The organism is Nocardioides sp. GY 10113 (assembly GCF_004919105.1).
In the GTDB taxonomy this organism is placed as follows: domain Bacteria; phylum Actinomycetota; class Actinomycetes; order Propionibacteriales; family Nocardioidaceae; genus Nocardioides.
Genome location: NZ_STGK01000001.1, coordinates 287,374 through 344,380, shown reverse-complemented (window position 1 = coordinate 344,380; position 57,007 = coordinate 287,374). Strand labels below are relative to the sequence as shown.

Sequence of the window (57,007 nt, the reverse complement as noted above, 5' to 3'; positions counted from 1 at the left end):
TGTCTGATTGGCCACGGGTTCGCCTCCACGTCGTCACCGGGAAGGGCGGCACCGGCAAGTCCACGGTCGCCTCCGCGCTGGCGCTCGCCCTCGCGGGCGCGAACAAGAACGTCCTGCTCTGCGAGGTCGAGGGGCGCCAGGGCATCGCCCGGATGTTCGACGTCGACCCGCTGCCCTACGAGGAGCGGCGGCTGACCACCGGCCTGCCCGACGAGTCCGGCCGCCGCGGCGTCGTCCACGCGCTGCACATCGACGCGGAGGAGGCGTTGTTGGAGTACCTCGCCATGTACTACCGGCTGGGCCGCGCGGGACGGGCGCTGGACCGGTTCGGCGTGGTCGAGTTCGCCACGACGATCGCGCCGGGCGTGCGCGACGTGCTGCTGACCGGCAAGGTCTACGAGGCGGTGCAGCGCAACGCCCGCAACCGCGGCGCGATCCAGTACGACGCGGTGGTCCTCGACGCGCCGCCGACCGGCCGGATCACCCAGTTCCTCAACGTCAGCAACGAGCTGGCCGGACTGGCCAAGGTCGGCCCGATCCGCAACCAGTCCGACACCATGATGACCCTGTTCCGCTCGCCGCGGACCGCCGTGCACCTGGTCACGGTGCTGGAGGAGATGCCTGTGCAGGAGACCGCGGACGGAATCGCGGAGCTGCGCGAGGCCGCGCTCCCGGTGGGCGGGGTGATCGTCAACCAGATCCGGCCGCGCGACCTGTCCGAGCCCGAGCTCGCCGCGGCGCGCGCAGGGCGGCTGGATCGCGCCCTGATCGAGGCGGACCTGGACCGGGCCGGGCTGCCCCACGACGACACCCTGGTCACGGGCCTGCTCGCCGAGGCCCACGACCACGCCGAGCGGCGGGCACTGGAGGACTCCCAGCGCGCGGTGGTGGCCGGCCTCGGCGTCCCCAGCTACGAGCTGCCGCGCTTCGCCGGCGGCATCGACCTCGGCGCGCTCTACGAGCTCGCCGCCGTGATGCGAGCGCAGGGCCTGGCATGAGCGGCGCGTCCGCCCCGCGCCGCACGCGCTCGCGCGTGGGCCCCGGCAGCAGCCACCGCGCGGCCCCGCTGGACGTCGACGCGCTGCTGGACGACCCGGCGACCGAGATCATCGTCTGCTGCGGCTCCGGCGGCGTCGGCAAGACCACGACGGCCGCCGCGCTGGCGCTGCGCGCGGCCGAGCGCGGTCGCCGGGTGGTGGTGCTGACCATCGATCCGGCGCGCCGGCTGGCGCAGTCGATGGGCATCGCGGCCCTGGACAACACCCCGCGGCCGGTGGCCGGCGTCGACCCGGGGGCCGGGGGCTCGCTGGACGCGATGATGCTGGACATGAAGCGGACCTTCGACGAGGTCGTGCTCTCCCAGGCCAGCCCGGAGAAGGCCGAGCAGATCCTCGCCAACCCCTTCTACGTGGCGCTCTCCAGCTCGTTCGCGGGCACGCAGGAGTACATGGCGATGGAGAAGCTCGGCCAGCTCTACCGCGAGCACGTCACCGGGGAGGAGGGCGGCGAGGACAGCGCGACCTACGACCTGATCGTGGTCGACACGCCGCCCTCGCGCTCGGCACTGGACTTCCTGGACGCCCCCGAGCGGCTCTCCAGCTTCCTCGACGGTCGGTTCGTCCGGCTGATGCTGGCCCCGGCCCGGGGGCCGGCGAAGCTGCTCACGGCCGGCTTCAGCGTGGTCACCAACGCGCTGATGAAGATCCTGGGCGCGCAGTTCCTCAAGGACCTGCAGACGTTCGTGGCCGCACTGGACACCGTCTTCGGCGGGTTCCGGCAGCGCGCCCAGCAGACCTACTCGCTGCTGCAGGCCGACGGCACGGCGTTCCTCGTGGTCGCGGCCCCGGAGCCGGACGCGCTCCGCGAGGCGGCGTACTTCGTGGAACGGCTCAGCGAGGACTCGATGCCACTGGCCGGACTGGTCGTGAACCGCGCCAGCCCCGACCCGGAGAGCCCGCTCTCCGCGGACGAGGCGATGGCCGGCGCGGAGCGACTGCGGGCCGACGACCCGGAGTCGCTGACCGCCGGGCTGCTCCGGCTGCACGCGGACCGTGCGCGACTGGTGGCACGCGAGGGTGCGTTGCGGGAGCGGTTCGCCACCGCACACCCGCAGGTGGCGACCGCCGTCGTGGCCGCGCTCTCAGGCGACGTGCACGACCTCGACGGCCTGCGTCAGATCGGCACGCTGCTGGCCGGCGGCGAATGAGCGCGGGCGGCCAGGGCTCGACGAAGGCGCCGCTCGTTGGCGGACGCGGCGCGACGAAGGCACGCCCGGAGAAGGCGCGGCAGGGCCCGCGGATCGATCCGGTGGGCTCAGCCGCGACGCGTCGGGGTCAGTGACCGCTGGCGAGCTGCGCGTCGCGCGCAGACTCGAGAACCTTGCGCCACGACGCCCCGGGCCGGCGGCGCAGCAGCGCCCGACGCTCCCGTTCGGTCATGCCGCCCCAGACGCCCCACTCGATCTGGTTGTCCAGCGCCTCGGCCAGGCACTCGGTCCGCACCGAGCAACCGGCGCACACCTGCTTGACCTTGTTCTGCTCCGCGCCTCGAACGAAAAGCTGGTCCGGCTTCTCGTCACGGCAGGCGGCACGGAGTGCCCAATCCTCAACCCACATGTTGATCGTCCCCGTCTGGAGCCGGGACGACGCCCCCACAGCGCCTTGGTTCCCAGCCCCGTGCAGACAAAGTAAAGGAATACGTCAAGTTCTCGATAGAGCTCATTGGGCCCAAGATTCCTAGTCACTAATGACTAGGCGCTTGTTTCCAACGGATCACAAGGCAGCTGGTCATCCCCGACATCCACGTGCTGGTGCGAGAACTCCGTCCCCTCGGCACGGTCCCGTACCCTGACCTCATGCCCCGCCCCAGGACAGACCGTCTGCCCCTGCCCAAGGTGATGTCTCACCTGGGTGTCATGATCGCGGTCTCGGCCGTCCTGGGCGTGGTCGTCTCGGGGTTGGCCATTCCGTTCGCCGGCGTCGTCGGCCTCACCGCGCGCAACGTCGCCTCCGAGATGGACAAGCTCCCCAAGGAGCTCGCCACCGAGCAGCTCCCGCAGCGCACCGAGATCCTGGACAAGGACGGCCAGGTCATCGCCACGCTCTACGACCAGAACCGGGTCAACGTCCCGCTGCGACAGATGTCGCGCCCCATGGTCAAGGCGATCCTGGCGATCGAGGACTACCGCTTCTACCAGCACGGCGCCCTCGACCTGCGCGGCACGCTCCGCGCGCTGCTGACCAACCAGGCCGCCAACGGCGTGGTCCAGGGCGGCTCCTCGATCACCCAGCAGCTGGTCAAGCAGACCCTGATCAACCAGGCCGACGGCAACAAGAAGGCGATCCGGCGCGCGACCGACGACTCCTACGCGCGCAAGATCCGCGAGCTGCGGTACGCGATCGCCCTGGAGAAGCGCCACACCAAGGACTGGATCCTCGAGCAGTACCTCAACACCGTCTACTTCGGCGACGGCGCGTACGGCATCCAGGCCGCGGCGCAGCACTTCTTCGGCGTCAACGCCAAGGACCTGAACCTGCGGCAGTCGGCACTGCTGGCCGGCCTGGTGCGCAGCCCCGAGGCGCTCAACCCCACCGACAACGCCGAAGGCGCCCGGGACCGGCGCAACGTGGTGCTCTACCGGATGGCCGAGCTGAGCGTCATCCCGGACCGGAAGGCGCAGCGCACCGCCAAGACGCCGCTCGGGCTCGACGTGAAGCCCAAGCCGCGCGGCTGCGTGAACTCCCCGGCGCAGTTCTTCTGCGACTACGTCGTCAACTACCTGATGCAGGACAAGGCGCTCGGCGCCAACGCCAAGGCCCGCGAGCGGCTGCTGTGGAACGGCGGCCTCACGGTCAGGACCACGATCGACATGAAGATGCAGACCGCGGCCCAGAACGCGGTCAAGAGCCACGTCTTCGCCACCGACTCCGCGGTCGGCGCGACGGCGCTGGTCGTCCCGCGCACCGGCGAGGTGCGCGCGCTCGCCCAGTCCAAGCCGATGGGCTCGGAGAAGGGCCAGAGCTTCCTGAACTTCACCGTGCCCAAGGAGTACGGCGACGCGAACGGCTTCCAGCCGGGCTCGAACTTCAAGCCGTTCGTGCTGGCCGCCGCGATCGACCAGGGCATCCCGCTCACCACGACGATCAACTCCCCCGCCCAGATGGTCGTGCAGGAGTCCAAGTACAAGGTCTGCGACGGGAGCACGTACGGCTACGGAACCTGGGACGTCAAGAACTTCGACGGCGCCAACCACAACCCGAACCTGTACACCGGCACCCAGCTGTCGGTGAACACGTTCTTCGCCCAGCTCGAGATGCGCACCGGCCTGTGCGAGCCGTACAACCTGGCCAAGAAGATGGGCGTGCGCCTCGGCAGCAAGGCCCAGGACATGATCCCCTCGTTCACGCTCGGCCCCACCGACGCCAGCCCGCTGGAGATGGCCGAGGCCTACGCCACCTTCGCCGGCCGCGGCCTGCACTGCGACTCGCGACCGGTGACCAGCATCGAGGACGCCGAGGGCAACGTGCTCAAGAAGTACGAGCCCAAGTGCAACCAGGTGCTCCCGGCCTCGGTCGCGGACGCGGTCAACGACGTGCTCGAGGGCGTCACCGCGCCGGGCGGCTTCGGTGCCGCGCTGAGCCCCGGCATCCCCTCGGCGGGCAAGACCGGTACCAGCAGCGGCAACAACTCCGTGTGGTTCACCGGCTACACGCCCAACCTCGCCGGCTCCGCCGTCGTCGCCGGCGTGAACTCCGCCGGCTCGCCGACATCGCTGGACGGCGTCAAGATCGCCGGCTACTACCGGAGCACGTCCGGTTCCACCACCGCGGGCCCGATCTGGGGCGACACCTTCAAGGCGATCGCGCAGGACCTGCCCGGCGACTCGTTCACCAAGCCGAGTGCCGAGGACATCAAGGGCGTGCTGATCCCGGTTCCGTCGGTGGCCGGCCAGTCCGTCGAGGGCGCCACCGCGATCCTGGAGGACGCCGGGTTCGGGGTCGCCAACGGCGGGTACGTCGACTCCAGCCTCGCCGAGGGCACGGTGGCCTACACCGAGCCGGGTGCCGGCACCCTGACCGGCTCGGGCAGCACGATCGTGCTCAAGGTCTCCGACGGCACCCCGTACGTCGCGCCGAAGCCGCCGAAGAAGAACAAGAACAACGGCGGCAACAACGGCGGCGGCAACGGCGGCGGCCCGCCGGGCAACGGCCGCGGCCCCGGCCGCGGTGGTCGCTGACACCGCCCGCGCGCAACGCAACGCCCCCTCGGTCGCGACCGAGGGGGCGTTGTCGGCTTCCGGGAGCTCCCGGGCGAGTGACGTGGGGCGGTCAGGCGCCGAGCTGGCGGCGGACCTCGGCGGCCACCGCTGCGCCGTCGGCGCGGCCCTTGACCTGCGGCTGGACCACGCCCATCACCTTGCCCATCGCCTTCGGGCCCTCACCGGCGACACCGAGCTGCGTGACCGCCGCCTCGACCACGCCCGCGATCTCCTCGGGGGTGAGCTGGGCCGGCAGGTACTCCGCGATCACCGCGGCCTCGGCGCGCTCCTTGGCGGCGCTCTCGGGCCGGTCGCCCTCCTCGAACGCGACGGCGGCCTCGCGACGCTTCTTGGCCTCGCTGGACAGCACCGAGACGATCTCCTCGTCGGTCAGCTCCTTGGCGACCTTGCCGGCCACCTCGGCGTTGGTGACGGCCGTCAGCACCATCCGGAGGGTCGAGGAGCGGACCTCGTCGCGGGCCTTCATCGAGGCGGTGAGGTCGGTGCGGAGGCGGTCCTTCAGGGTGCTCATGCGCCTGATTGTGCCGTGATGTGCCAGCCTTGCCGAATGCGATTCCTCCCTGGGCTGCTGCGCGCGGTCGGCGCCGGCGCCGTCGCCGGCGCCGCACTGACGGCGTACGGCGTCTGGGAGACCCGCCAGTACACGCTGCGACGCTACGACGTACGCACCCTCCCGGCGGGCATGAGGCCGCTGCGGGTGCTCCACCTCAGCGACATCCACATGACCCCGGGCCAGGCCGCCAAGCAGGCGTGGATCAGCGACCTCGCCGCACTGCGCCCCGACCTGGTCGTCGACACCGGGGACAACCTGGCCCACCGCGACGCGGTGCCGGTGGTGCTGGACACGCTGTCCGGGCTGCTGGACCGCCCGGGCGTGTTCGTGCACGGCTCGAACGACTACTTCGAGCCGGGGCTGCGCAACCCCCTCGGCTACCTGCTGCCCGACGACGGCAAGCGCCACACCGACGTGGCCGAGCTGCCGTGGCGCGACCTGACGGCCGGGCTCACCGACGCCGGATGGGTGGACCTGACGAACCGGCGGGCGACGTTGGAGGTCGGCGAGGCCCGGCTCGCGTTCGCCGGCGTCGACGACCCGCACCTGGACTACGACGACCTCGCGGCCGTGGCCGGTCCGGCCGAGCCGGACGCCGACCTGCGCCTGGGGGTCGCCCACGCGCCGTACCTCCGGGTGCTCGACCAGTTCGCCCGCGACGGGTACGACGGGATCATCGCCGGCCACACCCACGGCGGCCAGGTCTGCCTGCCGGGCGGACGCGCGCTGACCACCAACTGCGACCTGGAGCCCGCGCGGGCCCGCGGCCTGCACCGGCACCCCGCGGAGTCCCGGGAGGGCGAGACCGGGTCGAGCTGGATGCACGTCTCCGCCGGCCTGGGCACCAGCCCCTACGCCCGCGTCCGGGTGGCCTGCCGGCCCGAGGCGACCGTGCTCACCCTGCTGCCGCGCGCGGGGGCGTGAGGGCGGTCCGCGTCCAGCAGTCGGCCTCGATTGCGTGCTCCGCGACCGGCTCCGGTATGGTTGCGCCGGTCGCAGGGAGCACCTGAGACCGCAGCGGGCTGTGGCGCAGCTTGGTAGCGCGCCTCGTTCGGGACGAGGAGGCCGCAGGTTCAAATCCTGTCAGCCCGACGCTGCACGAACACCCGGTTCCACGCGAGTGGGACCGGGTGTTCGGCATCTCGGAGCGCAGCGCCACGGTGGAGCCTCCGGCGCACCTCTCCTCAGAGGGTCGGCGTGGTCGGCTGCAGCACCGCCTCCACCAGCGCCTCGGTGCGCAGGTGGGTCACCGCCTGGTACTCGGGGTCGGCGATCATCTGGCTGAACGCGCGCCGGGAGGGGTAGCGGACCAGCATCACCGCGTCCCAGTCCTGGCCGGCCTCGGCCACCAACGGCGAGTCGCCCTTGCCGGCGTAGAGCACCTCCCCGCCGTACCGCGGCAGCAGGGTGCTCGTCACGGTCTCGCCGTACCGGCCGTAGCTGCGGCCGCCGCCCTCGGCGAACCGGAGCAGGTTGAGCATCACGACCGGAGCGTCGGGGTCGGCCTCGAGGAAGGCCTTCAGGTCCTCGCCGGTGGGGTTGATCGCCATGGCGGCGATCCTGTCACGCCCGGCCGGGCGCGACGAGGGTGCGCGGCCGCGGAGGTCACGCCTTCGCCAAAACGCCCACCCGTCCGATGCGGTGCTGCCACCGTGAGGCCCATGATGGTGGAGACGAAGGTCGTCGGCGCCCAGGAGACCGAGGTCGTGGAGATCCCGGTGCCCGCCGACGCCACCACGTTGCGGGCCCTGCTGGCCATCCTGGTCCGCCACGAGCTCGCCGGCTACCGGGCACGGCGCGGCGCCAGCCGCACGCTCCAGGTGTTGACACCCGCCGACCTCGCCCGCGGCGCTGCGGACGGCTCCTACGGACGGGAACGGCGGGCGACCCCGGAGCCTCCACCAGAGGCGGAGGCGGTCGCGCGGGCACAGGAGGCGTACACGGACGGGCTCTACTTCGTCTTCCTCGACGGCGTCCAGGTCGAGGCGCTCGACGAGCCGCTGACCGTCCGCCCGGAGTCCTCGCTGCGACTGGTCCGGCTCGTCGCGCTGGCCGGGGGCTGAGGTGCTCTCCCGGAAGGCGGCTGCCGCCGAGCTGGCTCGGTACGCCGTGCCCGAGGCCGACCGCCGTTGGGGCGGGCCGGTACGCGGGCTGCTCGCGCCTGCGTTGGCGAAGGACCTGGTCCGGGCGATCGAGGACACCCGCCTGTGGCAGCCCGTGGCCGAGCAGCTCGACGCGCTCCCGCTGGCCCGGCGCACGAAGGTCATCTCCGCGGTGGCGCCCCACCTGGGTGCCGAGATCTCCCGGTGGTGGGAGTGGTCCGCGGGCCAGGCCTACCAGCGCGGCTGGGCCCGCCGCGCCTTCCGGTCCCCGGCTCCGACCGACTCCCTGTGGGCCCGCTGGCAGGAGCTGCGGAGGCTGATCCGGCACGCGGTGCAGTACCCGCAGCCACTGTCGTGGCACGCGGACTGGGCCCTCCACCTCCACGATCACGGGGTCCCGCTGGGCTCCCTCTTCGCGTCCGCGATCGCCGGCGGCGACACCGCGATCGCGAGATCGCTGGTCGCCGCGGTCCGCGGCGAGCACCCGATCGGCGGGCCCTGTGCGGACGCCTTCGTCGGGTTGCTGGCCGCCCCCGACCCCGCCGGCTGGGCCGAGGTGACCCGGCTGCTGGTCACCGCGCAGCGCCAGGAGGGTCTGCGACAGACGATCCTGGAGGCGGCCGACCTCGGCCACCCCGACGCCTTCGCGGCGGTCCTCGATGCCGTCGCCGAGCACGGCCTGGCCCGCTTCGCCAGCACCGTGCGCGCGCTGGGGGTGTGGATCGGCGAGGAGCTCACCGTCCGCCAGGAGCGGCAGGTCACCGACGCCGTCGGGACGCTCCGGCGCCACCTGCGCCGACCGCCGAGCGGTGCCGACCTGCGTGACGGCGACCCGGCCGAGGCGATGCTCGGCCTCTGGGCGCTCGCGGTCCGCGACGTCGGTGCCGCGATCGCCGCCGCCGAGCAGTTGCAGGCCAGCTCGGAGGAGCGGATCCGGCTCGCCGCTGCTCGCGTACTGGCCGAGATCCGCCTGCCCGCGGCGCGCCCGGCCCTGGCCCGGGCGATCGCGGACCCGGCGCTCCCGGTGTACGCCGCCGCGGTCGCCGCGTGGCCGGCGGTGCTCCCCTACCGGGCGATGCAGGGCGACTACGAGCCTCCCCTCCCGCCTGCGGTCCGGGACGCGCTGCGCGCCCGGATGGACGCCCTCGGTACGACCCGCGACATCGAGACGGGGCTGATCGGCCGCCTGCCGCGCAAGGTGGGCTCCGCACTCGCCGCCGACGTGCTGATCTCCCACCCGGACGGCAGCCCGTTGGATCCCGGCCTGCTCGCGGCGGCCACGGTGGACGGGCGGCTCTTCGCGGCCTACGCCCTGTCCCACGACCCGGAGCGCCACCGGACGGGCCTGCTCTCCCTGCTCGTCAGCGACCGCGCCGCGCGGGTGCGCGAACAGGCCGCCCAGGCACTGAGCTCGATCGACGCCTTCACCGAGGACGAGGCTCGGCTCCTCGAGGCAGCGCTCCAGCGCACGACGTCCGACCTGCGCACGGCGGCGCTGACCCTGCTGGCCCGGCAACCCGCGCCGGCGATCGTCGCGACGGTGGACCGGCTGGCCGCGGGCACCGACGCACAGCAGCGAGCCGCGGCCGAGCTGCGCAGGCGCTCCGGCGCGAGCCCGGAGGGCGTCGGGGGCGACGCGCGAGGGGCGGCCGGTGGGAGCGAGGTGCCACCGGCGCTGCGTTGGACCGTCGCGGAGCGCACACCTGCGCGGCGCCCGGTCCCCCCTCCCCCGAGCCGCTGGGTCCCGCTGCACGACCGCTTCCGGCTCACCTGGACGTCGCTGACCGCATGGCTGGACGAGCACGCCGACGTGGAGGTGCGCACCGACGACGGGGTGCAGCTGCTCGCCAACCTCCGCTGGCTACGGAGCCGGGACGGCGGCCTGCCGATCCCCGAGGTCCTCGGGCCGTGGTGGGAGCGGATCGGCCCTCAGCTGACCGACGGCGGCGTCGAGGTCGAGCTGCTGGGCCACCTGAATCGGTGGCTGGACCGGGACGAGGACCCGCGCTGGATCCGCGACGTGCGCCGGACCGTCCTCGGCCCCGTCGCCGACGAGATCGCCGCGGTCCCGCCCTGGGGGCTGCGGTGGGCCGCCCTGCACGCCGTCGCCCGGCACGCACGCCGCCCGTCGTGGGCCGACCCGCTGATCGACCTCGTCGACCAGGTGGCCGCAGCGCTGCCGGTGGACCGCATCTACGCGCCGGCCGCGGTGCTGGAGCGCCGTGGGCGACCGGTCGAGCGGGATCGGTGGGGCGAGAACGCCGACCGGTCCGACGACCGCGCCGCCTTCCGCGACCTGTTCGGCGGCGTCGGGCTCGACCCGGCTGCGCTGAGCGACGAGCAGGTCGGCCGGCTCTGGCGGGCGCTGCGCTTCGTGGACGAGCCCGAGGGCACCTTCGACCGCTGGCACGGCCCGACGGTCATGGTCGCCCGCGGCGACGGGCACGGGGCACCGGGCGAGGCATGGGCGGTCCCGGACCAGCCCGGCCGCTGGCCGGTGCCGGCCCGACTCCTGGCCGAGGCCGTGCGCCGCGGGCACGCCGTCCGGGGCGACCTGCTCGACGCGCTGGTGGTCCCGGCCGCCCAGGTCACGGCCCACCACCCCCCACGGCCGCGGGCGGTCGGCACCTTCACCGGCCTGCGGCTCGAGCCGTGGGCGGCGGACGAGCGGATCCAGTCGGTCGTCTCCCTCGTCCGGGCAGCGGCGGTGGACGACGAGGTCGGCCGCGGCGACCTGCCCAACGCACTCAACGCGACCGCCCAGGAGCTGCGCACCGTGTACGGGGCGGCCGACCTGGTGCGCCTCCTCCGCGCGCTCGGCAAGGGCTCCTTCACCCGCGGCTACGCCCGCGCCTCGGACCGCACGAGCAGCCTCTCCCACCTGGTCCGGGTCAGCCAGCCGCTGCCCCAGGACACCGGCGCCGAGCTGGGCCGCCTGGTCGTCGCCGCCGGGATCACCGAACGGCGGCTGGTCGAGACCGCCCTCTACGCCCCGCAGTGGGCCCGGCTGATCGAGGAGCACCTCGGCTGGCGCGGCCTGGAGTCCGCCGTCTGGTGGGTGCACGCGCACACCAAGGACGACGCCTGGACCGTCGACCAGCACGTCCGCGCCCAGTGGCAGAGCGAGGTCTCGCAGCGCACGCCGCTGGACGCCCAGGACCTGCTGCTCGGAGCGGCCGACGTCACCTGGTTCCGCGAGACCTGCGCGCTGCTGGGTGCGGACCGGTTCGCGCAGGTGCTGAAGGCGGCCAAGTTCGCCGCCTCGGGCGCCGGGCACAAGCGGGCCGAGCTCTTCGCCACCACGCTGCTCGGCCGGACCGACCCGGCCGCCCTCGTCGAGCGGATCACCAGCAAGCGGCACCAGGACTCGGTCCGCGCTCTCGGCCTGCTCTCCCTCGCCGACGATCTCGATGGCAGGATCCTGCTGGAGCGGTACGAGCTGCTCCGCGGATTCGTCGCCTCCGATCGCACCTCGGGGTCCCAGCGGCGTTCCTCGGAGACCGCCGCGGTCGAGATCGGCTTGGAGAACCTGGCCCGCACAGCGGGGTTCCGCGACCCGCAGCGGCTGGTCTGGGCGATGGAGGCCGAGGCGGTGCGGGACCTCGCGGCGGGTCCGCTGTCGGCGTACGACGGGGATCTGGAGGTCCGCCTGGCGATCGTCCACGGCGCGCCGGAGCTCACCGTGAACCGTGCCGGGCGAGCGCTGAGGTCCGTCCCAGCGAAGAGCGCCAAGGTGCCGGAGATCGCGGCGCTGCGCGACCGGGCCAGGCCGCTGCGCCAGCAGATCAGCCGGATGCGGGCCTCGCTGGAGGCATCCTGCGTGCTCGGCGAGGCGTTCGAGCCCGCCGAGCTGGCCGACCTCCAGCGGCACCCCGTCCTGGCCCCGATGCTGCGCGACCTGGTGCTGGTCGACGGCGCGGGCCGGGTCGGGTTCGCCCGCCCCGACGGCATGCTGGGCGCCGCCGACGGCACCGCCCGGCCGGCGACCGGGAGCCTGCGAATCGCGCACCCGACCGACCTGCTCGGCTCCGGCGAGTGGCCGGACCTCCAGCACGCGCTGATGGGCGCCGAGCGGCGCCAGCCGTTCAAGCAGCTCTTCCGGGAGCTGTACACGCTCAACGACAACGAGCGCGACGACGACGGCCGCGCCTCCCGTCGCTACGACGGCCACCAGGTCGAGTCCCGTCGGGCCGGCGGCCTGTTCACCGCGCGCGGCTGGGTGGCCGACTTCGAGGTCGGGTTCTCGCGTACCTTCCACCCGCTCCGCATCACCGCCTGGTGCCACCTGCTCGACGGCTGGGGTTCGGCCGCCGAGGTCGAGGACGCGACGATCCGGAGCGTCACCTTCCACCACCCCGGCCGCTGGGAGCCGCTGCCGCTGGCCGAGGTCCCGCCGCGGGTCTTCTCCGAGACGATGCGCGACCTGGATCTGGTGGTCTCCGTCGCGCACTCCGGCGGGGTCGACCCGGAGGCATCGGAGTCCTCGATCGCGGTCCGCGCGCGGTTGGTGGCGGAGACGGCCGACCTGCTCGGGCTGACCAACCTGGAGGTCGGCGGCCACCACGTCCGGGTGAAGGGGGCGCTGGGCACCTACTCGATCCACCTCGGCTCCGGCGTCGTGCACCGGGTCCCCGGCAACGCGATCTGCATCGTTCCGGTCTCGGCCCAGCACCGGGGCCGGATCTTCCTCCCGTTCGCCGACGAGGACCCGCGCACTGCGGAGGTCGTGGCCAAGGTCGTGCTGCTCGCCCGTGACGACCGGATCAAGGACCCGACGATCCTTCAGCAGCTGGTCGGCTGACCGGCCCCGGGTTTTCGGCGGCCGCCGGCACTAGGTGCGACAACGTGACACACTGCACACCATGTCTGACGAGCAGGACAAGCTGAGGCTCAGCCTGGAGCCGCCGAAGCTGTTCGGTCGCAAGAAGAAGGACCCCGCGGCGGCGCCGACGCCGCCGGCCGCACAGCAGCCCCCGGTCACACAGAAGCCCCCGGCCCCGCCGACGGCTCCAGCCGCGCAGAAGCCCCCGGCGGCGCCGCCCGTCACCGCAGTCACGCCCACGCCGACCGCCAAGCCGACCGCCGCACCCGCTCCCGGGCCGGAGGCCCAGCCCGCGCCGACCCCCGAGCCGGTGCCGGTCGTCGCGGCGGAGCCGGTCGACACCGAGGCCGAGCCGACCGTGGTGCTCGAGGAGCCCACGGTGGTGATCGAGGACCCGGCCCCCGCCCGCACGGCACCCGCAGCCGCGGCGAAGCCCTCACCAGCACCCCCGGCATCCCCGGCGCCCCGGCCGACCGCGACCAGAGTCGCCGAGCGTCCGGAGCCGGCCGCCGCGACGATCGAGCAGGCGTCCACCGACACCGCGCCGGCACCATCCTGGACGGCGCGGGTCGCCGCGGCCGCGGCCCAGGCGCTGCGCCCGCCGGCCCCCCGGGAGGTCGAGGAGGACGAGGCCCCGCTGCTCAGCCCCTACCGCGCCGCCGCCCTCACCGGGGCGGTGGTCGGCGCCGCGCTGGTGGTGCTGACCTGGCTCGCGCTGCGCGGCTGCGAGGCGGTCCGCGGCACGGCGTCCTGCGGCGGCGGCCCCGGCCTCCTCCTGCTGCTGGCCACGTTCGTGCTCGGCGTCTTCCTCGGCAGCGCGCTGCTGCGGGCCTTCCAGGTCACCGACCCCGGCAGCAGCAGCTTCCTCGCCGTCGGCATCGTGGCCGTGCTCTCGCTGCTCTTCCTGGTCGACGTGATGGACCACTGGTCGATGATCGTCGTGATCCCGCTGCTCGGCGTCGCCGCCTACACGGGGTCGGTGTGGGTGACCAGGACCTTCGTCGAGGCCGACGGGGCCTGAGCCACCGGCACCACGAACGCGGGGACCGCATGTATCAGCGGCCCCGACCCGGCCTTCCTCCCTGGTAGAGGCGTCGCCACCGCCCGAGGCGACCCGGAGGCGAGGTACCGCGATGGAAGCGGCAGCGGAGACGACCCACCCCACCGGAGGCCGGGGTTCGTTCTGGTACCGACGCGAGGCCAGGTCCGCCCCGGACGCGGCCCCCGACGCGGTCGCCCGGTTCCGCGACCCGGGGCCTGTCAGCAGCCAGCGCGCCTACCGGCACAGCCTGTACAAGGCGAGCCAGGTGAGCCTGCTGCTCTCGCGCTACACGCGGATCCGCGGCGACCTGCTGATGGCCTGGCCGGGGGTCCGCAGCGGCGGCACCGACTCGCAGCGCGAGGCCGGGGTGGTCTGCGCCGACCTGCTCCGCGAGGCGCGGTCGCAGCTGGAGGCGCGACGGGTGATGCTGACCTCGGTCGCCAACCTGCTCTCCCTCTCCGAACGCGCCCTCGTCTCGCTCTACGGCGCCGACCTGATGCGCTACCGGCTGCACACCCTGCGCAACCGCCTGCGCGGCCTCGACGACGTCCCGCACGCCGAGGTCGAGAACCTCTGCCTGGCCATCAGCGGCTTGAGGCAGCACCGCCGGGAGCAGGTGGAGACCGCGGTCAAGGACGCGCTGACCTACCTCAGCGAGCAGGACGAGAAGCGGTTGATCGAGGACGACCTGCAGGTCAGTCGCCTCACGAAGGCGGTCTGGTACGTCGGGATCGGCTGGCTGCTGCTGCTCGCGATCGTCCCCTTCGTCTCCAGCGTGCAGCGCGGATCGGACGGCCAGCTGATCTGGCCGGTCCGCACCTTCGCGTCCGCGGACTGGTTCGACCTGATGTTCGGCGCCGTCAGCCTCTCGGTGGTCGGCGCCGTGGGCGGCGTGGTCAGCGGCATGCTCACCGTGCGGGGGTCGAGCACCACGCTGCAGGACTACCGGCGCAGCCTGAAGTGGATGACGCTGAAGCCGCTCTTCGGCGCCATCGCGGCCGTGGTCATGTACTTCTTCCTCAGCTCGGGCGTCGTGAACGGCGTCGGGATCACCACGCCCGGCCCCTACATCGTCGCCGCCTTCCTGGTCGGCTTCTCCGAGCGTTACTTCCTGAGCTTCCTGGACCGCAGCCTGGAGGCGCCACCGGCCGAGGCGCGCCGCCCGGACCAGTCGCGGGACCGGTCGCGGGACCAGGCGCGGGACCAGGCGTCGACCCGGCCGCTGTGGGACGACGGGCTGTGGGCCGAGGACCTGGCGGACGACGACGCGCCGGCCGACCACGGGCGGGAGCCGGAGACGCCGCGCGGCGTCCAGGCGCCCACGGCGACGGCACCGGTCGCGGACCCCGGCGGAAACGGGACCCGCGCCGCCGGCTGACGGCGCGCCTCCCCGTGTCGGGTCGTGTGCCTGACGCCTCCCTGTTCGGGGTGCTCAGGCACACGACCCAAGGCTCAGCGGGAGGCGGCGATCAGCTCCGCGATCTGCACCGTGTTCAGCGCCGCACCCTTGCGCAGGTTGTCGTTGGAGACGAACAGCGCCAGCCCGCGGTCGCCGTCGACGCCCGGGTCCTGGCGGATCCGACCGACGTACGACGGGTCCTTGCCGGCCGCCTGCAGCGGGGTCGGGATGTCGGCCAGCTCGACGCCCGGGGCGGCGGCCAGCAGCTCGGTGGCCCGCTCCGGGGTCATCGCGCGCTCGAACTCGACGTTGATCGCCAGCGAGTGGCCGGTGAAGACGGGCACCCGGACACAGATCCCGGAGACGCGCAGGTCCGGGATGCCGAGGATCTTGCGGGACTCGTTGCGGAGCTTCTGCTCCTCGTCGGTCTCGTTCAGGCCGTCGTCGACCAGGTTGCCGGCGAACGGCAGCACGTTGTAGGCGATCGGCCTCTTGTAGACACCCGGCTCGGGGAAGGCGACGGCCTCGCCGTCGTAGGCCAGCTCGCGGGCCTTCTCCCCGACGCCGGCGACCCCGTTGGCCAGCTCCTCGACGCCGGCGATGCCGGAGCCGGAGACGGCCTGGTACGTCGACGCGATCATGCGGACCAGGCCGGCCTCGTCGTGCAGCGGCTTGAGGACCGGCATCGCGGCCATCGTGGTGCAGTTCGGGTTGGCGATGATGCCGCGGCCGGCCTCGATCACCTCGCGCGCGGCCTCGGGGTTGACCTCCGAGACGACCAGCGGGATCGACGGGTCCTTGCGGAACGCCGAGGAGTTGTCGACCACGATCACGCCGGCGTCGACGAACCGCTGCGCGAACGCGCGGGACGCGGTGGCGCCGGCCGAGAAGAGCGCGACGTCCAGCCCGGTCGGGTCGGCGGTCTCGGCGTCCTCCACCACGACCTCGCGGTCACCGAAGGCGAGCACCTTCCCGGCCGAGCGGGCCGAGGAGAAGAACCGGACCTGGTCGACCGGGAACTCCCGCTCGAGCAGGATCTGGCGCATCGCGACGCCGACCTGGCCGGTCGCGCCGACCACACCGATGTTGATACCCATGTCGATCAGCGTCCCGTCCCGCCGTACACGACGGCCTCGATCTCGTCCGAGCCCAGGTCGAACGCGGCGTGCGCGGCGTTGACGGCGTCCTGGACCTGGGTCTCGCTGACGACCACCGAGACCCGGATCTCGGAGGTGGAGATCATCTCGATGTTGACCCCGGCGTCGGAGAGCGCCTCGAAGAAGCGGGCGGAGATGCCCGGTGCCGAGCTCATGCCGGCGCCGACGATCGAGACCTTGCCGACGCTGTCGTCGTACTGCAGGGACTCGAAGCCGATCGTCTCCTGGACGGCGGCCAGCGCCGCCATCGCGGTCTGGCCCTCACCGCGGGGCAGGGTGAAGGAGATGTCGGTCAGGCTGGTCGCGGCGGCCGAGACGTTCTGCACGATCATGTCGATGTTGATCTGCGCGTCCGCGACGGCCCGGAACAGCGCCGCCGCCTCGCCCGGCTTGTCCGGCACGCCGACCACGGTGATCTTGGCCTGGCTGCGGTCGTGGGCGACGCCGGTGATGATCGCGGCTTCCATGGAGTCCTCCTGTGCGACGTCCTCGGCCTTGACGACCCAGGTGCCCTCCTTCTCGGAGAAGGAGGAGCGGACGTGAATGGGCATGTCGTAGCGGCGCGCGTACTCGACGCAGCGCAGGTGCAGGATCTTGGCGCCCTGCGCGGCCATCTCCAGGGTCTCCTCGTAGGAGATCCGGGGGACCTTGCGGGCCCTGGGCTCGATCCGCGGGTCGGCGGTGAAGATGCCGTCGACGTCGGAGTAGATCTCGCAGACCTCGGCGTCCAGTGCCACCGCGAGCGCCACCGCGGTGGTGTCGGAGCCGCCGCGGCCGAGCGTGGTGATGTCCTTGGTGGTCTGCGAGACGCCCTGGAAGCCGGCGACGATGGCGATCGCGCCCTCGTCGATCGCGGCCCGGATCCGGCCCGGGGTGACGTCGATGATCTTGGCCCGGCCGTGCGCGTCGTCGGTGATCACGCCGGCCTGGGAGCCGGTGAACGAGCGCGCCTCGTGGCCGAGGTTCTGGATCGCCATCGCCAGCACGGCCATCGAGATCCGCTCACCGGCGGTGAGCAGCATGTCGAGCTCGCGGGCCGGCGGCAGCGGGGAGACCTCGTTGGCGAGGTCGATCAGCTCGTCGGTGGTGTCCCCCATCGCCGAGACGACCACGACGACCTCGTGGCCGAGCTTCTTGGTGTTGACGATGCGCTGCGCGACGCGCTTGATGCCGGCTGCATCGGCGACCGACGAGCCGCCGTACTTCTGGACGACGATGCCCACTGGGGCTCACTCCTGGCTCTGCGGGGAAGGGAACACGGCCCGTGACGGACCGACGGCGATTCTACCGACGGTCGTCAGTCCGCCTGGCCACTGTCCAGCACCGTCTCGGCCACCTCGATCTGCTCCTGCTCGACCGGGTCCTCGACCTCGGTGTCGAGCCGGTCGTGGGCGACGACCGAGAGCAGCGCGTTGAGCGCCACCCCGGCGAGCGTCCCCCACGAGGAGACGTAGGAGAACTGCCACCACCACAGCGCCTCCTCCACGTCGCCCGCGGCGTGGTGGCGCAACCCGACCTCGAGGTCGGCGGCGATGCTGGCCAGGTCGTCGGAGAGCTGACCCTCGACCACCTCGGGCTGGTAGGGGTCGAAGACGTAGCTGTAGGTGTCCAGGTCGCCGAGGAGCGCGGCCAGCTGCATCCGCAGCTCGTCGGGGTCGGCATCGGGCCCGTCGTCGGGCTGGTACTCCTCGCGAGGCTCGAAGTCGCGGTAGACCCCGAGCCGGGCGCCGGTCAGGGCGATCTGGCTGATCTGGAGGAGCAGCAGCGCGACGGCCTGGCCGCCGGTCGCCTCGGCCGCGACGGCACGCAGGCCGTCGAGGAACGAGCGGATCGAGGCGGCGATGTCGTCGGCCAGCCGGACCGCCTCCGCCTCGGCGGCGATCAGAGCCTCCAGCGCGGCCAACCCCGGCAGCTGCTCGGTCGCGTTCTCCGTCATCGGACTCCTCCCCTCGTTCCCGTCGTCGTGCTGGTGGTGGTGCTGGTCGTGGTGCTCGTGGTGGTGCTCGTGGTGGTGCTCGCCGCCATCGTCTCTCAGGTCGCGGCCTGGCGGCCCACGAACGCGCGACCCAGGGTCACCTCGTCGGCGTACTCGAGGTCGCCGCCCACCGGCAGTCCACTCGCCAAACGGGTCACGCGCAACCCCAGCGGGCCGAGCATCCGGGTGAGGTACGTCGCCGTGGCCTCGCCCTCGAGGTTCGGGTCGGTGGCCAGGATGACCTCGGTGACCGCGCCGTCGCCGAGCCGGGTGAGCAGCTCGCGGATGTGCAGCTGCTCGGGTCCGATGCCGTCGATGGGCGAGATCGCGCCGCCGAGCACGTGGTAGCGACCGCGGAACTCACGGGTCCGCTCGATCGCGACGACGTCCTTGTACTCCTCGACCACGCACAGCACCGACGGATCCCGCCGCGGGTCACGGCAGATCCGGCACTGCTCGTCCTCGGAGACGTTGAAGCAGACGGTGCAGAACTTCACCTTCTCCTTGACCTCGACCAGGACGTCGGCGAGCCGCTTCACGTCGACCGGGTCGGCCTGGAGCAGGTGGAACGCGATCCGTTGGGCGCTCTTCGGGCCGACCCCGGGCAGCCGCCCGAGCTCGTCGATGAGGTCCTGGACGACGCCTTCGTACATCTGTGTCCTGCCTGGTTGTTCCGGCCCGCGGATGCCGGCCTGGTGATTCTGCCCCGGACATTGTCGCCCGTCGCCGGGCCGGGGTGTCGGATCCGGCGCTCAGAAGCCGAGCTGCCCCGGGTTCCCCGAGCCGGGGAGGCCGGGCATCCCGGGGATGTCGGGCATCTCGGGCATGCCACCGGCGAGCGGGCCGAGCGTCTCCTCGGCCAGCTTGTCGATCTGGGCGCGGGCGTCGCGGTAGGCGGCCACGATCAGGTCGCCGAGATCCTCGAGGGCGTCCTCGAGACCGCCCTCGAGCGCGTCGTCGGGCCGGTCGACGGCCTCCGGACGGATCGAGACGCCGGTCAGCTCGCCGCTGCCGTTGACGGTCACGGTCACCGCGCCGCCGGCCACGGTGCCCTCGACCGTCGCCGCGGCCAGCCGCTGCTGGGCGGCCATCATGTCCTCCTGCATCTGCTGGGCCTGCTGCAGGAGCGCGCCGAGGTCGAGGCCACCGGGGCCGCCGCCGAGCGCGTCGAAGGGGTTGTTGCTCATCTCAGGTCACCTCGGGTCTGCGGTGCTGGTTGGCGTTGCTGGGTCTGGGTGGGGCCGGGGCCTCACTCGTTGGGGATCTCCTCGATCACCTTGGCGCCGAGCTCGCGGGCCAGGAGCTCGGCTCCCGACTCCGCGTCGACCTCGGCGTCGTCCATCGCGACGGCGGCGTCCGGGTCCATCCGCGGCGCCTCCGCCTCGGCCTGGATCTCCGCGACCATCGCGCGGCGCGACATCTGCGGTCGCTGCGAACCGTCGTCGGGCGGGGCGCCGGCCTCGTCCGTCCACGCCGGCGGCTCCGCGTCCCAGGGCGGCGGCGAGCCGTCGGCAGCCTGCGCGGGCGCCGCAGCCGTCGGGGCCGCGGCCGGCGGGGCAGGCTCGGGGGCGCGCGCCGGAGCGGGCGCGGCGTCGCGGGGCGGCGGCGGGGCCGCACCCGGGTCGGCTCCGGGGTCGACGATCGTCTCGACCTTCACCTCGGAGCCGATCACGTCGATGACGAGCTGGCGCACGATGTCCGCGCTCGGGCCGGCGTCGAAGCTCGCCTTGGCGCCGGCGTTGGCGAAGCCGAGGGTCAGGGTCCCGCCGTCGTACCCGACGACCTGCGCGTTCTGGGTGAGGTGGATCCAGGTCAGCCGCTTGGCCGACTTGGACCGGTCGATCACCTCGGGCCACAGGCGGCGTACGTCGACCAGGCTGAGGCCACCGGTCGCGGCCGGCGCGGCGGGCGCGGGCGCGGGGGGTGCCGGCGTCGGTGCGGGTGCGGCCGGCGCCACGGGCGCGGCGGGCGCGGCGGCCGGCGGTTGCGGCGCGGGAGGGCTCGACGGAGCCTCGGGAGCCGCCTGGGCAGCCTGGGCGGCCGGGGCGGCCGCAGCCGGCGGCCGGCTGGACAGCACGGGCTCGGCGGCCGGCTCCGTCTGGACCGGCGGGGCCGCCGGGGCGGCGGCCGCGGCCGCAGGCGGCGCCGGCGCGGCGTGAGCGGGACGCTCGACCGGGTCCGGGTGCCTCTCCGGGGCGGCGCGCTCGTGGCGCGAGGGCTGCGGCCGGTCCTGGCCGGGCACGTCGTCGACCGCCGAGTGCGCCGGCGCCGACGGGGTGCCGCTGATCGCCACCCGGCGCTCGAGCCGGTCCAGGCGGGCCATCACGCCCTCGGCGCTGTGGTCGGCGCCGGGCAGCAGCACCCGGGCGCAGATCAGCTCGAGCAGCAGCCGCGGAGCCGTCGCGCCGCGCATGTCGGTGAGACCCGCCGCGACCAGGTCGGCGGCGCGGGTCAGGTCGGCACGGCCGAACCGGTTGGCCTGCGCCACCAGCCGCTCGCCCTGATCGGCGGCGACGTCGATCAGGCCGGTGACCGGCGCGTCCGGCACCGCGGCGACGATCACCAGGTCGCGCAGCCGGCGCAGCAGGTCCTCGGTGAACCGGCGCGGGTCCTGACCGGTCTCGATCACCCGGTCCACCACGCCGAACACGGCCGCGCCGTCGCCGGCGGCGAAGGCGTCGACCACGTCGTCGAGGAGCGTGTCCGGCGTGTAGCCGAGCAGCCCGCTGGCCAGGGCGTAGGTGACCCCGTCGGCGCCCGCGCCGCCGAGCAGCTGGTCGAGCACCGAGAGCGTGTCACGGGCCGAGCCGGCGCCGGCGCGGACCACCAGCGGCAGCGCGGCGGGCTCGATCGCGACCCCCTCCTTCTCGCAGAGCTCGGAGAGGTAGGAGGTCAGCAGCCGCGGCGGGATCAGCCGGAACGGGTAGTGGTGGGTCCGGGAGCGGATGGTCGGGATGACCTTCTCCGGCTCGGTGGTGGCGAAGATGAACCGCAGGTGCGGCGGCGGCTCCTCGACCAGCTTGAGCAGGGCGTTGAAGCCCTGCGTGGTGACCATGTGGGCCTCGTCGATGATGTAGACCTTGTACCGGCTCTTCACCGGGGCGAAGAACGCCTTCTCGCGGAGGTCGCGGGCGTCGTCGACGCCACCGTGGGAGGCCGCGTCGATCTCGATCACGTCGATCGATCCCGGGCCGCCCCGGGCGAGGTCGCGGCAGCTGTCGCACTCCCCGCAGGGGTCCGCGATCGGCGCCTTCTCGCAGTTCAGGGCCCGCGCCAGGATCCGGGCGCTGGTGGTCTTGCCACAGCCGCGCGGACCGGAGAACAGGTAGGCATGGTTGACCCGGTTGTTCGCCAGCGCGGCACGCAGCGGCTCGGTCACGTGCTCCTGCCCGATGACCTCGGCGAAGGTCTCCGGCCGGTAGCGGCGGTAGAGGGCGAGCGGCGAATCCACTCCTGAACCCTAACCATCGCCCCCGACAGGCCGCAGGCGGTCTCCCCCGAGGCGGGCCAGGGTCCCGGGCGCGGTCGCGGGAGCAGTCCCGGACCCGCTCCCCGGCGCGGGGCGCGCACCGGAAAAAGTAAGGCCCCCCATGCACCCGACAGAGCCCACTTACCCTTGCTGCCTTCCGGCCCTGGGGGAGTTGGGTGAGATGCCGCCACACGGGGGGTTGGCCCCACCATAGACGACGAGGGGGCGCGGCCCGGAATCAACGCCGCCACCCGCCCCGTCCGGGCCGGGCGGCTCAGCCCGGGGCGTCCACCCAGCGCTCCCCGGCCACCGTCGTCGCGGCCGCTCCAGCGGTCAGCTCGGCCAGCGCGGTCGCCAGCACCGCCTCCTCCTCCGGCGGTACGCCGAGGCGCAGCGTGACGCGGTCCGCGTAGGCCGTGTCCAGCACCGTCACCCCGCGCCCGCGCAGCTCGGACTCGACCCGCCCGGCGTCGGCGTGCTCGAGGACCAGCAGGTGCTCGCGGACCAGGGACCGCCGTACCGTGCCGGCGGCGGCGACCGCCTCGCGCACCGCGTCGCCGTACGCCCTCACCAGGCCGCCGGCCCCGAGCAGGGTGCCGCCGAACCAGCGGGTGACCACCGCGACCACGTCCGAGAGCCCCGCTCCGCGCAGCACCTCCAGCATCGGCGCGCCCGCGGTGCCGGCCGGCTCCCCGTCGTCGGAGGAGCGCTCCACCGGCACCGGCGGCGGGCCGAGGACGAAGGCCGAGCAGTGGTGCCGGGCGTCCCAGTGCTCGCGCCGCAGCCGCTCCACCACCGCACGGGCCGCGGCCTCGTCGCCGACCCGCTCGAGCGTGCACAGGAACCGCGACCGCTTGACCTCGATCTCCGTCGCCACGTCGTGGCGGATCGTCAGGTAGCTCGGCACGCCTGCGACGTTAGCGGGAGGTGTCGGGCCGATTTCTGCCGACCGGGCCCGGGAAGGTAGCCTCCTCCGCGGAGGTATCGCCTAGTGGCCTATGGCGCTCGCTTGGAAAGCGGGTTGGGTTAACAGCCCTCGGGGGTTCGAATCCCCCTACCTCCGCCGGAGATCGAACGGCGCCGACAGCAGTCGGCGCCGTTCGCGTTTTTCAGCCGCCGGCCGGCCCCGCGAGGCCGGAGAGCGCCGCGCGGGCCGCCGCGAACGACTCGCCCCGGCCCATCGCCGCGCCGCGGGTCGCGATCTCCGCCTCCCGCTCGGCGAGCCGCTCGCGGACTCCGCGCTCGACCTCCTCGGCGGCGTCGTCCCCGGGGTCGGGCTCGAGCCCGGCCGCGCGGTAGGCGGCGTCGGCCGCCGCCAGCAGCTCCAGGGAGCGCTCGTCGTGGCCGAGCGCACCCAGCAGCACCCCCGCACTGCGGACCAGGCTGGGAGCGAGGTAGCCGTCGTCGGCCAGCCCGGGGGTGGCGAACGCCGCCGCGAGGTAGCGTGCCGCCGCCTGGTGGTCACCGGCCTCCAGTGCGAGGTCGCCGAGGTTCGCCCACTCCATCGCCGCGCCCAGGTCGTCGCCGAGATCGCCGTACCGCTCGGCGTTCTCCTCGAACCGCTCCATCGCCGTGGCGAGGTCACCGGCGGTGTACGACGCCCAGCCCAGCATGTGGGTCGCCTTGGTCATCAGCCGGGCGTCGCCGTCCGCGAGGGCCTGGACCCGGCGGGCGTGCCGGAAGATCCGCGGCGCGTCGCCGTCGCGGAACGCGATGCGCGCGAGGTTGGTCTCGGCCTCGGCCAGCAGCGCCCGGTCGTCGAGCGCCGCGGCGCCCAGCGCGGCGAACCGGGTCGCGGCCAGCGCGGCCTCCTGGTCGCCGCGCCGGAAGGAGAGCTCGCCGACCACCAGGTGGGCCCTGGACCACCGTGGGTCGCCGGACTGGCCGGCCTCGCCGACCCGGGCCAGCAGCCCGATGGTGAGCTCGAGCCCCTCCTCGACGCGCCCCCACTCCTGCCAGCAGCGCGAGAGCGACCCGGCCAGCACGGCCGCGGCGGCCGGGTCGTCCCGGGCGAGGAGGTCGAGCGCCGCCGCGATGTCCGCCGACCGCGCGGCGAGCTCGTCGGCGCTCCCCGCGCCGCGCAGGTGGCGCTCCGCGTGCGCACGCTCGGCCAGCGCCGCCAGGTCGCGCGCCTCCGCCAGCTCCATGTGCCGACCCTAGGGCAGGCCGGAGGGGTCCGGGCCGTCATCGGAGTCCGACGGCCGCCAGCGCCGCGGTGCCGAGCACGAGCAGCAGCGCGACCACGACGCCCGCCCCGATCGACCGGCCCGCCGAGCGGACCGGTGGCATGCCCGTGCCGTAGGCGAACGCGGCCACCCGACGGCGCCGGGCGAACGCCTCCGCCTCGCAGGCCTCCCTCGCGTCGCTCACCAGCGAGCCCCGAGGTCAGCCACCAGCGCGGCACCGGGCGCCGTCCCGTCCAGCGCCAGCACCAGCGACGGCGCGAGGGCGACGAGCGCGGCGCCCTCGGCGAGGTCGGCGAGCCGCCGACGGCGCGGGGCCGACAGCCCGCCGGCTGCCCGGGCCCGGGCTCCCGCGGTCGTCCGGAGCGCGAGCAACGCGGCGCCGGCCAGCGCCAGCGCGGTCGCGGACGACCAGCCGGGGTGGGCTCGGGCGAGGGCGACGGCGATCCCGCCGAGGCCGAGCAGCCCCGTCGCCCGCGTGGTGCCGCTCGCGCCGGGCGTGCGCAGGTCCCGCACGGACAGCATCAGCACCAGGCAGGCGTCGGTCGCGAGCAGCGCTCCGGCGGCGCCCAGACCGGCCACGACCGGGGCGCTCAGCGCCGTCGTCGCGGCGGCGCCGCCGAGGGCCGTCAGCAGCAGCCGGTCGGCGGCGGCGACCCGCTCGGCGGACGCGGTCGGGTCGGCGATCGGGCCGGCGGTCGGGCCGGCGGTCGGGTCGGCGGCGTCGGCGGCCGCCAGCGCCGCCCGTGGCAGCGCGTACGGCACCAGCGCCGCGACGACCAGGGCGACCGCGAGCGCCCGCTCCGCACCGATACCGCCCAGGCCGCCCAGGCCGAACGCGGCCCCGACGACCGCGGCCAGGGCGAGGACCGCGGCGACGGCGACCAGCGCGAGGCCCACCTCCGGGGCCGAGCAGCCCGCCACCCGCGCCGGGGGCCGCGCCGCGGTCGTCTCCAGCAACGCCTCGACCGGGTCGTCGTACACGCGTGGGGGTGGGACCTCCGCCTCCGCGACCAGCGCCAGCACGGCGCCGTCGACGACGCCCTGGCCGGTCAGGTCCGCCCCGGCCTCGAGCGGTACGCCGCCGGCGGTCACCAGCCGGACGCCGCGGGCCGGGCCGGGGCGCACCAGGCCGGCGGCCAGCTCCGGCAGCAGCTCGGCCACCGGCACCCCGGCGGGCAGGGCCAGGTCCGCGCGGCGCGGGCCGGCGACCACGGTGACCCGGACCAGGCCGGGCACGGCGCTCATCCGAAGCGCGCGGCGCCGCGCAGGTCGGCGGCCCGGTAGGCGTCGTTGGCCTGCTCGACGGCCCGACCGGTGAGGGCCAGCAGGTCCCGCATCTGTGCCATCGCGGCGTCCCAGGTGGCCTGCGCCGCGCGATAGGCCTCCTGCTGCGCGCCGCTCCAGCCGGTCCGCAAGGGCGCGAGCTCGGCCGCCAACCGGTCCAGCCGCGCGTCCATCGCCCGCACCGTCGCCGCGAGGTCGGCCGCTGCCGCGTCGAGCGCGGCGTGGTCGACCCGGAGGCCGTCCCACTGCCCGCCGCTCATGCCCGCACCGCGCCGAGCCGCGCGATGAGGTCGGCGAGGAAGGTGCCGGCCTCCTCGTCGACGCCGGTGTTGTCGCGCTCGGTCTCCACCAGGGCGGAGGAGAGGCCGTCCAGCGCGCCGGTCACGGCCTCCTGCTGCTCGGTCCACGCCTGGTGCAGCCGGAAGAAGGCGGCCGCGCCGGCGCCGCCCCAGCGGCCGCGGACCCCGGCGACCTGGGCGTCCAGGGTCCGCGCCTGCGCCGCGAGGTCCCGGCGGGCATCGGAGACCAGGTCGGCGGCGCGGTGCAGGACGCCGTCGCCGTGGCCGAACTCGGACGGGTGACTCATCGGGTGCTCCTCTCGTCGGGCGGCGGCGCCGCCATGCGGATGTGGGGGCCACGGTGGTCGGGCCCGAGCCGCCCCGGAACCCCGCCCGACGGCCCTCCACAGGCCGTGACCGTCGTGCCGGACGCGCCTGTGGACGGCCGCCCCGGGGAGTACGACGACACCGGGAGACCGGGTACGCAGGGTGCCGTGACCGGTCCCGACCCCACCCCGCTGCGGATCGCGCCCCCGCCACGGCTGCCGGCCCCGGTCGCCGGCGGCGGCGCGGCCCTGCAGCTGCTCCCGATGCTGGGCGGCCTCGGGTCGCTCGCGCTGGTCGCGGGGATCGGCGGCGGCGCCGGCCCCGCCCGGTACGCCGCGGCCGGCCTGTTCCTGGCCTCCACCCTGACGGTCGTGCTCCTCGGGTGGGACCGCCAGCGGCGCCGGCACCGGCGCGAGGTCGACCGCGCCCGCGCCGGCTACCTGCGCCACCTCGCGTCGGTGCGCGCGGCGCTCCGCGAGGCCGCGGCGGAGCAGCGCGCGGCGCCCGACCCCGCGCCGCTCGGGGTCCGCTGCGGCACCACCGCCGGCCCGCTCGTCCGCCCGGTGTCGGCCCCGGACGAGGCCGCGCTCGACGGCGCCGACCCGGTCTGCGCGGCGGCCCTCGAGCGGCTGCTCGCGGCGCATGCCGAGGTCACCGGCCTGCCCGCCACCCTCGACCTCACCGGGACCCGAGCGGTCGAGATCGCCTGCACCCGCCCGCGGGCGGTCGCGCGGGCCGTGGTGTGCGCCGCCGCCGGCGCCCACCCGGCGACCGACCTGCGCGTGGCGGTGCTCGCCGGCCCCGGCGCGGTCGCGGACTGGGAGTGGGTCAAGTGGCTGCCGCATGCCCGCTCCCCGCGCCGGTACGACGCCCTCGGACCGGCGCGGCTGCTCGCCGACAGCTGGGCGGGGCTGTCGGCGCTGCTGCCCGGGGAGGCGACCGGCGCGGGGCCGCACCTGCTCCTCGTCGTGGACGGCGCGCCGCCACCGGACGCCGCGGATCGGGCCGGCTGCACCGTCCTGTTCGTCTCGGGAGTCGCGGGCGAGCGCGGACGACCGGCGCCCGCGACGCGGCGGCTGAGCGAGGACGCGACGACGACCCTGGACCGCTGCGACGCGGCCACCGCGGGGGCCGTCGCCCGCCGGCTCGCCCCGCTCGGCGGCGGCGCGGGGACCCCGGCGGGTGACGGTCCGGTCGACCTGCCCGCCCTGCTGGCCGCGCTCCCGGACGAGCCCGGTGGCGCGGGGCGGCTGCGGGTACCGCTCGGCGTCGACCCCTCCGGCGTACCGGTGCACCTGGACCTCACCGAGGCGGCCGAGGGTGGCGTCGGGCCGCACGGGCTGGTGGTGGGTGCCACCGGGTCCGGGAAGTCGGAGCTGCTGCGGTCACTGGTGCTCGGGCTCGCACTGACCCACCCGCCGGAGGAGGTCAACCTGGTGCTGGTCGACTTCAAGGGCGGGGCGACCTTCACCGGGATGGGCGACCTGCCGCACGTGGCCGCGCTGATCACCAACCTGGCCGCCGAGCAGGCGCTGGTGGAGCGGATGGAGGACGCGCTGACGGGTGAGGTGCTCCGCCGCCAGGAGCTGCTCCGAGCCGCGGGGCTGGACTCGGCATCGGCTCTCCGCCGGACCGGGACCACCGGTGAGCCGATGCCGGCGCTGCTGGTCGTGGTCGACGAGTTCTCCGAGCTGCTCGCTGCCCGCCCCGGGTTCGCGGACCTCTTCGCCTCCCTGGGCCGGCTCGGGCGGTCGCTCGGCATCCACCTGCTGCTGGCCACCCAACGCCTGGAGGAGGGGCGGCTGCGCGGCCTGGAGGCGCACCTGTCGTACCGGATCGCCCTGCGCACGTTCAGCGCGGCGGAGTCCCGGGCGGCGCTCGGCGTGCCCGACGCCGCCCTGCTCCCGGCCACCCCCGGCGTCGGGCTGCTGCGGACCGGGCCGGACGAGCCGGTCCGGTTCCGGGCGGCGCACGTCTCCGGGCCGGCGGCCCCGACCACCCCGGCGCGACCGGCGATCCTGCCGTTCACCGCCGAGCCGGTCCTCCCGCCCACGGCCACCGCCGCTGGACCGGACAGGCCCCGGGGCCGGCCCTCGCTGCTCGGGTCCACGGTCGCCCGGCTGCGCGGTTCCGGCGCCCCGGCCCGACCGATCTGGCTGCCGCCGCTCGACGCGCCGCCGACCCTGGGCGACCTGATGCCCGACCTCGCGCCCACGCCCGGCCTCGGTCTGGTCTCGCCGCGGTGGCGGGCCGCGGGCCGGTTCGTCGTACCGCTCGGGACGGTCGACCGGCCGCGCGAGCAGCGCCGGGAGCCGCTGGTGCTCGACCTCGGCGGCGCCGGCGGCCACCTCGCGGTGGTCGGCGGCCCGCGGAGCGGCACCTCGACCCTGCTGGCGTCGGCGGTCGCCGCCCTCGCCCTGACCGCGTCGCCGGCGGAGGCGCAGTTCCTGCTGGTCGACCTCGGCGGCGGCAAGATCGGCGAGCTCGCGGCGCTGCCGCACGTGGCCGGCTGGGCGCGCAGCGGCGACCCGGACGCCGTACGACGCCTGGTCGGCGCCGCGACCGCCACGCTGGCGCGTCGCGAGGCCGGCGGGGCGGGCGCGCGGGCCGGGGACCGCGAGGGCGACCTGTTCGTCGTCGTCGACGGCTGGGGCGCGCTCTGCGCCGACGTGCCCGAGGCCGAGCAGTCGCTGCAGCGGATCGCCGAGCGCGGGCTGGGGGTCGGGGTGCACCTGCTGACCTCCGCCGGGCGGTGGTCGGACTACCGGCCGGCGACGCGCGACCGGCTCGGCTCCCGGGTCGAGCTGCGGCTGGGCGACCCGGCCGAGTCGGAGATCGACCGCCGGGCGGCGCGCGCGGTGCCGACGCGGTCGGGGCGCGGCCTGGTGGCGGGCGGCTGGCACGTGCTCGGCGCGCTCCCCCGCCTCGACGGCGGGACAGACGGTGCGGCTGACGGTGCGGCTGACGGCCCGGCTGAAGGCCCGGCTGACGGCGCGGCTGGCGTCGCGCACCTCGTCGACCGGGTCCGGGCAGCCTGGCCGGGCCCGCCGGCGCCGGCGGTGCGCCCGCTGCCCGAACGGCTCGACCTCGCGACGCTGCGCGGAGCGGCGAGCGGCTCCGCCGACCCCCATGCCGACCCCCATGCCGACCCCCATGCCGACCCCCGCGCCGCCGACCGGCGGCTGCTGCTCGGCCTGGCCGAGGACGACGAGCCGGTCGGGATCGACCCCGATGCCTCGCCGCACCTGCTCGCGCTCGGCGGGCCGGGTTCCGGCAAGACCGGGCTGCTGCGCGCGCTCTGCGCCGAGGTGTCGCGGACCCGGTCAGCCGAGGAGGCCCAGGTCGCGCTGGTCGACTACCGGCGCTCGCTGCTCGGCGAGGTGCCCGCCCGCCGCCTGCTGGCGCACCTGACCTCCGCCGAGCAGGCCGCGCCCGCGCTGGCCGACCTGGCGGCGTACCTGCGGGGGCGGCTGCCCGGCGCGGAGGTGACCGCGGCGCAGCTGCGCGCCCGGTCCTGGTGGCGGGGCGCGGAGGTGTTCGTGGTGGTCGACGACGGCGACCTGGTCGAGCCGACCGCCGGCACCCCGAGCCCGCTCGCGCCGCTGCTGCCGCTGCTGCCCCGGGCCCGGGAGGTCGGGCTGCACCTGGTGCTGGCCCGGCGCACCGGGGGCGCGGCGCGGGCCCTGCACGGGCCGCTGCTGCAGGCGCTGCGCGACCTCGACACCCCGGGGCTGCTGCTCGCCGGGGACCCCGCCGAGGGTCCGCTGCTCGGCGGCCTGCGTCCGACGCCGGCGCCGCCCGGTCGGGCCCGGCTGGTGACCGGCACCGCACCGGTCACGGTGCAGCTGGCATGGATCCCTCCGGCCGACTGAGGGAGGCGTCCTCGGCGGCGACGGGCCCGCGCACCACCACCGCGGCCAGCAGGGTGGTGGCCGGCACCGCGAGCACCAGCCCGATCGAGGTGGTCAGGGTCCGCACGATCTCCTCGGCCAGCTCCTCGGTGGAGAGCAGCTCGACCAGCGGTCGGTCGTAGACCTGCAGCAGCATCAGCACCAGCAGCGAGGTGCCGACGTAGGCGAAGACGATCGTGTAGATCGTGGAGGCGATGTGGTCGCGCCCGATCCGCATGCCGCTGGCGAAGAGCTGCGCGCGCGAGGCGTGCGGCGCGGCGGCCCGCAGCTCCCAGATGGCCGAGGCCTGGGTGATGGTGACGTCGTTGAGCACGCCCAGGCCCGCGATCACCAGGGCGCAGCCCAGCAGGGACTGGAAGTCCAGGCTGGTCGCGAACGTCGACAGGATCGCACCGGACTCGTCGGAGATGCCGGTCAGATGGGCGCGGTCGATGGCGACCAGCCCGAGCCCGGAGGTCAGCGCGATCCCGACCAGGGTGCCGGCGAGCGCGGTGCTGGTCCGCAGCGAGACGCCGTGGGTGGTGTAGAGGACCACGAACATGATCGCGGTGGAGCCCGCCAGCGCGACCCCGATGCCGGGCGCGCCGTGCAGCAGCGCGGGGAGCATGAACCACCACACCACGGCCCCGCCCGCCGCCAGGCCGACCAGTGCCAGGACCCCGCGCCACCGGGCGACGGCCACCACGACGAGGAGGAACAGCAGCGCCAGCCAGGTCAGCGTGGTGTCGCGGTCGGTCGCGAAGTAGGAGTACGCCGCCGCGCCGCCCTCGGTCGGGGTGCGGAGCAGCTCCACCCGGTCGCCGGGCTCCAGCCCCGACTCGCTGACCTCCTTGGGGACGGGCACCACGACGTCGCCGTCCTCACCGGAGCCCGCCTCGTCGCCCACGTCGACGGTCAGCGTGCCGCAGCCCTCGGGCAGGCCGGCGTCGTCGCACGGCGGCGCGACCGCCGTCAGCTCCCCGATCGGGAAGGTCACCCCGGGGGCGGCGTACCGCACCGCCCCGCGGTCCAGCGCGTCGGAGGCCTCCGCCGACGGCCACCACACGACGATCCCGACGACGGCCGCGACCAGCGCGACGCCGAGGCCGGCGAGCAGCGCGATCCGGGTGCCGCGACCGACCTCGACGCCGTCGTCGAGGTCTCGTCCGGCACGGTGAGAGTGGCCCTGGCCCATGGTCAGCAAGGATCCCACGCAGCGGCAGCGACCCCTGACACCGGCAACTAGAACACGTTATCGTTCCGGGATGAGCGAGGGCGAGATCGTGGGAGCTGCGGCGCTGCAGCAGGAGTACGACGTGATCGTGGTCGGCTCCGGCGGCGGGGCGCTGACCGGCGCGGCGCTGGCGGCGGCCGCCGGACTGAGCACGCTGGTGCTCGAGCGGACCGCGCTGATCGGCGGCACCTCGGCGTACTCCGGCGGCGCGTGCTGGCTGCCGGGGACCGCGGTGCAGCAGCGGGCCGGTCTTCCCGACTCCACCGAGGGCGCCCGCGCCTACCTGGCCGGGGTGCTCGACGCCGAGACGCTGGAGGCGAACCACGAGCGGATCGAGGCCCTGCTGGCCGAGGCGCCGCGACTGGTCGAGCGGCTCGAGGCCGACCCGCTGATGACCTTCGAGTGGATCCCGTTCGCGGAGTACTACGACGCGCCGGGACGGGTGCCCATGGGCCGCTCCATCCAGCCCTCGGCGATCAAGCGCGCCGAGCTGGACCCGGCGGTGACGGCGGTCCTGCGGCCGCCGGTCGACAAGGACCGCGCCGGGCTCCCGGGGCGCTCCACCCTGTCGGGCGGCCAGTCGTTGATCGCCCGGCTGGCGGCGATGCTGGTCCGCGACGGCGGCACCATCGCCACCGGACACCAGGTGGTCGGCCTGGCCCGGAGCTCGTCCGCCGCCGGCGGGCGGGTCGACACCGTCCGCGCGGAGGGCCCCGACGGGCCGGTCGAGCTCCGCGCCCGCCGGGGCATCCTGGTCGCCGCCGGCGGCTTCGAGGGCTCCGAGGCGCGGCGCAAGGAGCACGGCACCCCCGGCAGCGCCGCGTGGACGATGGCGCCGGCGGGCACCAACACCGGCGAGATCATCGACGCCGCGGCCGCGGTCGGTGCCGCCACCGACTTCTCCGGCGAGGGCTGGTTCTGCCCGGGCCTGGAGCAGCCGGACGGGTCGGGCACGTTCACGCTCGGCTTCCGCAGCGGGCTGATGGTCGACGCCACCGGCCGCCGGTACGCCAACGAGTGCCTCCCCTACGACCGGTTCGGACGGGCGATGGCGGCCGCACCGGAGCGGGTGCCGTCGTGGTTCCTCTTCGACAGCGCCGAGGGCGGCCGGCTGCCGGCGATCGCGATGCCCGAGGGCGACCCGGCCGAGCACCTCGCCGCCGGCACCTGGGTGCGCGCCGACACGGTGGCCGGGCTCGCGGAGGCGACCGGCCTGGATGCCGAGGCCCTGACGGCGACCGTCGACCGGTTCAACGGCTTCTGCGCGACCGGCGTGGACGAGGACTTCGGCCGCGGAGCCGACGAGTACGACACCTTCTTCGCCGGCGGCGGCGGCCCGAACAAGGCGCTGGTCCCGCTGGCGCAGCCGCCGTTCTACGCCGCCCGGTTCGTCCTCTCCGACCTGGGCACCAAGGGCGGACTGGTCACCGACGCGGCGGCGCGGGTGCTCGACGACGCGGGGGCGCCGCTCCCGGGGCTGTACGCCGCCAGCAACTCCACCGCATCGGTGTTCGGCGGGGCCTACCCGGGGCCCGGGGCGCCGCTCGGCGCGGCGATGACGTTCGCGTCGCTGGCGGTCCGGGACATGCTCGACGGTGGTTGAGGTGCGGGGCGCCCCGGCGCCGAGCCTGGCAACCCGCCCGGATTGAGCCTGTCGAGATCACCAGCCGCCGGGCTCAGCTGGCCCGGCGCCCCTCGTCGCTCTGCTTCCGCTCCTCCGCGAGGCTGCCGAGCACGCTCTCGGTGATCCGGGTCAGCTGGCCGACCTGCTCCTCGGTGAGGACGTCGAAGACCACCGAGCGGACCAGGCGGACGTGGTCGGGCGCCGCGGCCTCGATCGCGGCCTGGCCCTCCTCGGTCAGGTCGACGAACGCGCCCCGGCGGTCGTCGATGCACTCGCGGCGGCGTACCAGTCCGCGCGCCGCCATCCGCGCCACCTGCTTGGAGACCCGGCTCTTCTCCCACTGCAGCCGCTCGCCGATCTCGTACATCCGCAGCGAGCGCCCCGGCACGTCGGTGAGCGCGACCAGGATGTCGTAGTCGGCCAGGGAGAGCCCGCTGCTGGCCTGCAGGCGCCGGTGCAGCGCCACGGTCAGCTGCGCGTTCACCTCCAGCAGACCGCGCCACGCGCGTTGCTGCTCGTCGGTGAGCCACTCCGTCTCCGCCACGCAACGATCCTAGGGCGGGGCGGTCCCATCCGTTCGGACGTCTCACCCGTGCCGCGAGTCCTACGATGCCGATCTCGCCGTAGGTGATCGGGCGGGACGACCGAGGAGCGGAGTCGCGATGGGACGGGTCAAGCGCAACGAGGAGCTGCGGCGCAGCTGGTTCGCCGCGGCCAACGACATCCTGGCCAGCGACGGCTACGGCGGCCTGAAGCTGGCGCCGCTGTGTCAGCGCCTCGGGGTCACGACGGGCGCGTTCTACCACTCCTTCGCGAGCTGGCAGGAGTTCACCGACAGCCTGCTCGCCACCTGGCTCCTGGACCGCACCCAGCAGACGATCGCGCTCGCGGTGACCTACCCCGACCCGGTGCAGCGGCTGCGTCGACTCGCCGCGGCGAGCTCGGAGCTGCAGCACCGGACCGAGGCGGCGATCCGGGTCTGGGCCGGGGTCGACGACCGCGTGGCGGCCGTGCAGCGCGACGTCGACGCCGACCGCTTCCAGGTCGTGCACGACGCGATGACGGCCCTGGTCGGCCCCGAGCGGGCCGAGGCGTTCACGGTCTGGGCGATGAGCACCCTGGTCGGCTACGAGATGCTCGCCGACCAGCACGACCGCGCGAACCTCGCCTGGGCACTGGACCAGATCATGGTCGCCGCGCGCGCCGGGGCCGCCACGCGGTGAGATTCCGATCACAGTAGCGGCTTGGAACGCTCCAACCTGCCGTCGTCAGATTGGGCCGCCGCCCGGTGAGGCCTAGCATCGCTGCGGTTTTGTCGTCGTCCCTAAGGGGAAACCGTGAGCGTCACCGAAGACCTGTTCACCCGCTGGAAGAGCCGCGAGGAGATCGCGGAGGCGATGATCCCGATCATCGGGAAGCTGCACCGCGAGAAGGACGTCACGATCCTCCTGCACAGCCGCTCGCTGGTGAACAAGTCGGTCATCAGCATCCTCAAGACGCACCGGTTCGCCCGGATGATCGGCGGCGAGGAGCTCTCCGTCGTCGACACGTTCCCCTTCCTCGAGGCGATCGCCGGCCTCGACATCGGCGCCGCGAAGATCGACCTTGCGCTCCTCCTCGACGCCTACCAGGCCGACACCCGCGGCCTCTCGGTCGCCGACTTCACCGCCGAGGCGCTCGCCGGCGCCACCGGCGAGAACAAGCGCGAGGCCGCCGGCCCGCAGGACGTCGTCCTCTACGGCTTCGGCCGGATCGGCCGCCTGGTCGCGCGCCTGCTGGTGGAGAAGGCCGGCTCGGGCAACGGCCTGCGCCTGCGCGCCGTCGTGGTCCGCAGGGGCGGCGAGGGCGACCTCGCCAAGCGCGCCTCGATGCTGCGCCGCGACTCGGTGCACGGCCAGTTCAACGGCACCATCACCGTCGACGAGGAGAACGACCTCGTCATCGCCAACGGCAACGCGATCAAGTTCATCTACAGCGACGACCCGGCGACGGTGGACTACACGGCGTACGGCATCAACGACGCGATCCTGATCGACAACACCGGCAAGTGGCGCGACCGCGAGGGCCTGTCCCAGCACCTGCGCCCGGGCATCGCCAAGGTCCTGCTCACCGCGCCGGGCAAGGGCGACGTGCCGAACATCGTGCACGGCGTGAACCACGAGACGGTGGACCCGGCGGAGAACGTCCTCTCCTGCGCCTCCTGCACGACCAACGCGATCGTCCCGCCGCTCAAGGCGATGGAGGACGAGTTCGGCATCGTCCGCGGCCACGTGGAGACGGTGCACTCGTTCACCAACGACCAGAACCTGCTGGACAACCACCACAAGGCCGACCGCCGCGGCCGCTCGGCCCCGCTGAACCTCGTGCTGACCGAGACCGGCGCCGCCTCCGCGGTCGCCAAGGCGCTCCCGGACCTGAAGGCGAAGATCACCGGCAACTCGATCCGCGTCCCCACCCCGGACGTCTCGATCGCGATCCTCTCGCTGCAGCTCAAGCGCGAGACCACCCGCGAGGAGGTCAACGAGCACCTGCGCGAGGTCTCGCTGACCGGCGAGCTGCGCCGCCAGCTGGACTACACCGTGGCCAGCGACGCGGTCTCCAGCGACTTCATCGGCTCGCGTGCCGCCTCGATCATCGACGGCAACGCGTCGATCGTCGACGGCGACAGCGCGATCCTCTACGTCTGGTACGACAACGAGTTCGGCTACTCCTGCCAGGTGGTCCGGACCGTGCAGTACATCTCGGGCGTCGAGTACCCGACCTTCCCGCAGTCCTGATCCACCGCGAGTCGGCAGGAACTGACCGTCAGTTCCTGCCGACTCGCGCATTTTTCCGTCGGTACGACGACCCTTGTCTGCTGGTCTGGACCGGAGCACCATGGCACTAGGGCAACGGAACGGACAGGCAGATGCGTGACCAACTCGGCACCACCATCCAGATGACCCACGAGGTGCTCGGCCAGCGTCTGGCCGAGGCCCAGGCGAGCATGCCGACCCGCGACCGACCACGCGACCGGTTCCCGGCGACCGACCGGTTCCTGGCCGCCACCAGCCGCCACGTGGCGGCCGCCAACGCCGTCCTGGTCCCGGAGTTCGCCCAGCACCTCGAGAACGGCCGGGACAAGGCACGCGGCTTCACCCAGCAGAGCAAGCAGCTGGAGGAGGCGCTGGCCCACACCAAGGCCAAGCTCTACGGCTCGACGTACGACGTGAAGCGCCCGTGGCGCGCCGTGTGGGCGGAGCTCGGCGCGGCCTTCGAGGAGTACATGGTGCTCGAGGAGGACCTGGTCGAGGCGCTCCCCCATGACGAGCACCGCAACGAGCTCGCCGAGCGGCTCTACCGCAGCGAGCTGAGGGCGCCGACCCGACCGCACCCCTACATCCCGCACCGCGGGGTGTCGGGCCGGGTGGCGCGCCGCGTCGCGGTCCAGGTCGACCGGTTCTGGGACACCGCCGAGGGCCGGATGATCCCCGAGCCGGTCCGCCCCGAGCCCCAGCGCGACGGCCGGCTGACCCAGTACCTGCTGGCCGACCCGCACATCGACAGCGCCCCGGAGGAGCCCGCCGCCGAGGCCTGACCCCTCCGCCGAGCCGGGGTCCAGACCCACCGAGCCGGGGTCAGGCGCCGCCGAGCCGGGGGTTGCGCGCCCGATGAGCGGGATCCGCCGACCCCGGCCGCGCGCCGGCGGCAGGATGGGCCGGTGACCGATGCCGACCCGACGTTCGCCGCGCTGCTGGCGGGCCGAGCCGGCGACGACGCCACCGCGCTCTGGTTCGAGGATCGCTCCTGGACCTGGGCCGAGGCGATCGGCGAGGGGCGCCGGCGGGCCGGCCTGCTGCAGCAGCTGCGCGCCACCTCCCCCGCCGGGCCGTGGCACGTCGGTCTGGCACTGGAGAACACCGCCGAGCACCTCTTCTGGTGGATCGCCTGCTCGCTGGTCGGCGCGACCGGGGTCGGCATCAACCCGACCCGCCGGGGCCCCGACCTGGCCCGCGACATCGCGTTCACCGACTGCCAGGTGCTCGTCGTCGACGAGAGCCGCCGGGCGCTGCTGGACGGCGTCGAGACGCCGGTGCCCGCCGAGCGCACCCTGCACGTCGACGAGGCGGCGTACCGGGAGGCGCTGGCCGCGGCCACCCCGTGCGATCTCGCCCTGGCCGCGGACGTCGAGCCCTCGACCCCGTTCTCACTGGTCTTCACCTCGGGCACCACGGCCGCGCCGAAGGCGGTGATCTGCTCACACGCCCGGATGGGCCGGATCGCTCGACAGCAGGCCGAGCGACGCTCCCTCACCGCACGCGACGTCTTCTACGTCGTGATGCCGATGTTCCACTCCAACGCGCTGATGGCCGGGGTGGCACCGGCCGTCGCGGTCGGCGGGACGGTCGTGCTGCGCCGCCGGTTCTCGGCCTCGGCCTGGCTGCCCGACGTACGCCGTTACGGGGTGACCTTCTTCAACTACGTCGGCAAGCCGCTGGCCTACGTGCTGGCCACCCCGGCGCGGCCCGACGACGCGGACAACCCGCTGCGGATCGCGTTCGGCAACGAGGCCGCCGAGGGCGACATCGCGGCGTTCGCGCGGCGGTTCGACTGCCGGGTGATCGACTCGTTCGGGTCGAGCGAGGGCGAGATCCAGATCCTCCGGACGCCCGAGACGCCGGCCGGTTCGCTCGGGCGCGCGCCGACCGACGCGACGGTGGTGGTCGACCCGGAGACCCTCACCGAGTGCCCGCCGGGGCGCTTCGACGCGAACGGGCTCCTGCTCAACGGCGACGAGGCGATCGGCGAGATCGTGAACCGCGACGGGGCCGCCCTCTTCGAGGGCTACTGGAACAACCCGGAGGCGGATCGCCGCCGGCTGCGCCACGGCTGGTCGTGGAGCGGCGACCTCGCCTACCGGGACGCGGCGGGCTTCTTCTACTTCGCCGGCCGCTCCGGCGACTGGCTGCGGGTCGACGGCGAGAACCTGGCGACCGCCCCGATCGAGCGCCTGCTGGTGCGCTTCCCCGGGTTCTCCGCCGTCGCCGTGGTGGCGGTGCCGGACCCCGTCGTCGGCGACCAGGTCTGCGCGGTGGCCGAGCGGGTGCCGGGCGCCGCCTTCGATCCGGAGCGATTCTCCGACTTCCTCGCGGCCCAGCCGGACCTCGGCACCAAGTGGGTGCCCGCGGTGCTGCGCCTGGTCGACGAGCTGCCGCGGACGCCGACGAACAAGGTGCTCAAGCGGATGATCCCGCGGGAACCCGCGCCCGCGACCGGCGCCTGGGAGCGGGTGCCGGGCACGCTGTCCTACCGGCGCGCCCGGCTCGGCGGCGCCTGAGGCCCGGCTCGGCGGTGGGGCTAGGCGGGCACCGGAGACTCGCCCACGGCACCGCGGGCGGGCACCGGCCGCGCCGGCGGGCGCACCGGCCACCACATCTTGGGTCCCAGGATCGTGGCGATCGAGGGCACGACCAGCGAGCGGACCACGAAGGTGTCGAGCAGGAGCCCGATGCCGATCGCGAGGCCCACCTGCACCATGGTGACCACCGAGCCGGCCATCAGCGCGAACATGCTGGCCGCGAAGATCACGCCGGCCGAGGTGATCACGCCACCGGTGAGGGCGGTCGCGCGGGCGATCCCCTGGGGCGAGCCGTCCGGCGCCTCCTCGTGGATGCGTTTGGTCAGCAACAGGTTGTAGTCCGCGCCGACGGCGACCAGGACCACGAACGAGACGGCCATGACGGTCCAGCTCAGCTGCTGGCCGAGGAGCACCTGCCAGATCAGCACCGACGCCCCCATCGCGGCGGCGTAGGAGAGGACGACGGTGCCCATCAGGAGGACCGCCGCGGCCAGGCCGCGCAGTAGCGCCAGCAGCACCAGGAACACGGCGATCAGCGCGCCGGTGCCGATCAGGCGCATGTCCCGGCCGGCGTACGCCGCGAGGTCGGCGTTGGTCGCCGCCATCCCCGCCATCGACACCTGGGCGTCGGCCAGGCGGGTGTCGGAGAAGGACTCGATCACGCTCTGGCGGATCTCGGGGACGCGCGCCGCCGCGGCGGACTCGAACGCGTCGGTGCTGCCGAGGACGACGTAGCGCGCGGTGCGGCCGTCCTCGGAGAGGAAGAGCCCGCGCGCGGCGGCGAACTTCTTGTTCTCCAGCGCCGCGGGGGGCAGGTAGAAGCCGCCGATGCTCGGGTCCATCGCGACCGATCCGGTCTTCTTCAGGTGGTCGGCCGCCTGGGTCATCCCCTGCTCGAGCTCGGGGAGCTTGGTGCTGACCTCGCTGGTGCTGTCCTGAATCTCGGTGGCGCCCGCCGCGAGCGCTCCGGCGCCGTCCACGAGGTCGTCCATCTTGGCAGCGAAGGTCCGCTGCCCCTCGGCGAGCTGGTCGGCGCCGGTGCGGGCCTGCTCGAGCCCGGCCTGCAGCTCCCGCATGCCCCCCTGGAGGTCGCCGGCCCCGCTGGCGAGGGTGCGTGCGCCGCTGGCTGCCTTGCGCAGCCCGGGCAACAGCTCGTCGCGCTCGGCGTCCCAGATCTTCTTGATGCCGTCACGGGCCTGGCGGCACACGAAGTCGAGGCCGCAGCCCAGGCTCTGGAAGCGCAACGCGTTGTAGACCGCCTCCAACCCGTCCACCGCGACCTGCACCTGGGAGGCGGCGAAGTCGAGGCCGTCGGCCAGGTCACCCGCGCCGGACCTCAGCCGCCCGCTCCCCGAGACCGCGTCGTCGGCGCCGTCGAGCAGCTTGCGCACGCCGGTGGCGAGGTCGCCGCTGCCGGCCGCCAGCTTCCCGGCGCCGGACACCGCGGCCCGGGTGCCGTCCTCCAACCGACCGGCACCGTCGGCGAGCTTCCCGGCGCCCTGGGCGAGCTTGTCGGCGCCCGTGTCGTCCGCCCCGATCTGCTGGGTCACCTCATCGATCCGCTGGTCGATCTCCTCGCCGATCTTCTTGTTCTGGTAGCCCAGCGAGGCCTGCTTCACCGGCGTACCGAGCGGACGGGTGATGCCGCGGACCATGTCGACGCCGTTCTTGCGGGCGATCGTCGCCGCGGCCCGTTCCAGTACCGCCAGGTCCCGGGCGTTGCGCAGGTCGTGGTCGGCGTGGACGAGCAGGTAGTCCGGCAGCACCTCGTTGATCGGGTAGTGCCGCGCGAGCAGGTCGTACCCCTGGTTGCTCTGGGTGTCGGCGGGCTGGGTGCGGCGACCGTTGTAGGAGACATCCATCAGCGGGTAGAGGCAGGCGAGCAGCGCGAGCGGGATCAGCGACAGCGCGAGCATCCGGTCCGGGCGGCGGGCGACCGCCCGGCCGATCCACACCCAGGCCCCACCGGACGCGCTGACGGGACGCGGCTCGGCCCAGCCGCGGCGGCCGGCCAGTGCGAGGAGCGCGGGGGTCAGGGTCAGGCTGACCACGAGGTTGACGGCGATCGCCACCGCGAGCGCCGGGCCGGTCGTGGAGAAGAAGCCGAGATCGGCGGCGGCCATGCAGAGCGTTGCCAGGATGACGGTGAGCGCGGAGCCCGCGATCACGCCGGCGATCCGCGAGGCGGCGACGGCGGCGGCGCGCGTCGGGGCGACGCCGAGGCGCCGCTGCTCGTGGTAGCGGCTGACCAGGAAGACGGCGTAGTCCGTGCCGGCGCCGAGCACCAGCGCCGTCAGGAACGTGCCGGCGAAGGTGTTCACGGCGAAGACCCCGGAGAGGCCCATCGCGGCGACCACGGCGCGGGCGATCGCCAGCCCGATGCCGACCACCGAGAGGATGAGCGCGGCGGTGATCACCGAGCGGTAGATCGCGAGCAGGATGACGGCGATCAGCAGCACCGTGAGCACCGTGATCCGCAGGACGCTGCCCTCGGTGGCGGTGGCCAGGTCCGCGAGCGTGGCCGTGGGGCCGGTCACGGCGACGGTGAGCCCGTCGGGGCGCATCTCCGTGGCCGCGGCCCGGACCTCGTTCACCTGCTCGATCGAGAGCGGGGTGCCACTGGGCGCGGTGGCCCCGACCAGCAGGTACCGGGCCTCGCCGTCCTTGCTGGTCAGAGCCTTGCGCAGGTCGGGGTCGGCGACGTTCTGGACGAAGGCGACGTCGGACGTGTCGCGGCGCAGCTCCCGGGCGAGCGCGACCAGGTACTGCTGGTCGGCGACCGTCAGGCCTCCGGGCCGCTCGACGGCGATCACCAGCGGGCTCTCGCTGCGGCCGTTGCCGAACGCCTGGTCCATCTGGACGGCTGCGGCGATCGAGGGGGCATCGGTCGGCACCATCGGCGAGGCGTCGCGGCCGGCGACGCTCTCCAGCTGCGGCACGAGGATGTTGAGGACGACGGCGAGGGCCACCCAGACCAGGACCACGCGCTCGGGGCGACGGGCGACGAGCGCGGAGGCGCGCTCCACGCGGGTGCCGTGCACCGGCGCGGCCTGCCCGCGCGCCTGCACCATTCGGCCCAGCCGCTCATCCCAACCGACCACGGCGCTGATCCCCCCCTTCAAAGACGGCCCCCCAGCCATCCGCAACACCCCTAGGATCTAGAACGTGTTGCACCTCACTCCACAGTGAACTGTGACACAGAGTTACAGGAAATCGGAAGGGCTGCGGAATGAATCAGACAGAAAGCCGCGTGCGGGTCAGCGTGACAGAGGGCGTCGCGGACGTGGTCCTGAATCGAGCAGACAAGCGCAACGCGCTGGATGGCGCGATGTTCGAGGCGATCCTGGCCACCATCGACGAGCTCGGCGCTCGCGACGACGTACGGGCCGTGGTCCTGTCCGGGGCAGGCGGAGCGTTCTCCGCAGGGATCGACCTCTCCCTGCTCGCGGGCGGCCCGGCCGGCGACGGCCTCCAGGAGCGCACCCACGGGCTGGCGAACGCCTTCCAACAGGTCGCCTGGGGCTGGCGGACGCTTCCGGTCCCGGTCATCGCGGCGATCGAGGGCGTCTGCTTCGGCGGCGGCCTGCAGATCGCCCTGGGCGCCGACCTCCGGCTCACCCGGCCGGATGCCCGGCTCGCCGTCATGGAGGCGCGCTGGGCCCTGGTCCCGGACATGGCCGGTTTCCCCCTGCTCCGCGGGCTGGTCCGCGCGGACCGGTTCCGCGAACTGGTCTATACCGCTCGCGAGGTGAGCGGCACCGAGGCAGCCGAGATCGGCCTGGCGACGCGCGTCAGCGAGGACCCGCACGCCGACGCTCTCGAGCTGGCCGGATCACTCGCGGCCCAGAACCCGGGCACCACGCGCGCGGCCAAGCGCCTGCTCGACCTCACCCTCGACGAGTACGCCGACCCGGCGGCGCTGCTGCTGGCGGAGTCCGTCGAGCAGGAGGCCCTCCTCGGCTCCGAGGCCATGGCCCAGCTGCTGAACCGGTTCCTCGGCCGGTGACCACGACGCCCATGTAGTTGCCGTTTCACCAATTCGGCCCTGATACCCGGAAAACGCATCATCAAACTTGGTGATTTGTTTCAATTGGCTACGGCTACCGAAGCAAAGGGACCACCGGGATCCCCGTGCCGCCGACGTCACAGGATCCCGCCCCTGCGCTGCGGGGTCGCACGCCCGTGGGGGGCGTGGTCGCGCCGTGGGGGCGCGGGGGAACATCGCGGATACGGGGACTCTGTGGGGAACACTGCCGTGACGGCAGCGGTGGGTCGGCGACGTGGTCGCCCCCAGCGCCTGCCGTTCGACAACACCGCCGTCAGCAGCACGGCGATCGACGGGAACAAGCGACTGGCCTGGCTGATGGCCGTCAGCCGACTCGACGCCTGCGAGCGCACCGCGGCCAACCGCAGCGACTTCGCCGCGGACCTGCGCGCGCTCGACATCCGGGCGGACTCGAGCCGCATCTCGCGATGGGAGTCCGGGCTCGAGCCGATCTCGCCGAGGCTGGTGCGCGGCTACGAGACGGTCGCCGGGCTCGCGCCGCACACGATCGACACCCTGCGACGGCGACTGGTCCGGCTCGGCCACCTGCGCCCGGTCGCCGCGCGTGGCTGGTCGCCCGTGGCCGAGCGATCGGTCGACGCACTGCTGATCGAGGTCGCGGAGGAGCGGATCACGGGCTCCGGCTGGCTCGAGCTCGCCGACTGCGTCACCACCTTCGAGCACATCTACCTCCCCGAGGCCACCTGGCAGCTGCTGGTCGACCGCCTGCTCGGGGAGCTGGTCCGCGCCCGCGGGCTGGCCGCGGCGCGCCGCTACGAGGCCGCCGCCGCGCTGATCCGGCACCCCGCCGCCCGCGCGCACATGAGCCGCGGCGTGGGACGCCTGGTGCTGGCACCGGGCGCGCAGCTGATCACGCCCGCGCTCCTGCTGCTGGCGGAGGCGCCCGACGAGGGTCTGCGCACCCTGGTCCAGCGGCTCCTCGCCTCGCCGACCGACAGCCTGCGCGGCGCCGCGGAGATCCTCGCCGCCCGCCTGGTCTCCGACGGCTCCCTGGCCCCGGACTCACCCGAGCTGGAGGCGCACGTCGGCTACACCCTGCAGCACGGCCACGACCGCCCTCGCGCCGCGATCCTGGAGCTCGCCTCCCTGCTGCCCGAGGCGGCCTTCGCCCGGGTGCTGTCGGCGACCAAGAGCCGCGCCGCGCAGCAGTGCCTGATCCGGGTCCGGGAGAGCTCGGAGGTCGTCGAGCCCGACCTCGCGCGCAGCATCAGCGACCACGTCGCCGGGGTGGTCGAGGACGCCACCGGCCGGACCGCGCACGACCCGGACCGGATGCTGCGCACGGTGCTGCGGACCGCGCTCTTCCACGGGCGCCGCGAGCGGCGACACACCGCGACCCAGCTGCTGCTCGCCAGCCCGTACGCCGGACAGGTCAACGCCGCGGTCCTCGAGCTGACCGCGCATCCCGACGACCAGGTCGCCGCCCAGTGCTGGTCCCTGGTCGCCCGGCTGGCCCACGCCAACGGTGCCGACCGACTGGTGCAGGCGGTCAGCGCCGAGGAGCGCACCCCGCTGCGCCCCCGCGCGCTGGTGACGCTCGGCGCGGTCCGGGTCCCCGTGCCGGACGACGCCGCCGAGGCCCTCACCCGCACCGCGCACGAGGCCCCGGACACGCCCGCGGCCCGGGCCGCCCTCTTCAGCCTCGGGCTGCAGGGCATGAAGGACCGGCTGCGCGGGCTCGCCGCGACCGCGCCCGAGACGCAGTGGTGGGCCGGCATCGGGCCGGCGATCCACGACAACTGAGGCAGGGCGGGCGGTCCCGACGACCCGGGCTCCTCGGAGCGGGCCCGCCGGGGCCCGCCCGCGGGCTCAGCGGTAGGTGATCAGGTCCCGCGGCAGGTGCGGGTGCTCGTTGAACGTGAGCAGCCGTGCACCCGAGGGCCCGACCAGGACGCGGGTCACCGAGGTGTTGACGATGACGGTGTTGAGGCGCTCCCACAGGCCGCCGAGGGCGGTCGAGTCCTCCGTCCCCGGCACCAGCAGCGCCGCGGCGAGCGCGGCGATGACGCCGCCGGAGGTGACCGCCACCGTCGGCCCGGGGTGGGCCGCGGCCGCCGCGAGGGCACGGCGGGACCGGGCCACGAAGTCGGCGAACGGCTCGGGGTAGGCGCGATCGCCGGCCGCGGCGATCCAGTGCGCGCTGCCGCGCTCGAAGTAGGACTGGAACACCCGGCGGTCGGCACCGTGGTCGAGCACGTCGCCGGTCACCTCGCCGTAGTGCGCGAGCACCGAGAGGAAGTCGAACTCGTCCCACGCCGGGTCGACCGTCGCCGTACCGGGCCCCTCGAGGCCCTCGGCGATCCCCTCCCAGGTCTCACGGTGGCGACGCAGGCCACCGCGGACCGCCGTCTCGGGCCGGTCCCCGTGGGCGGCCAGCCAGCGGCCCAGCACCCGCGCCTGCTCGCGGCCGGTCGCGGAGAGGACGTCGTAGTCGTCCGCGCCGAAGGAGGCCTGGCCGTGTCGGACCAGGGTCAGGATCCCCACGCGTCAGCCCTCGCCGGCGATCAGCCGTCGGGAGCGCGACTCCATGTAGGCGACCCCCGCACCCATCTGGGCGAGGGCGGGATTGGTGGTCTGGCCGTGGAAGTAGCGGTACCAGATCTGCTGCACGATCACCGCCAGCCGGAACTGTCCGAACACCTCGTAGAAGCGCAGCTGATCGGGCGTCAGGTCGTAGCCGGCGCGCTCGCAGTAGTGCTCCACGACGCGCTGCCGGGTCCACATCCCCGGCGCGTTCGTCGGCTGGCGCCGCAGCGCCAGCAGGAACTCGTCGTCGTCGGCCTGGACCCAGTAGGTCAGGCTGTTGCCCAGCTCCATCAGCGGGTCGCCGACGGTGGCCATCTCCCAGTCCAGCAGCGCCACGATCCGGGTCGGGTCCTCGGCGTCGAGCACCATGTTGTCGAAGCGGTAGTCGTTGTGGACCAGCACCTGCGCGACGTCCTCGGGCTGGTGCTCGCGCAGCCAGCCGACGACGTCGCTCCAGTCGCCGGTGTCGTCGGTGCGGGCGTTCTCGAAGCGCTTGGTCCAGCCGGACATCTGGCGCTCGACGTACCCCGGGCCCTTGTTGAGCTCCTGCAGCACCGGGACCTGCGTGACGTCGACGGCGTGCAGGTCGACCAGGGTGTCGATGCTCGCGCGGCACAGCTCGGAGGCCTGCTCCGGCGTGATCGGGAAGCCGAAGTCCTGGCGCGGGATGACACCACGCACCCGCTCCATCACGTAGAGCTCGGAGCCGATCGGGCTCTCGGCCTCGGCGGCGTAGGCGACCATCGGCGCGACCTTGTCGAAGACCGGCGCGAGGCCCTCCTGGATCCGGTACTCCCGCGCCATGTCGTGGGCACCCTTGGCCTTGGTGCCCGTCGGGGGCCGGCGCAGGATCAGGTCGGCGCCGTCGGCCATCCGGAGCAGGTAGGTGAGGTTCGAGGCGCCCCCGGGGAACTGGCGGACCTCCGCGATCGGACCGCGCCCCAGCCAGGCGGCGAGGGCCGGCACGTCGAAGGAGTCCTCGTCGCGGACCGGGCGGGACTCCTCGGCGGTCGCGTCGCCGCTCATGCGGGCTCCCCCACCGTCTCGCCGGCGGCAGCGGCCAGCTTGCGCGCCTGCGCCCGCATCGTCTGGTCGTACGCCGCCCGGTCGGCCTGCTTCAGCGCGAAGGCACGCGCCGCGTCCGGATCGGGCAGGATCACCTCCGTGCCGGCGTCGAGGGCATCGAGCACGGCGGTCGCGATGTCGTCGGGGCCGAGGCGGGCGTGGTCGACCAGCTGGCTCATCACGCCGGTCAGCGCGGTGTCCGCGCCCTGCGCGCCGGCGAGCAGCCCGGTGCGGAAGTAGGAGGGGCAGACCACGTGCGCGGACACGCCGTACGCCGCGAGCTCGTGGCCGGTGGTCTCGGTGAGCGCGACCACCGCGGCCTTGGTGGCGTTGTAGCCGGCCATCCCCGCGGGGTGCACGAGCCCGGCCAGGGAGGCGACGTTGACGATCGTGCCGCCGCGCTGGCGCTTGAACACCGGGGTGAAGGTCGCGGTGCCGCGGACGGCGCCCATCAGGTTGATGTCGACGAGCCGCTGCCACTCGTCCATCGTCGACACGTCCAGCCGGCCGCCGCCGGCGATGCCGGCGTTGTTGACCAGCACGTCCAGGCCGCCCCAGGTGCGCTCGACGTGGTCCCGGGCCGCCGCCCAGTCGGCGTCGCTGGTGATGTCGAGGCCGAGCACGTCCTCGCGCTCGACCGCGACGGCCGGGCGGTCGGTGCGGAGCACCTCGGCCCCGCGCTGCTCCCAGGCCGCGGCGAGGGAGGCGCCGAGGCCCTGCGCCGCCCCGGTGATCAGGACTCTGAGGGGACGCTGCTGCGTCGTTGTGGTCGCGGTCACGGCACCGACCCTAGTGCTTGTTCGGATGGGAATCTCCTGCGGTCGTGGGATGGGCGAGCGCGTTGGGCAGGGGGCCCGTGCGGCCTGTGCGGGACGCACGAAGGGCCGGCCCCCAGAGGGGGACCGACCCTTCGTCACGTCAGCCGGATCAGGCCGGGAACGAGCCACCCGACGCGGCCAGCTCGCGCAGCCACGGGGTCGCCTCGAACCGCGCGCCGTACTTCGCGGCCAGCTCGTCGGCCCGCTTGAGGAACGCGTTCAGACCGACCTCGCCGGTCGCCTTGTCCTCGTACCCGGTCATGAACTGGGCGGCACCACCGGTCTGCGGCGGGAAGCCGATGCCCATGATCGAGCCGATGTTGGCGGCCGCGGCGGAGGTGATCACACCCTCCTCGAAGCACTTGGCGGTCTCCAGCGCCTCGGCGAAGAGCATCCGGTCGCGGATGTCCTGGATGTCGGGCTGCTCGGCCGCCACCGGGAACAGCTCGGACAGGCCGGACCAGATCGAGCCGCGCTTGCCGTCGACGTACTCGTAGAAGCCAGCGCCGCGCAGGCGACCGGGGCGGCCGGCCTCCAGCATCTTGGCGACCACGGCGTTGCCGGGGTGCTCGGGCAGGTCGACGCCGTCGCGCTCGGCGGCCTCGTGGGTCGCCTTGGCGATCTTGGCCATCAGCTCCAGGTTGAGCTCGTCGCTCAGCTGCAGCACGGGCGCCGGGTAGCCGGCGGAGGTGGTGGCCCGCTCGATCGAGTACGGCGCGACGCCCTCGGCGAGCATCGCCATGCCCTCGTTGACCATGTAGCCGATGACGCGCGAGGTGTAGAAGCCGCGGCTGTCGTTGACCACGATCGGGGTCTTGCGCATCTGCAGGACCACGTCGTACGCCTTGGCCAGCGCCTCGTCGGAGGTCTCCTTGCCGGCGATGATCTCGACCAGCGGCATCTTGTCCACGGGGGAGAAGAAGTGCAGGCCGATGAAGCGCGGGCGGTCGGCCTCGTTCTCCAGGCCGGCGGCGAGCTCGGTGATCGGCAGCGTGGAGGTGTTGGAGCACAGCAGCGCGTCCGGCGCGAGGTGCGGGAGGATCTCGGCGAAGACCTTGGCCTTGAGCGCCGGGTCCTCGAAGACGGCCTCGATCACGATGTCGGCGCCCGCGGCATCGGCCGGGTCCGCGGTCGCGGTGATCCGGCCGAGCAGCTCGGCCTTCTTCTCCTCGGTGGACCGGCCGCGGCTGATCGCCTTGTCGAGCAGGCCCGCGGAGTAGGCCTTGCCCTTCTCGGCGGCCTCGACGGAGATGTCCTTGAGGACGACCTCGGCGCCGGCCTTCGCCATCACGTACGCGATGCCCGCGCCCATCATGCCGGCGCCGAGCACGACGACCTTCCGGGCGGTGTACTTCTCGATGCCCTGCGGGCGCAGGGAGCCGGAGTTGATCGCCTGGAGGTCGAAGAAGAACGCCTGGATCATGTTCTTCGCGCCCTGGTTGACCATCAGGTTGGTCAGGTAGCGCGACTCGATCCGGGAGGCCGTGTCGAAGTCGACCTGGGCACCCTCGACCGCGGCCGAGAGGATCGCTCGGGCGGCCGGGAAGACGGCACCCTTGGTCTGCTGACGCAGCATCGCCGGGAAGGCCGGCAGGAACGCGGCCAGGGCCGGCGACCTCGGCGTACCGCCGGGCATCTTGTAGCCGGGGGCGTCCCACGGCTGGGCGGAGGCCTCGGGGTTGGCCTTGATCCACGCCTTCGCGGAGGGGACCAGCTCGTCGACGGTGGCGACGACCTCGTCGACCAGGCCCTTCTTCTGGGCCGCGGTCGGGCTGAACTGGCTGCCCTGGAGCAGGAAGTCCATCAGCGCGGACTGCAGGCCGAACATCCGCACGGTGCGGGTCACGCCGCCGCCACCGGGGAGCAGGCCGAGGGTCGCCTCGGGCAGGCCGATCTTGTAGTTGCCGTCGACCGCGATCCGGTGGTTGCAGGCCAGCGTGATCTCGCAGCCGCCGCCGAGCGCGGCGCCGTTGATGGCGGCCACGACCGGCTTGGGGAGCTTCTCCAGGCGGCGCAGCGAGGACTTGATGGTCTCGCCGCCGGTGAAGACCGCCTCGGCGTCGGCCGGGGTCGTCTTCATCATGTTCTTCAGGTCGCCGCCGGCGAAGAAGGTCTTCTTGGCGCTGGTGATCACGACGCCGGTGACGTCGTCGACCTCGTCGTACAGGCGGTCGATGCAGGCGTTCATGGACGAGGTGTAGAGCTCGTTCATGGTGTTCGCGCTCTGGTTCGGGTCGTCCAGGGTCAGGGTGACGATGCCGTCGGCGTCACGCTCGTAGCGCACGGCGGTCAGGGTCTCAGTGCTCACTGTGAATGGTGTCCTTGAGGTGCGAAGAGGTACGAGGGGTTCGGCGCGGCGCTCAGACGCGCTCGACGATGGTCGCGATGCCCATGCCGCCGCCGACGCAGAGCGTGGCGAGGCCGCGGCGCAGGTCGCGCCGCTCGAGCTCGTCGATCAGGGTGCCGAGGATCATCGCGCCGGTCGCGCCGAGCGGGTGGCCCATCGCGATCGCGCCGCCGTTGACGTTGGTGATGTCGTGGCTGATGCCCATGTCGCGCATGAACCGCATGGCGACCGCGGCGAACGCCTCGTTGATCTCGAACAGGTCGATGTCGCCGACCTCGAGGCCGGCCTTGGCCAGCGCCTTGCGCGCGGCCGGGGCGGGACCGGTGAGCATGATGATCGGGTCCGCGCCGGAGACGGCCATGGAGACGATCCGGGCACGCGGCGTGAGGCCGAGGTCGGAGCCGACCTGCTCGTTGCCGATCAGGGTCAGCGCGGCACCGTCCACGATGCCCGAGGAGTTGCCGGCGTGGTGGACGTGGTTGATCTTCTCCAGCCAGTGGTACTTCTCCAGCGCCACGTCGTCGAAGCCGGCGTCGCGGCCGATCTGGGCGAAGGACGGCTTCAGGCCGGCGAGGCCCTCGACCGAGGTGCCGGGGCGGACGGTCTCGTCGCGGTCCAGCACGGTCACGCCGTTGAGGTCGCGGACGGGCACGATGGCGCCGTCGAAGTAGCCGTTGGCCCAGGCCTTCGCGGCGCGGGCGTGCGACTCGGCCGCGTAGGCGTCGACGTCCTCGCGGTTCCAGCCCTCGACCGTGGCGATCAGGTCGGCGCCGATGCCCTGCGGCACGAAGCCGGCCTTGAACGCGGTGGCCGGGTCGGACGCCCAGGCGCCGCCGTCGGAGCCCATCGGCACGCGGCTCATCGACTCCACGCCGCCGGCGAGGATCAGGTCCTCCATGCCGCCGCGGACGCGGCCCGCCGCCTGGTTGACGGCCTCGAGGCCCGAGGCGCAGAAGCGGTTGAGCTGCACACCCGCGACGGTGTCGGGGTAGCCGGCCGCGATCGCGGCGGTCTTGGCGATGTCGCCACCCTGGTCGCCGACCGGCGAGACGACACCGAGCACCACGTCGTCGACGCGCGCGGGGTCGAGACCGGGGTTACGCACCTTGATCTCGTCGAGCAGGCCGACCGCCAGGTCGACGGGCTTCACCTCGTGGAGGCTGCCGTTGGCCTTGCCCTTGCCGCGCGGCGTGCGGATGTGGTCGTACACGAATGCTTCTGCCATGACCGTCCTCGATCTGAGTGGTACGCGCGGTCTGGCTCGTGCCGCGCGATCGGAGCTGTACAAGCTGTACGTCCCGATTGTGACACCATTGGTGTCACAGTCAAGGGGGACCCCCTCGAAACGCCTCGCGGCACCGGCCGTCCGCGACCACCGCCGCCAACTGTGACACGATGACTGTCATGGTGAGTACGACGGCGGCGGGCGAGGGCTCCGAGGGCGCCCTGCTGACGCTGGAGGAGCTCACCCAGCGCGCCGGGATCACCATCCGCACCCTGCGCTTCTACACCTCCCGCGGCCTGGTGCCGCCGCCCATCCGGCGCGGCCGGTCGGGGTACTACTCCGCCGACCACGTGGCCCGCCTCGAGCTGGTGCAGGAGCTCCAGGCGCACGGCTTCACCCTGGCCGCGATCGAGAAGTACGTCGCCGGCATCCCCGACGACGCCACCCCCGAGGACATCGCGCTGGCCCGGACCATGCTCGCGCCCTGGCAGGCCGACCTGCCGGTGGAGATGAGCCACGAGCAGCTCGAGGCCAAGTGCGGCCGCGAGCTCTCCCCGGACGACGTGGCGACCCTGAACGCGCTCGGCGTCCTGCGGCTGCGCGAGTCCGGCTACCTGGTGGCCAGCAACCAGCTGGCGATCGGCATCCGGCTGATCGAGCTGGGCTTCCCCCGGTCCGTGGCGGTCGCCGCCGCCCAGATCTACGCCGAGCACGGCGAGCAGATGGCCAAGGAGCTCGCCGACGTGGTGCACCGGGAGCTCGCGCCGCTGTACGGCGACGACGAGACCGAGCACTTCCGCGAGGTCATGGAGCGACTCAAGCCGCTCTCGGTCGGCGGTCTGGTGACGGCGTACGAGACCGCGGTGGCGCGCGCCGCGCGCAGCCCCCGCCGAGCCGCGGGCTCCTGACCCCCGGCTCGGCTAGGCCTGGACCGCGGCGCCGGACTCCAGCAGCCCGTCGACGTCCGCGACGCCCCAGGCGGTCAGCGCCTCGCGGGTGTGCGCGCCCGCCTTCGGTGCCGGCGGCAGACCCAGGGTGGCGCCCGTCCGGGAGAAGCGCGGCGCCGGCGCCGGCTGCACCATCCCCTCGTGCTCGACGAAGATCTCGCGCGCCTTCACGTGCGGGTGGCTCGGCGCCTCGCTCATCCGCAGGATCGGTGCCACGCAGGCGTCGGTGGCGTCGAAGACCGCGGACCACTCGTCACGGGTGCGGGTCTTGAAGGTGGCCGCGATCAGCTCGCGCAGCGCGTCGGCGTTGGCCGGGTCGTAGCGGTCGGGCGCGGCCTCCTTGATCCCGAGCAGCGTCACGAACTCCTCGTAGAACTGCGGCTCCAGGGCGCCCACGGACATGTGCTCGCCATCGGCGGTCTCGTAGATGTCGTAGTACGGCGCGCCGCCGTCGAGCAGGTTGGCCGCGCGCTCCTCGCGGAACGTGCCGCCGAGCAGGAACGCCGCGGTCATCGCGTTGAGGTTGGCCGTGCCGTCCACGATCGCTGCGTCGACCACCTGCCCCTGGCCGGAGACCCGCGCCTCGAGCAGCGCGGCGAGGATGCCGATCACCAGGTAGGTGGAGCCGCCGCCGAAGTCGCCGATCAGGTTCGCGGGGAACTGCGGCTTGGACGGGTCCTGACCGAGGCCGAAGAGCGTGCCCGTGATCGCGATGTAGTTCATGTCGTGGCCGGCCGCCTGCGCCCAGGGACCGTCCTGGCCCCAGCCGGTCATCCGCGCGAAGACCAGCCGCGGGTTGCGCTCGTGGCACACGTCGGGGCCGAGGCCGAGCCGCTCCAGCACGCCCGGGCGCATCCCCTCGACCAGCACGTCGGCACCCTCGACCAGGTCGAGCACGGTGGCGATCGCCGCCGGGTCCTTGAGGTTGAGCGCCACGCTCGGCCGCCCGCGGTTGAGCAGGTCGTGCGAGCCGCCGGTCAGCACCTGGCCGCCGGGGCGCTCCACCCGGATCACGTCCGCACCCAGGTCCGCCAGGATCATGCAGGCGTGCGGGCTCGGCCCGATGCCGGCGATCTCCACCACCTTGATGCCCTTGAGCGGACCGGTCCCCTGTCCCAGCGCGTAGGTCATGGTCGCGATCATGGCACAACCGTGACAGTCGTGCTGTCACGATCAGCCCGGAAGGTGGCCGCTCAGCCGGGCTTGACGATGCGGGACAGCTCGAAGTGCATGGGGTCGGTGTAGCTCCAGTCGCCGCCCCAGGCGAAGCCCCAGCGCTTGAAGATCGCGACCACGCCGCGGTCGATCTCGCCCGGCACCCCGCGCTGGTTGCCCGGCACGTTGATGTCGAAGGCGAGCCCGAACGAGTGGTTCGACAGCTTGGTCGACCCGGCGATGAACCGCGGGTAGTAGCACCCGGCGTACTCCCCCGGGTGGATCTCGTCGGCCAGCCCGGACTGCTGGATCTCGATCAGCGCCGCCCGCAGCTGCGGCATCATCGCCTTGTTGCAGGTCATCGACCCGATGATCGGCATCAGCTCGGTCGTGATGTGCGAGGAGACCCAGGACTGCTCCGGCTGGACGCGTCCGCCGCCGATCGGCGTGTAGCGGTAGATGCCGATCGCGTCGCGGAACGAGCCGACCGGGATCACCGTCTGGTAGGTGTCCGGGTCGATCCCGGACTGGGCCACGATGTCGAGCGCGGTGATCGAGAGATCGGCCAGCTTCTCGATCTTCGCCCGCACCTTCTGCGGCGAGGCCAGCCCGGTGTTGATCAGCAGCGCGTTGGCCTCCGGCATCCCGAGCTCCTCGCCCCAGCTGCGGTTGACCATCGCGTCGACCACCCCGACGGCGGAGGGCGAGTAGGCGCCGACGTGGATCCGATGGGTGGTGTCACCCGAGCCGACGGCGAGGTAGCCGGCCTCGTCGAGCGGGAGCTTCTTGCGCAGGCCGGCCCGGACGGCGATCTCGCCGCCCGCGACCCGGTCCCACTGCTCCTGCCAGGCGGCGCTCGACTGCCCGGTGAAGGCGCGGTACGTCGAGGGGTCGATCGCGGCGATGTTGTAGGTCTTGTTCTCCACCGCGAACTGGGCGAACGAGAACGGCTCCGCCGCGGTCACGCCCTTGCGACTGCCCACCCGCACGGCCTTGATCCGCTTCACCAGCGCCGGGTCGAGCGTGTGGTCGGAGACCACCAGCAGGTCGTCGCCGTACAGCCGGGTGGTCAGCGGGCCGGGCGAGGCGACCGCGTGGGCGGGATCGACCACGGTGGCGCTCGGCGCCCCACCCCCGCTGTCCGACTGGCCGGCGGGCACGGCCTCCGTCCTGTCGGCGGGCGCACAGGCAGCGACCAGCAGTACGACGGCCGCCGCGACCACCGCGGACGACCGGCGTGCGCGTCGGCGCGCTCCACTCATCACGTTCCCCTCCCCGTGCCTTACGAGGGTAATGCCGTTCCGAGCCCGGAGGGAGGGATCCCGGATCGGGACGCCGGACCCGCCACCGGGGCCGCCAGGCTCAGGCCAGCACGCGGGCGGCGACGAAGGCGACGTCCTCCGCCGTGCGCTCGGGGTCGCCCGAGGGCTGCATGACGTGGCTCAGCACGACCCGCACCAGCATGTCGATGCAGGCGTCCAGCTGCTCCGGCTCCAGTGCCACCGGATAGGCGGCGACGCGCCGGCCGACCACCTGCTTGGCGCCGTCGAGCAGGTACTCGCTGTGCGTGGTCAGCAGCGGAAGGAGCTCGGTGTCGGCGCCGTGGGTCGCGGAGACCACCGCATGCAGCAGCGCGTTGTCGCGGGCGTAGACCAGCACGCGGTGCGCCGAGGCCCGGACCGCGGCCACCAGGTCGTCGGGATGCTCGTCGAAGGAGAGCGTGACCTGGCCCATGAACCGCTCGAGCTCGCGCAACACGACCACCTCGGCCAGGTCGTTCTTCGTGCCGATCTCGTTGTAGACCGTCTGCCGGCTCACCCCGACCCGGTCGGCCAGCCGCGCCATCGTGACCCGCCCCCACCCCTGCGTGGTCAGCAGCTCGGTGGCGGCATCGCAGAGCCGGTCGCGCAGCGTGGGCGCGCCGCCGAACGGAGAGTGGCCCGCGGTGACGTCAGCGGCGGTGGGCATGGGCGGTGGTCCTGTTCCTCAACGAGATGGACAGCCCCGCAGGGTCGCCGCGCGGCGACCCCGAGGGGGTCGTGGTGAACAGCCTGCCCGATCAGGCCAACCGGCGTCAGCCGCCGGGCGCCGGGGCAGCCTAGCCACGGGGCGTCTCAGGTCGCCATTCCGTCGCCCCGGGCGACGACGGCGCCGGCGCATCGAGCGCCGGGTCCAGCGGCACGAAGTCGACCTTCTCCCGTACGCCGCAGTCCGGGCAGCACCAGTCGTCGGGGATCTCGGACCATGCGGTGCCCGCGGCGAAGCCCTCGAGCTCGTTGCCGGCCTCCACTTCGTAGGTGTAGCCGCAGCCGGGGCAGCGGGCGGCGAGCACCTCGTCCGCGACGGGGGTCGCGTCGAGGCTCGCGGTCGCGCGGTCCTCACCCAGCGGCGCGACCGCCGCGGCTGCGGGGTAGCGGGCCAGGTAGCGCTCCCGGGTCCGCGGGTGCAGGTTGGCCAGCGAGACGTCCCCGCCGTAGTGCGCGACCACCCGGGGGTCCATCACCCGACGCCACAGCGGCGGGACCAGGGCGAGCAGGATCATCCCGGCGTACCCGGTGGGCAGCACCGGCGACTCCTCGAAGTCGCGCAGCGTCTGGTAGCGGCGGGTGGGGTTGGCGTGGTGGTCGCTGTGCCGCTGCAGGTGGTAGAGCAGCACGTTGGTGGCGATGTTGTTGGAGTTCCACGAGTGCGAGGGGTCGACCCGCTCGTAGCGCTGCCGCTCGCCGACGCCGACCTTCTGGCGGAGCATCCCGTAGTGCTCGAGGTAGTTGACGACCTCGAGCAGCGAGAAGCCGACCACCGCCTGGATGGCCAGGTACGGCGCGACCTGCCAGCCGAAGAGCGCGATCAGCCCGCCGAAGAGCACCGCGGACATCAGCCAGGCGTTGAGCACGTCGTTGCCGAGGTGGAACGGGTGCGTGTCCTTGCGGGCGTAGCGGCGCTTCTCCAGGCGCCACGCGCTGCGCAGCGAGCCGACCACGGTGCGCGGCCAGAACTCGTAGAAGTTCTCCCCGAGCCGACTGGAGGCCGGGTCCTCGGGAGTGGCGACGCGGACGTGGTGACCGCGGTTGTGCTCGATGTAGAAGTGCCCGTAGCCGGACTGGGCGAGCGCGATCTTGGAGAGCCAGCGCTCGTGCTCCTCGCGCTTGTGGCCGAGCTCGTGGGCGGTGTTGATGCCGATGCCGCCGATGCAGCCGACCGAGATCGCCACCGCGATCTTGTCGAGCGTGGTCAGGTCGAAGTCGCGGACCAGGTCGGGGCTGACGTGGGCGGCCAGCCAGTCGGCGACCCCGACCAGCTCCGCGACCCAGGCGATCGGGTTGACGCCGGCGATCATCGCGCAGACGGCGACCAGCGCGACGTACTGGATCGGGAGGTAGGCGAAGGTAATCCAGCGGTAGTACTTGTCCTTCTCCAGCGCCTCGATCATGTCGTCGGGCGGGTTGGAGCGGTCCAGGCCGGTGCTCAGGTCGATCGCCGGGACGACGCCGAGGATGACGATCGGTCCGGCCCAGAGCACCCAGTGCCAGCCGAGCAGGGCGTAGGTGGCGACGATCAGGACGCCCAGGGTCGGCATCACCAGCCCGAGCAGCCACAGGTAGCGCTTGCGGTCGCGCCAGGCGGCCTCGGAGCCGACGGGGACGGTGCTGTTCGGGATGGTGTCGTTCTTGCTCGGTCCGGGTGAGGTCGTCATCGACATCGCCTTCGCATCGGTGCGGCGCACACGGCGCCACGGACTGGAGAGATTGACACGAAGGTAGTGATTGTCAACCTGCTTGACAAGCGGATTGGCGATGTAAAGTGACCGTGGTCACCTTTTTGCACTCATTTGAAGTCGAGTGCAAGAATCTCGCCATGTCCGAGACCACCGTCGCCCCGGCGTCGTCCACGCGCGCCGCCAAGCGGCACGCCACGGCGCGACGGCTCCAGCAGTGCGCGATCCGGCTCACCGCCGAGCACGGCTTCGACGGCTGGACCATGGACGACCTCGCGGTCGCCGCCGAGGTCTCGCGGCGCACCGTCTTCAACTACTTCGACGGCAAGGCCGAGGTCGTCCTCGGCCCCGAGCCGGCCGTCGACGAGGCGAGCGCCGACCGGTTCCTCACCGGCGGGCCGACCGGGGACCTCTTCGACGACCTCGCCACGATCGCCCGCGTCGCGATCACGCAGGAGATCCACGACCCGAGCTCGATGGCCACGTTCCGAGAGGCCGTGATGAACGACCCGCACCTGCTGCGGCTCGTCCACGCCCGGTTCGAGGAGTTCGCCGACCGGCTCGGCGACGGGATCCGCCAGCGCGAGGGCGCGGACTTCCCGGAGGCGAGAGTGCGACTGCTGCTGCGCCTGCTGCTCACCTGCTTCGACGACGCGCTCGAACGCGTCGCGCGCGACCCCGACCGCGCGGTCACCACCGAGCTGGACGCCGCGATCGCCGACGCCCGCGCCCTCCTGACCTGACGCACCGCCCGCTCACCCCAGACCACCCGACCGGCCAACGACGGCCGCGCCTCCCCGCCAGAACGGACCCAGGAGACCCCATGGCCCGCTTGCTCTACCGACTCGGATCGACCGCCTACCGGCGGTGGCCCCTCTTCATCGCCGGCTGGCTGGTCCTGGTGGTCGCCGTCGGCGCCATCGCGGCCGTCGCCGCCAAGCCGTTCAACGACGAGTTCTCCATCCCCGGCATCCCCTCGGAGGAGGCCGCCGACATCCAGGCCGAGCTCTTCCCCGAGTCCGGGAACGCCTTCGAGGACGCCAGCGTCAACGTCGTCGTCGCCGCCCCCGAGGGACACACCCTCGACGAGGCGCAGTACGCCGACGCGATCGAGACGCTGATCGCCGGCATCCCGGACCTCCCGCAGATGGACGCCGACGCCCCGCAGCCCGGTCTGGTGGACCC

Annotated in this window: 46 protein-coding genes, 2 tRNA genes and 1 other RNA gene (2 of these 49 running past the window's edge); 21 read left to right on the top strand and 28 right to left on the bottom strand. The window is 73.8% G+C overall.

The annotated features are described in order from the left end of the window. Together E8D34_RS01435 and E8D34_RS01430 are read left to right on the top strand one after the other, a co-directional pair. Positions 1-998, top strand: partial view of an ArsA-related P-loop ATPase gene (locus E8D34_RS01435; protein WP_136592776.1) — the 3' portion only. Its footprint begins 1 nt before the window's first position; only the last 998 of its 999 coding nucleotides appear in the window; the start codon is cut by the window's left edge — 2 of its three bases fall inside, at positions 1-2; the stop codon is at positions 996-998. Beyond that, positions 995-2,206, top strand: coding sequence for an ArsA-related P-loop ATPase (locus tag E8D34_RS01430; protein WP_136592775.1), 1,212 nt, complete (start codon positions 995-997; stop codon positions 2,204-2,206). Before E8D34_RS01435 ends, E8D34_RS01430 begins: the two co-directional genes overlap by 4 nt. Before the next feature lie 127 nt (positions 2,207-2,333). On the opposite strand, the gene E8D34_RS01425 is transcribed toward E8D34_RS01430, so the two are convergent. Beyond that, positions 2,334-2,615 carry a WhiB family transcriptional regulator gene (locus E8D34_RS01425; protein WP_136592774.1) on the bottom strand — a complete coding sequence of 94 codons (282 nt, stop codon included), beginning with the start codon at positions 2,613-2,615 and terminating at the stop codon, positions 2,334-2,336. 299 nt (positions 2,616-2,914) lie between these two features. Here E8D34_RS01425 and E8D34_RS01420 point away from each other — a divergent pair, with 299 nt between their 5' ends. Then, positions 2,915-5,236, top strand: a complete 2,322-nt coding sequence (locus tag E8D34_RS01420; protein ID WP_240771024.1) for a transglycosylase domain-containing protein — start codon at positions 2,915-2,917, stop codon at positions 5,234-5,236. A 91-nt stretch (positions 5,237-5,327) separates the two neighbouring features. On the opposite strand, the gene E8D34_RS01415 is transcribed toward E8D34_RS01420, so the two are convergent. Beyond that, a complete protein-coding gene (locus tag E8D34_RS01415) occupies positions 5,328-5,789 on the bottom strand; it encodes a GatB/YqeY domain-containing protein (RefSeq protein ID WP_136592772.1) in 462 nt (153 codons plus the stop codon). A 36-nt stretch (positions 5,790-5,825) separates the two neighbouring features. On the opposite strand from E8D34_RS01415, the gene E8D34_RS01410 reads away from it, so the two are divergent. Continuing rightward, positions 5,826-6,755, top strand: a complete 930-nt coding sequence (locus E8D34_RS01410) for a metallophosphoesterase (protein WP_168929294.1) — start codon at positions 5,826-5,828, stop codon at positions 6,753-6,755. 94 nt (positions 6,756-6,849) lie between these two features. Next, positions 6,850-6,923, top strand: a tRNA-Pro gene (locus E8D34_RS01405). Between the two features lie 92 nt (positions 6,924-7,015). Here the strand turns inward: E8D34_RS01405 and E8D34_RS01400 are convergent. Then, complete coding sequence (locus E8D34_RS01400) at positions 7,016-7,381, bottom strand: DUF1330 domain-containing protein (RefSeq protein WP_136592770.1); 366 nt, start codon at positions 7,379-7,381, stop codon at positions 7,016-7,018. A gap of 111 nt (positions 7,382-7,492) precedes the next feature. Between E8D34_RS01400 and E8D34_RS01395 the strand changes: the two genes are divergently transcribed. From E8D34_RS01395 to E8D34_RS01380, 4 genes are all read left to right on the top strand, one after another. Further along, on the top strand, positions 7,493-7,894 hold the full coding sequence (locus tag E8D34_RS01395; RefSeq protein ID WP_136592769.1) for a hypothetical protein: 402 nt from the start codon (positions 7,493-7,495) through the stop codon (positions 7,892-7,894). Position 7,895: 1 nt separating this feature from the next. Further along, positions 7,896-12,734: a DUF4132 domain-containing protein gene (locus E8D34_RS01390; protein WP_136592768.1), complete on the top strand. Its 4,839-nt coding sequence runs from the start codon at positions 7,896-7,898 to the stop codon at positions 12,732-12,734. Between the two features lie 61 nt (positions 12,735-12,795). Beyond that, positions 12,796-13,776: a hypothetical protein gene (locus E8D34_RS20660; protein ID WP_168929293.1), complete on the top strand. Its 981-nt coding sequence runs from the start codon at positions 12,796-12,798 to the stop codon at positions 13,774-13,776. A gap of 112 nt (positions 13,777-13,888) precedes the next feature. Next, positions 13,889-15,175 (top strand): hypothetical protein, encoded by a 1,287-nt coding sequence (locus E8D34_RS01380; protein WP_136592767.1) that lies wholly within the window; start codon positions 13,889-13,891, stop codon positions 15,173-15,175. Positions 15,176-15,249: 74 nt separating this feature from the next. Here E8D34_RS01380 and E8D34_RS01375 read toward each other — a convergent pair whose 3' ends face one another. The 8 genes from E8D34_RS01375 to E8D34_RS01340 all read right to left on the bottom strand — a co-directional run bounded on the left by E8D34_RS01375 (position 15,250) and on the right by E8D34_RS01340 (position 22,704). Then, a complete protein-coding gene (locus E8D34_RS01375; RefSeq protein WP_136592766.1) occupies positions 15,250-16,293 on the bottom strand; it encodes an aspartate-semialdehyde dehydrogenase in 1,044 nt (347 codons plus the stop codon). A gap of 5 nt (positions 16,294-16,298) precedes the next feature. Further along, entirely contained in the window at positions 16,299-17,576 is a 1,278-nt protein-coding gene (locus tag E8D34_RS01370) for an aspartate kinase (protein WP_136592765.1), read from the bottom strand. 74 nt (positions 17,577-17,650) lie between these two features. Next, the gene (locus E8D34_RS01365; RefSeq protein ID WP_136592764.1) at positions 17,651-18,289 is read right to left on the bottom strand and encodes a DUF5063 domain-containing protein; all 639 of its coding nucleotides are present in this window, start codon (positions 18,287-18,289) and stop codon (positions 17,651-17,653) included. Between the two features lie 95 nt (positions 18,290-18,384). Then, positions 18,385-18,981, bottom strand: coding sequence for a recombination mediator RecR (recR, locus tag E8D34_RS01360; protein ID WP_136592763.1), 597 nt, complete (start codon positions 18,979-18,981; stop codon positions 18,385-18,387). A 99-nt stretch (positions 18,982-19,080) separates the two neighbouring features. After that, complete coding sequence (locus tag E8D34_RS01355; RefSeq protein WP_136592762.1) at positions 19,081-19,515, bottom strand: YbaB/EbfC family nucleoid-associated protein; 435 nt, start codon at positions 19,513-19,515, stop codon at positions 19,081-19,083. A gap of 62 nt (positions 19,516-19,577) precedes the next feature. Then, positions 19,578-21,779: a DNA polymerase III subunit gamma and tau gene (locus E8D34_RS01350; protein WP_136592761.1), complete on the bottom strand. Its 2,202-nt coding sequence runs from the start codon at positions 21,777-21,779 to the stop codon at positions 19,578-19,580. Positions 21,780-21,907: 128 nt separating this feature from the next. After that, an RNA gene (ffs, locus tag E8D34_RS01345) (signal recognition particle sRNA small type) lies at positions 21,908-21,998 on the bottom strand. Positions 21,999-22,071: 73 nt separating this feature from the next. Continuing rightward, positions 22,072-22,704, bottom strand: coding sequence for a YigZ family protein (locus E8D34_RS01340; RefSeq protein ID WP_136592760.1), 633 nt, complete (start codon positions 22,702-22,704; stop codon positions 22,072-22,074). A 70-nt stretch (positions 22,705-22,774) separates the two neighbouring features. On the opposite strand from E8D34_RS01340, the gene E8D34_RS01335 reads away from it, so the two are divergent. Beyond that, positions 22,775-22,860 (top strand) — tRNA-Ser (locus tag E8D34_RS01335). A 46-nt stretch (positions 22,861-22,906) separates the two neighbouring features. Here E8D34_RS01335 and E8D34_RS01330 read toward each other — a convergent pair. From E8D34_RS01330 to E8D34_RS01310, 5 genes are read right to left on the bottom strand one after another with little or no spacing between them, the layout of a single operon-like run. After that, positions 22,907-23,944 (bottom strand): hypothetical protein, encoded by a 1,038-nt coding sequence (locus E8D34_RS01330; RefSeq protein WP_136592759.1) that lies wholly within the window; start codon positions 23,942-23,944, stop codon positions 22,907-22,909. Between the two features lie 37 nt (positions 23,945-23,981). Beyond that, positions 23,982-24,167, bottom strand: coding sequence for a hypothetical protein (locus E8D34_RS01325; protein WP_136592758.1), 186 nt, complete (start codon positions 24,165-24,167; stop codon positions 23,982-23,984). Further along, positions 24,164-25,228: an EsaB/YukD family protein gene (locus tag E8D34_RS01320; RefSeq protein WP_136592757.1), complete on the bottom strand. Its 1,065-nt coding sequence runs from the start codon at positions 25,226-25,228 to the stop codon at positions 24,164-24,166. Before E8D34_RS01320 ends, E8D34_RS01325 begins: the two co-directional genes overlap by 4 nt. Next, a complete protein-coding gene (locus E8D34_RS01315; protein WP_136592756.1) occupies positions 25,225-25,527 on the bottom strand; it encodes a WXG100 family type VII secretion target in 303 nt (100 codons plus the stop codon). The genes E8D34_RS01320 and E8D34_RS01315 overlap by 4 nt, the downstream gene beginning before the upstream one ends. Next, positions 25,524-25,853, bottom strand: coding sequence for a WXG100 family type VII secretion target (locus E8D34_RS01310; protein ID WP_136592755.1), 330 nt, complete (start codon positions 25,851-25,853; stop codon positions 25,524-25,526). Before E8D34_RS01310 ends, E8D34_RS01315 begins: the two co-directional genes overlap by 4 nt. A gap of 186 nt (positions 25,854-26,039) precedes the next feature. Between E8D34_RS01310 and eccCb the strand changes: the two genes are divergently transcribed. Beyond that, positions 26,040-29,744, top strand: coding sequence for a type VII secretion protein EccCb (gene eccCb, locus E8D34_RS01305; RefSeq protein ID WP_240771023.1), 3,705 nt, complete (start codon positions 26,040-26,042; stop codon positions 29,742-29,744). Here eccCb and E8D34_RS01300 read toward each other — a convergent pair. Beyond that, entirely contained in the window at positions 29,707-30,957 is a 1,251-nt protein-coding gene (locus E8D34_RS01300; protein ID WP_136592754.1) for a YibE/F family protein, read from the bottom strand. The genes eccCb and E8D34_RS01300 overlap by 38 nt on opposite strands. Positions 30,958-31,027: 70 nt before the next feature. Between E8D34_RS01300 and E8D34_RS01295 the strand changes: the two genes are divergently transcribed. Further along, positions 31,028-32,599, top strand: a complete 1,572-nt coding sequence (locus E8D34_RS01295; protein WP_136592753.1) for an FAD-dependent oxidoreductase — start codon at positions 31,028-31,030, stop codon at positions 32,597-32,599. A gap of 73 nt (positions 32,600-32,672) precedes the next feature. Here E8D34_RS01295 and E8D34_RS01290 read toward each other — a convergent pair whose 3' ends face one another. Further along, the gene (locus tag E8D34_RS01290; protein WP_136592752.1) at positions 32,673-33,164 is read right to left on the bottom strand and encodes a MarR family transcriptional regulator; all 492 of its coding nucleotides are present in this window, start codon (positions 33,162-33,164) and stop codon (positions 32,673-32,675) included. A 118-nt stretch (positions 33,165-33,282) separates the two neighbouring features. On the opposite strand from E8D34_RS01290, the gene E8D34_RS01285 reads away from it, so the two are divergent. From E8D34_RS01285 to E8D34_RS01270, 4 genes are all read left to right on the top strand, one after another. Next, entirely contained in the window at positions 33,283-33,843 is a 561-nt protein-coding gene (locus E8D34_RS01285; RefSeq protein ID WP_136592751.1) for a TetR/AcrR family transcriptional regulator, read from the top strand. Positions 33,844-33,957: 114 nt separating this feature from the next. Continuing rightward, positions 33,958-35,397: a glyceraldehyde-3-phosphate dehydrogenase gene (locus E8D34_RS01280; RefSeq protein ID WP_136592750.1), complete on the top strand. Its 1,440-nt coding sequence runs from the start codon at positions 33,958-33,960 to the stop codon at positions 35,395-35,397. A gap of 131 nt (positions 35,398-35,528) precedes the next feature. Next, on the top strand, positions 35,529-36,197 hold the full coding sequence (locus E8D34_RS01275) for a hypothetical protein (protein WP_136592749.1): 669 nt from the start codon (positions 35,529-35,531) through the stop codon (positions 36,195-36,197). Between the two features lie 123 nt (positions 36,198-36,320). Continuing rightward, positions 36,321-37,937 carry an AMP-binding protein gene (locus E8D34_RS01270; protein ID WP_136592748.1) on the top strand — a complete coding sequence of 539 codons (1,617 nt, stop codon included), beginning with the start codon at positions 36,321-36,323 and terminating at the stop codon, positions 37,935-37,937. Between the two features lie 20 nt (positions 37,938-37,957). On the opposite strand, the gene E8D34_RS01265 is transcribed toward E8D34_RS01270, so the two are convergent. Beyond that, on the bottom strand, positions 37,958-41,059 hold the full coding sequence (locus tag E8D34_RS01265; RefSeq protein ID WP_168929292.1) for an MMPL family transporter: 3,102 nt from the start codon (positions 41,057-41,059) through the stop codon (positions 37,958-37,960). A 128-nt stretch (positions 41,060-41,187) separates the two neighbouring features. Between E8D34_RS01265 and E8D34_RS01260 the strand changes: the two genes are divergently transcribed. Both E8D34_RS01260 and E8D34_RS01255 read left to right on the top strand, forming a co-directional pair. Next, positions 41,188-41,964 (top strand): crotonase/enoyl-CoA hydratase family protein, encoded by a 777-nt coding sequence (locus E8D34_RS01260; RefSeq protein ID WP_136592746.1) that lies wholly within the window; start codon positions 41,188-41,190, stop codon positions 41,962-41,964. A 234-nt stretch (positions 41,965-42,198) separates the two neighbouring features. Continuing rightward, the gene (locus tag E8D34_RS01255; RefSeq protein ID WP_136592745.1) at positions 42,199-43,767 is read left to right on the top strand and encodes a hypothetical protein; all 1,569 of its coding nucleotides are present in this window, start codon (positions 42,199-42,201) and stop codon (positions 43,765-43,767) included. Positions 43,768-43,833: 66 nt separating this feature from the next. On the opposite strand, the gene E8D34_RS01250 is transcribed toward E8D34_RS01255, so the two are convergent. The 5 genes from E8D34_RS01250 to E8D34_RS01230 all read right to left on the bottom strand — a co-directional run bounded on the left by E8D34_RS01250 (position 43,834) and on the right by E8D34_RS01230 (position 50,005). Further along, entirely contained in the window at positions 43,834-44,508 is a 675-nt protein-coding gene (locus tag E8D34_RS01250; RefSeq protein WP_136592744.1) for a phosphoglycerate mutase family protein, read from the bottom strand. Positions 44,509-44,511: 3 nt separating this feature from the next. Continuing rightward, a complete protein-coding gene (locus E8D34_RS01245) occupies positions 44,512-45,576 on the bottom strand; it encodes a phosphotransferase family protein (protein WP_136592743.1) in 1,065 nt (354 codons plus the stop codon). Beyond that, positions 45,573-46,394: an SDR family NAD(P)-dependent oxidoreductase gene (locus E8D34_RS01240; RefSeq protein WP_206056492.1), complete on the bottom strand. Its 822-nt coding sequence runs from the start codon at positions 46,392-46,394 to the stop codon at positions 45,573-45,575. Before E8D34_RS01240 ends, E8D34_RS01245 begins: the two co-directional genes overlap by 4 nt. Positions 46,395-46,542: 148 nt before the next feature. Continuing rightward, entirely contained in the window at positions 46,543-48,741 is a 2,199-nt protein-coding gene (locus E8D34_RS01235) for a 3-hydroxyacyl-CoA dehydrogenase NAD-binding domain-containing protein (RefSeq protein WP_240771022.1), read from the bottom strand. Between the two features lie 52 nt (positions 48,742-48,793). Further along, positions 48,794-50,005, bottom strand: coding sequence for an acetyl-CoA C-acetyltransferase (locus E8D34_RS01230; RefSeq protein ID WP_136592742.1), 1,212 nt, complete (start codon positions 50,003-50,005; stop codon positions 48,794-48,796). A 179-nt stretch (positions 50,006-50,184) separates the two neighbouring features. Here E8D34_RS01230 and E8D34_RS01225 point away from each other — a divergent pair, with 179 nt between their 5' ends. Then, the gene (locus E8D34_RS01225) at positions 50,185-50,913 is read left to right on the top strand and encodes a MerR family transcriptional regulator (RefSeq protein ID WP_240771021.1); all 729 of its coding nucleotides are present in this window, start codon (positions 50,185-50,187) and stop codon (positions 50,911-50,913) included. A gap of 12 nt (positions 50,914-50,925) precedes the next feature. Here the strand turns inward: E8D34_RS01225 and E8D34_RS01220 are convergent, their stop codons facing one another. The 4 genes from E8D34_RS01220 to E8D34_RS21475 all read right to left on the bottom strand — a co-directional run bounded on the left by E8D34_RS01220 (position 50,926) and on the right by E8D34_RS21475 (position 55,801). Further along, positions 50,926-52,095, bottom strand: a complete 1,170-nt coding sequence (locus tag E8D34_RS01220) for a CaiB/BaiF CoA-transferase family protein (RefSeq protein ID WP_240771020.1) — start codon at positions 52,093-52,095, stop codon at positions 50,926-50,928. Between the two features lie 50 nt (positions 52,096-52,145). Then, positions 52,146-53,369: a M15 family metallopeptidase gene (locus tag E8D34_RS01215; RefSeq protein ID WP_136592740.1), complete on the bottom strand. Its 1,224-nt coding sequence runs from the start codon at positions 53,367-53,369 to the stop codon at positions 52,146-52,148. Positions 53,370-53,469: 100 nt separating this feature from the next. Continuing rightward, positions 53,470-54,075 (bottom strand): TetR family transcriptional regulator, encoded by a 606-nt coding sequence (locus E8D34_RS01210; protein WP_136592739.1) that lies wholly within the window; start codon positions 54,073-54,075, stop codon positions 53,470-53,472. A 130-nt stretch (positions 54,076-54,205) separates the two neighbouring features. Further along, positions 54,206-55,801 carry a fatty acid desaturase gene (locus E8D34_RS21475; RefSeq protein WP_136592738.1) on the bottom strand — a complete coding sequence of 532 codons (1,596 nt, stop codon included), beginning with the start codon at positions 55,799-55,801 and terminating at the stop codon, positions 54,206-54,208. Between the two features lie 161 nt (positions 55,802-55,962). Between E8D34_RS21475 and E8D34_RS01200 the strand changes: the two genes are divergently transcribed. Further along, on the top strand, positions 55,963-56,565 hold the full coding sequence (locus E8D34_RS01200) for a TetR/AcrR family transcriptional regulator (RefSeq protein ID WP_136592737.1): 603 nt from the start codon (positions 55,963-55,965) through the stop codon (positions 56,563-56,565). Between the two features lie 80 nt (positions 56,566-56,645). Continuing rightward, on the top strand, positions 56,646-57,007 hold the beginning of the coding sequence (locus E8D34_RS01195; RefSeq protein ID WP_136592736.1) for an MMPL family transporter. It continues 2,023 nt past the right edge of the window; 362 of the gene's 2,385 nt are visible here — the first part of the coding sequence; it begins with the start codon at positions 56,646-56,648; its stop codon lies off the right edge, out of view.

Coding starts and splice junctions, on each gene's coding strand:
- E8D34_RS01430 (WP_136592775.1), top strand. CDS start 995: ATGAGCGGCGCGTCCGCCCCGCGCCGCACGCGCTCGCGCGTGGGCCCC.
- E8D34_RS01425 (WP_136592774.1), bottom strand. CDS start 2,615: ATGTGGGTTGAGGATTGGGCACTCCGTGCCGCCTGCCGTGACGAGAAG.
- E8D34_RS01420 (WP_240771024.1), top strand. CDS start 2,915: ATGATCGCGGTCTCGGCCGTCCTGGGCGTGGTCGTCTCGGGGTTGGCC.
- E8D34_RS01415 (WP_136592772.1), bottom strand. CDS start 5,789: ATGAGCACCCTGAAGGACCGCCTCCGCACCGACCTCACCGCCTCGATG.
- E8D34_RS01410 (WP_168929294.1), top strand. CDS start 5,826: ATGCGATTCCTCCCTGGGCTGCTGCGCGCGGTCGGCGCCGGCGCCGTC.
- E8D34_RS01400 (WP_136592770.1), bottom strand. CDS start 7,381: ATGGCGATCAACCCCACCGGCGAGGACCTGAAGGCCTTCCTCGAGGCC.
- E8D34_RS01395 (WP_136592769.1), top strand. CDS start 7,493: ATGATGGTGGAGACGAAGGTCGTCGGCGCCCAGGAGACCGAGGTCGTG.
- E8D34_RS20660 (WP_168929293.1), top strand. CDS start 12,796: ATGTCTGACGAGCAGGACAAGCTGAGGCTCAGCCTGGAGCCGCCGAAG.
- E8D34_RS01380 (WP_136592767.1), top strand. CDS start 13,889: ATGGAAGCGGCAGCGGAGACGACCCACCCCACCGGAGGCCGGGGTTCG.
- E8D34_RS01375 (WP_136592766.1), bottom strand. CDS start 16,293: ATGGGTATCAACATCGGTGTGGTCGGCGCGACCGGCCAGGTCGGCGTC.
- E8D34_RS01365 (WP_136592764.1), bottom strand. CDS start 18,289: ATGACGGAGAACGCGACCGAGCAGCTGCCGGGGTTGGCCGCGCTGGAG.
- recR (WP_136592763.1), bottom strand. CDS start 18,981: ATGTACGAAGGCGTCGTCCAGGACCTCATCGACGAGCTCGGGCGGCTG.
- E8D34_RS01355 (WP_136592762.1), bottom strand. CDS start 19,515: ATGAGCAACAACCCCTTCGACGCGCTCGGCGGCGGCCCCGGTGGCCTC.
- E8D34_RS01330 (WP_136592759.1), bottom strand. CDS start 23,944: ATGGAGCTGGCGGAGGCGCGCGACCTGGCGGCGCTGGCCGAGCGTGCG.
- E8D34_RS01320 (WP_136592757.1), bottom strand. CDS start 25,228: ATGAGCGCCGTGCCCGGCCTGGTCCGGGTCACCGTGGTCGCCGGCCCG.
- E8D34_RS01315 (WP_136592756.1), bottom strand. CDS start 25,527: ATGAGCGGCGGGCAGTGGGACGGCCTCCGGGTCGACCACGCCGCGCTC.
- E8D34_RS01310 (WP_136592755.1), bottom strand. CDS start 25,853: ATGAGTCACCCGTCCGAGTTCGGCCACGGCGACGGCGTCCTGCACCGC.
- E8D34_RS01300 (WP_136592754.1), bottom strand. CDS start 30,957: ATGGGCCAGGGCCACTCTCACCGTGCCGGACGAGACCTCGACGACGGC.
- E8D34_RS01295 (WP_136592753.1), top strand. CDS start 31,028: ATGAGCGAGGGCGAGATCGTGGGAGCTGCGGCGCTGCAGCAGGAGTAC.
- E8D34_RS01285 (WP_136592751.1), top strand. CDS start 33,283: ATGGGACGGGTCAAGCGCAACGAGGAGCTGCGGCGCAGCTGGTTCGCC.
- E8D34_RS01275 (WP_136592749.1), top strand. CDS start 35,529: ATGCGTGACCAACTCGGCACCACCATCCAGATGACCCACGAGGTGCTC.
- E8D34_RS01260 (WP_136592746.1), top strand. CDS start 41,188: ATGAATCAGACAGAAAGCCGCGTGCGGGTCAGCGTGACAGAGGGCGTC.
- E8D34_RS01245 (WP_136592743.1), bottom strand. CDS start 45,576: ATGAGCGGCGACGCGACCGCCGAGGAGTCCCGCCCGGTCCGCGACGAG.
- E8D34_RS01230 (WP_136592742.1), bottom strand. CDS start 50,005: ATGGCAGAAGCATTCGTGTACGACCACATCCGCACGCCGCGCGGCAAG.
- E8D34_RS01225 (WP_240771021.1), top strand. CDS start 50,185: ATGGTGAGTACGACGGCGGCGGGCGAGGGCTCCGAGGGCGCCCTGCTG.
- E8D34_RS01220 (WP_240771020.1), bottom strand. CDS start 52,095: ATGATCGCGACCATGACCTACGCGCTGGGACAGGGGACCGGTCCGCTC.
- E8D34_RS01215 (WP_136592740.1), bottom strand. CDS start 53,369: ATGAGTGGAGCGCGCCGACGCGCACGCCGGTCGTCCGCGGTGGTCGCG.
- E8D34_RS01210 (WP_136592739.1), bottom strand. CDS start 54,075: ATGCCCACCGCCGCTGACGTCACCGCGGGCCACTCTCCGTTCGGCGGC.
- E8D34_RS21475 (WP_136592738.1), bottom strand. CDS start 55,801: ATGACGACCTCACCCGGACCGAGCAAGAACGACACCATCCCGAACAGC.
- E8D34_RS01200 (WP_136592737.1), top strand. CDS start 55,963: ATGTCCGAGACCACCGTCGCCCCGGCGTCGTCCACGCGCGCCGCCAAG.